This is a genomic window from Paraburkholderia caffeinilytica (assembly GCF_046030355.1).
Lineage (GTDB): Bacteria > Pseudomonadota > Gammaproteobacteria > Burkholderiales > Burkholderiaceae > Paraburkholderia > Paraburkholderia caffeinilytica_B.
Genome location: NZ_JAQQCQ010000026.1, coordinates 57,672 through 115,342 on the forward strand (window position 1 = coordinate 57,672; position 57,671 = coordinate 115,342).

Genomic DNA, 57,671 nt, shown 5'->3' on the forward strand with positions numbered 1-57,671 from the left:
GTCGTAGGGAATGGTCGAATCGAAAAGGACGTCCACGGCATCGACATAGCGGGTCGGTGGCGGCTTTGCCGCATTCGCGAGCGCATACAGCTTGAGCCGTTTGCCGTAGGCGACGGCTTTCGCCACATCTGCATCGCTGTGACTACGCAGGGTGGAGCGGATCAATCCGTAGCCGCTGTACGTCGGCGGGCGCAGCACGATATAGCCGGGTGGAATGTGGCCGTGCCAGTCAGGAGGCAGTATCAGGTACTTGCCGCCCGCACCCTTGTCCGCCCCGGACGGTCCGGCATCCTCGAGCGGCATCTGCCAGAGATCGTCGATGTTGCCGGTGAACGAGCCGTCCGGACCTGCCGGCGGAACCTCCAGCACGATCGGGCCTTGCTTCGTATCGAAGAAAGACATCAGGTAAATCGCATCCGGATTGGGCGTGAGACTCTGGTTGTGCCAGTCCACCGGACGTGACCAGTAGATGATTTCGTTTTCCCCGGCGCCTGCCTTGATGGTGGCCTGCAGCATGAGGTCGGTGTTGACGGCCGGCATGCTCCAGACGACAGCTTGCGCAGCGCGGCTGACCGTGACCTGATCCTGAACCGGTTGTGTTTCGGCGCTGGCCAGCATGACATGGCAGGTCAGTATCAGTGATAAGGAAATCGCCTTTCTCATCTCCGCACTCTCCTTGTTCGCCGGGGCATTGTGGAGCGGCCGGCGTGACTGTAGGGCCGTTGTGCTGCGTCGCCGTTGCGTCAGTCTCTATCCAGGATTCTTGCTTGCCGGGACCACGGCCGCAAACCCGGCTATACCCGAGCTTGCAAACATGTAAGCGCCGTGAACTCACACAGCGCTGACCCCGCCGTCTACCGCAAGGATCTGCCCGGTGATGTGCTTGCCGGCATCGCTTGCGAAGAGCACGGCCGCGCCCTTCAGGTCTTCGTCGTCGCCCAGCCGATTGAGCGGCACACCGGCACACAGATTCTCGACCCCAATGCGTTCGAGCGACCCATGCGTCATTTTCGACGGGAAAAAGCCGGGGGCGAGTGCGTTCACCGTGATGCCGTACTTTCCCCATTCGCCCGCCAGCGTGCGCGTGAAGTTGACGACGGCGCCTTTGGACGTGTTGTAGGCGATCGTTTCCATCGTGCCCGGCGCGTTGCCGGCCAGTCCCGCGATGGAGGCCACGTTGATGACGCGGCCGTGCTGGCGAGGAATCATCGACATCTTGCCGACGTGCTGCGTGAGCAGGAACAGGCCGCGGATATTCAGATTCATCACCCTGTCCCACGCGCCGATCGGATAGTCCTCCGCCGGTGCGCCCCAGGTTGCTCCCGCGTTATTCACAAGGATGTCGACATGGCCGAGTGTGGCGAGCGCGTCGTTGGCAAGGCGCGCAATGTCTTCCTCGGATGCGCCGTCCGCCGCAACCCAGTCAGCCGTGATGCCACGCGAGCGCAGATGCGCCGTCGCTTCCTCGAGTTCACTGGCTTTGCGTGCCGAAAGCATGACGCGGGCTCCCTGTTCGCCTAGCGCCTCGGCGATCTGCAGGCCGAGTCCCCGGGAGCCACCGGTAATGAGGGCGGTCCTGCCCTTGAGGTCGAAGAGTTGCGATACGGTGCGCATGGTGGAAGAGATATAGATCCCGTTCGTCTATCGCGCGCTGGCGGCGCCACGCTGCGCGATGGGTTGTTGGAAAAGACTGCGAGCGGGTCAGCGAGACGGCCCGCCTGCATGGCTGCTCGAAGCGTGAATTTTCCTGTTATCGGTTCTGGGCAATGGGTGCGGCGATCATGCTCGTTTAACGGGAAGCGGCTTCGCCGACTACCTCCGCGTCAGGGAATTTCCAGCCACCGTCCAGTATCTCGGCACGCGGCCGGTACATGCGAACCATGTAGTTCCAGTTCGGTGTAATCGGCAGGCAGTTCGGCACGCGGCCATCGCAGCCGCCGAAGCGGATTGTGATCGCCCCTTGCCCATCTTTTTGAGCCGTCGCGTTGTTGAGCGTATATGCGTTGTAGGGATTCTTCTCGTAGTAGCCTTCGGCGTTGTAGACGCTGATCGACCAGAATCCGTCGACAGGGACGTCCTTTACCTTCAGGGTGTAATAAGTGTTTCCGTCATTCCTGGGCGGAACGACGTTGAGATAGATGGCGTCCCGTGGTGCATTTGCCCCCCACGCCGAAGCGGCGCCGATCAGATATTGAACCGGGTCGACTTGCTCTTTGGTGCCGAAGGCGCGCCGGGTATCGGTGACCGTGCTCGCGAGAACCAGGAGTGCGTCCCGGACCTTCGCTTGGCTTTTCTTGTCCCAGTTTGGAATCTCGAACTTGCCGGGGCCGCCCGGTTGCGAGGCCTTGATTGCATCCTGCAGCGCGTGAACGCGGGCAAGATCGTTGGGGTCGGTTGGATTGACAAAGGTACGAACGCCGGCGAGCACATAACGCGTACCGATTTTCCCCTTGTCGAGCGTATGCGGCCCGGCGCCGTATTCGGTCGTCGTGTACTGATCTTCGCTGATAATCTGGAGCGACATAAACCGCTGGCCCGCATCCGGCAGTGTAATGGTGACCGGTCCCGCGTCGAGATCGAACACTCGCGTCGAATACAGCGTATCTCGATTGCCACGGATAACCGGCTGATGATCAATCGGAATGAGTTCGCGATTATGATGCCAGCCCCCGAATCCACCGCTGGTCACGGAATTTTTGAAGTAGCGGTCGGTTTCGGCACGGACGAAATTGTCGACCGTGACCGGAACAGCCTGCGGCTCTGCCGGTTCGGTCTGTGCGGCGGCCGGTAGAGCGGCGCATGCCGCAGCCGACAGAATTGCAATATGCAGTGGACGTAGCTTCACAGCTTCTCCCATAGTTCTTCGATGCCAGACCAGGACGGTTCGTCAGGAAGACTATAACTGCACGCGGGGTGGCCGCCCCCTCCTTTTGGAGTGGGGCAGATGCTTCCATTTGCATGGCCTTTCCCCGTGATAAGCGGTGCGCCGGCGAAGCCTTCGACGCACGCGACTTTCTGAAATCGCTCAGTCACGAGCATCTGGCATTGAAGATGCCGTGAATGGCGGTCCTGCTTTCAGGCACTCAATGCGACGCTGCCTGCCGGTCCGGATGCTGCGGATCATGCAGTTCATCTGCTGACCAGCCGCCGCCCAGATCGCCGAATAGCGACGCCGCGTCCAGCAAGCGCGTTTCCTGAACATTCAGCGCGGTCTGCTGAGTGCTCAACTGGGTGGCCTGCGCGGTCGCCACGGTCGTGTAGTCCACCGTACCGGCCTGGTACTCGTTGAAAGCGATCTCGGCGCCGCGGGTTGCATCTTGCACCGCCGCATCCAGCACGACCGATTGTTCGGCCAGGATTCGCAACCCGGCCAGGTCGTCTTCAACGTTCTGGAACGCGGTCAACACCGTGCCGCGGTAGTTGGCGACAGCCGCGTCGTAGGCCGCCTTTGCCGCGTCGACGTCGGCGCTGCGCAAGCCGCCGTCGAAAAGCGTTTCGGTGGCGCTGCCGCCCAGCGACCAGACATAGTTGGCCACGTTGAACAGACCGGACAACGGCGACTGCGTGAGACCGGCTAACCCGGAAAGGGAAATTGCCGGGTAATACGCCGACACCGCCACGCCGATTGCCGCGTTTTGCGCAGCCATCCTGCGCTCGGCGGCGGCGATGTCCGGCCGGCGTTCGAGCAGCGTCGACGGCACGCCGACGGGCACACCCGGCAGCGCCGGCATCGTGGTGCTGTGCGTAATCGACAGCGCTTCCGGATTCTTGCCCACCAACACGGCGATCGCGTGCGCATCTTGAGCGCGCGCCACGCCGAGAGCGATCAGATTGGACTGCGCCGTCTCGAGCTGGGTGCGGGCAGAGATCAAGTCGGACGGCGGGATGGTGCCTGCCTGATCCTGGTCGGACACGACGTCCAGAAAGTGCTTGTAGGCCACGACCGTCTTCTGCAGAAGGTCGATGTTGGCGTCGCTGGTACGCAGCTGGATGATCGCCGTGGCCAGCGCCACCTGCTCGGCGAGCGTCGCATTGGCGAGCGTCGCTTCGCTCGATTGCGCCGTCGCGGCGTTTTCTTCGATCGTGCGCCGCACCTGGCCCCACAGGTCGGGCGCCCAGCTGACGTTGCCTTCCAGCGAGGCCGAGTTGACCACTCTGGCAGCATTGCCGACCGCGCTACGCGCCCGGGTGCCCGAACCGGTTGCGCCGATGGTCGGAAACAGGCCGGCCCGCGCCGCGCGCACTTCTGCCAGCGCTTCCTGATAGTTCGCATAGTCCGCGCGCACGGTCTGGTTCGACACCGACACCAGCGGTTCGAGCTGGTCCATCAGCGGATCGTTGAATGCCGTCCACCAGTCGCCCTTCGGTTTGTCGGCCGCGGGCTCGGCTTGCGTCCAGCCCGGCAACTCCGAGTAGGTGGCAGCGACGTTGACTGGCGGCCGGTGGTAGTCCGGGCCGACCATGCAGCCGCTGGCCAGCAGGGCCAGCATCGCGGCGGCCAAAGGACGAAGCGGGCTCAGGCGGTTAAGGTGGCCAAGGCGGCCAACGCGCTCGACGTCGTTAAGCACGCCACTGGGCGGTCCGCCACGTTGCTCACCAGGCGTCCTAAAGCGGTTACGGGAAATCTTCATCGTCATGCCCTCGTATCCGGTTGTCCGGGTTGCTGCGCGTCGCGATTCCATGGCAGGTTGGCGGACCATCTGACCAGCTTGAAACGCAAGCGGTCGAGGTAGAGGTAGATCACCGGCGTCGTGTACAAGGTAAAGACCTGGCTGAGGATCAGGCCGCCCATCACCGTGATACCGAGCGGCTGGCGCAGCGACGCGCCCTGGCCAATGCCGATGGCCAGCGGCACCGCGCCGAGCACGGCCGCGAACGTGGTCATCATGATCGGCCGCAGACGGACCACAGCGGCCGCGTGAATCGCGTCTCTTGCCTGCATGCCTTCGCTGCGCTGCAAATGGATCGCGACGTCGACCATCATGATGCCGTTCTTCTTGACGATACCAATCAGCAGGATGATGCCGATCAGCGCGATCACCGAGAACGGCGTGCCGAAAATCAGCAAGGCGAGCGTCGCGCCAATGCCCGCGGACGGCAGCGTCGACAGGATGGTCAGCGGGTGGATCGAGCTTTCATACAACACGCCGAGCACGATATACACCACGCCGAGCGCCGCCAGGATCAGCAGCGGCACCGTCCCCATCGACTGCGAGTAGGCCGCCGCCGCGCCGGCAAACGAACCGTGGATGCTGGCAGGCATGCCAATCTCGCGGATGGTGTTGTTAATCGCCTCGCCCGCCTTGCTCAACGAACCGCCCGCCGGCAGGTTGAAGGAAATCGTCGCGGCCACGAGGCCGCTCTGGTGGTTCACCTGCGTCGACGTATGGCTGTTCGAGAACGAAGCCAGCGCGGACAGCGGTACCATGGTTTCCGCCGACGTGCTGTCCGCACTGCCGGTCGAACTGCCGCCCTTGCTGTTGGCGATGCTGTTGGTGGTCGCGTTGGCTTGGGCGTTCGAGTTGAGTGCGTTCGTGGCCGCACGGGCTTCGGTCGCCACGGTCACGCCCGACACGGTGGCACCCGGCATCTGCGTGGCCGCCGTGCCGGTGGCGTTGCCGGCCGCCGTGCTCAGGTAGATCTGGTTGAGCGTTTGCGGGTACTGCCAGTAATCCGGCGCGACCTCCATCACCACGAAATACTGGTTGAGCGGGTTGTAGATGGTCGACACCGTCCGTTGGCCGAACGCGTCATACAGCACGCTGTCGATCTGGTTCGGCGCAAAGCCGTAGCGCGCCGCCGTCGAGCGGTTGATTTTGACGTAGGTCTGCAGACCGTTTTGCTGCAAGTCCGAGTTGACGTCGAGCAACTGCGCGTGTTCCTTGCCGAGCGCGGCGACGAGTAGCGGTGTCCACTTGAACAGCGCGGCGGAATCGTCGCTGGTGAGCGTGTACTGATACTCGGCGGCGGATTGCCGTCCGCCGATGCGCAGATCCTGTTGTGCCTGGATAAAGAGCCGCGCGCCTGAGACCGCATTGAGCTTGGGCCGCAGGCGGTTCACGACCTCGGTGGCCGTGGCATGGCGTTGCGTCAGCGGCTTGAGTTCGATGAACACGTTGGCGGTATTGAGCGCGCGGCCGCCCGTAAAGCCCGCTACCGAGGCCACGGCCGGATCCTTCTGCACGATCTCCTGCAATTGCGTGAGCTTCTTTTGCATCGCCGGAAAGGAGATGCTCTGGTCGGCAATGATCTGTCCGATCAGGATGCCCGTGTCCTGCTCGGGAAAGAAGGTGGCCGGCACCAGTTTGAACAGGAACACGTTGGCCACCAGCAGGCCAATCAACAGCAGGATGACCAGCAGCGCATGGTCCAGCACGGCCGTGAGCGAGCGCGCGTAGGCATTCTTGAAGCGATCGAATTGCCTTTCGACCCATGCCGCCCAGCGGGCTTTCGAGTGCCCAGCATTGTCGCGGCTCAGCACGTAGGCGCACATGGCCGGCGTGACCGTCAGCGAAATCACGAGCGAGATCAGGATGGCGATGGACAGCGTGACCGCGAACTCATGGAACAGCAGCCCGACGACGCCCGGCATCAGCATGATCGGGAGAAACACCGCGATCAGTGAGAGGCTCATCGAGATCACCGTGAAGCCCACTTCGCCGCTGCCTTTCAAGGCGGCCTCTTTCGGGCTGAGCCCCAACTCCATGTGACGCACGATGTTTTCCAGCACCACCACTGCATCGTCGACCACGAAGCCGGTGCCGATGGTCAGCGCCATCAGCGAAAGGTTGTCGATGCTGTAGCCGAGCAGGTACATCGGCCCGAAGGTGCCCACGATCGACAGCGGCAGCGCGACGGCCGGCACCAGCGTGGCGCGCGGCGACTGCAGGAAAATGAACACGACGCCTACCACCAGCAGCACGGCGATGAACAGCGTGCGTTCCGTGTCGCCCACCGACGCTCTGACCGACTCCGAGCGGTCGATCGCGATGCCCACGTGAACACTGCTCGGCAGCGTCGCCTCGATTGACGGCAGGACCTTGCGAATCTGCGCGACGGTGCTCACAACATTGCTGCCCGGCATCGGATACACGATCACGAGGATGGCGGACTTGCCGTTGAAGAGCCCGGCATTGCGGATGTTTTCGTTCGAATCCCGGACCTGGGCCACGTCGCGCAACTGGACCGGCGCGCCGTTGCGGTAGGCGACCACCAGGTCGCGGTACGGCGCGGCATGCGTAATCTGGTCGTTGGACGTGACCACGTAGCGCTGGCCGCCCTCGTCGAGATGGCCCTTCGCGCTGTCGGCATTGGCGGCGCTGATCGCCGCGCGCACGTCTTCCAGACCAATGCCGTAGCTGTTCAGCTTGCCCGGTTGCAACTCGACACGCACCGAGGGCAACGCGCCGCCGCCGAGCGTGATCTGGCCCACTCCGTTGACCTGCGAGAGTTGCTGCTGGATCACCGAATCCGCGGAATCGTAGAGCTGTGCCTTGGTGAGCGTGTCCGACGTCAGCGAGAGCACCATGATCGGCGCATCTGCCGGGTTGTACTGGCGATAGCTCGGATTGCTGCGCAGTGTGGTCGGCAAGTCGGCACGCGCTGCCTGGATGGCTGCTTCGACGTCGCGCGCGGCGCCGTTGATGTCGCGCTTCAGGCCGAACTCGATCACGATCATCGACGTGCCGACGGAGCTGACCGAAGTCAGTTCCTCAACGTCGGCAATGGTGGCGAGCCGCCGCTCGAGCGGCTCGGCCACGGTGGTCCCCATGATCTCCGGGCTCGCGCCCGCCATGTTCGCCTGCACTACGATGACCGGAAAGGCAATGTTCGGCAGCGGCGCAACCGGCAGCCGGAAGTAGGCGAGCGCCCCGGAGATCAGGATCGCGACGGCCAGAAGCGTGGTCGCGACAGGCCGCCGGATGAATAACGCCGAGATGTTCACGGCGTTTCCTCCGTACCGCCGGGCGGCGAATCCTCCGGTTTATTGCGGTTGCGCCAGCGTCTCGTACGCTCGGCCATTCTGTCGAAGAACAGATAGATCACCGGCGTGGTGAAGAGCGTCAGCACCTGGCTCAGCGTCAGACCGCCGATGATCGCGAGCCCCAGCGGCCGGCGCAGTTCCGAACCGGTGCCGGTGCCGAGCAGCATCGGCAGTGCGCCGAGCATGGCGGCGAGCGTGGTCATCAGGATCGGGCGGAAACGCAGCAGCGACGCCTGGAAGATCGCCTCGCGCGGCGGCTTGCCGTGATTGCGTTCGGCGTCCAGCGCGAAGTCCACCATCATGATGGCGTTCTTCTTGACGATACCAATGAGCAGCACGATACCGATAATGCCGATCACATCCAGGTCGCTGCCGGCGATCATCAGCGCGAGCAACGCGCCGATCCCCGCTGAAGGCAGGGTGGACAGAATCGTCACCGGATGGATAAAGCTTTCATACAGCACGCCGAGCACGATATATACCGCCACCAGCGCCGCGATCAGCAGATAGACTTCACTCGACAGCGAATCCTCGAAGGCCTGGGCCGCGCCCTGCAGCGACGAGGTGATCGACGGTGGCAGGTTCACCGACTGTTCGGCTTGATGGATAGCCTTGACGGCCGTGCTCAGCGACGCATCTTTCGCGAGGTTGAACGAGATGGTGACCGAGGGGAACTGCGCCAGATGGCTGATCACGAGCGGCGACTTCGTGATCTGGATCTTCGCGATACCCGACAGCGGCACCTGGCCCGTGCTGCTGGTCTGACTCGGCAGATACAGGTTGCCGATCGACTGCACGTTCGGCAATGATTCCGGTTTGGCGACGAGAATCACGCGGTACTGATTCGACTGCTCGAAGATGGTCGAGACGATCCGCTGGCCGAGCGCGTCGTACAGCGCGTTGTCGATGGTCGCGGGCGTAATGCCGAAGCGCGCTGCCAACTGCCGGTTGACTTCGACGTTCACGCTGAGACCGTCGGTATTCATGTCGCTTTGCACGTCAGCGAGTGACGGGATCTGTTTCAGCTTCGCGACCAGTTCCGGCACGTACTTCTGGAACGCCTGCTGGCTCGGTCCGCGCAGCACGAAGCTGTACTGGTTCGGCGAGACCGTTGTGTCGAGCGTCAGATCCTGCTCGGGCTGCATGTAAAGCTTGATGCCCGGGACATTGGCGACTTCCTGTTGCAGACGCCGGGCCACTTCTTGCGCCGTGTCGGAACGCTTGTCGCGGTCGCGAAGATTGATCAGGAAGCGGCCATTGTTCAGCGTCGAGTTCGTGCCGTCGATCCCCACGTAGGAGGTCAGCGAAACGACATCCGGGTCTTTCAGGACCGCATCGGCGAGCGCACTCTGGCGGTTCACCATCGCGGCATACGACACCGAGTTGTCGGCCACGCTGATCCCTTCGATCACGCCGACGTCCTGCACCGGAAAGAGGCCCTTCGGAATCACCACGTACAGGATGCCGGTCAGCACGACTGTGCCGATGGCCACCACGAGCGTCAGCACCTGGTGATCCAGCACCCAGCGCAGTCCGCGCTCATAGGCGCCGAGTGTTTTGTCGAACAGGCCCTCGCTGATGCGCTCAAAGCGGCTCGGATGGCGGTCGGCCTGCGCGCGCAACATGCGCGCGCAGAGCATCGGCACCACGGTCAGCGACACGATGGCGGAGATCACGATGGTGACGGCCAGCGTCACCGCGAATTCGCTGAACAGACGCCCGATCACGCCGCCCATGAAGAGCAGCGGAATCAGCACGGCAATCAGCGAGATGGTCAGCGACAGAATCGTGAAGCCGATCTGGCCCGCGCCTTCCAGCGCGGCTTCGAGCGGTGTCTTGCCTTCCTCCAGATAACGCACGATGTTCTCGATCATCACGATCGAATCGTCGACCACGAAGCCGGTGGCGATGATGAGCGCCATCAGCGAGAGGTTGTCGATCGAGTAGTTCAACTGGTACATCACCGCCAGCGTGCCGATCAGCGACACCGGCACGGAGATGCTCGGAATGAGCGTAGCGGGCACGTTGCGCAGGAATACGAAGATCACTGCGACCACCAGCACGATGGCGAGAATCAGTTCGAACGCCGCGTCGGAAACCGACGAGCGGATCACGCCGGTGGTGTCCGACACCACGGTCACTTTCATGCCGGCCGGCAGCGTGGACTCGAGCTGCGGCAGTTGCTTCATGATCTGGTTGACGGTCGCGATCACGTTCGCGCCCGGTTGCCGCTGCACGTTGAGCACGATGGCCGGTGTGCCGTTGTACCAGGCGCCGCGCTCGACGTCCTGAGCGGCCTGGCTGACCCGCGCGACGTCGCGCATGAACACCGGCGCGCCGTTCTGATAGGCGATCACCGTGTCCAGATAGTCCTTCGGATCGGTGATCTGATCGTTGCCGTTGATCGTGTAGTCGAGTTCCGGGCCGTCGAAATTGCCCTTCGGCTGACTGACGTTGACGTAGCTGAGCAGCGTGCGCAGATCGTCGATGTTCAGGCCGTAGGCGGCCAGCTTGTGCGGGTCCGCTTCGACGCGGATGGCCGGTACATTGCCGCCGCTCGTCGTGACCACGCCCACGCCCGACACTTCGGAAATCTTGGTGCCGAGACGGTTGTTGGCGACGTCTTCAAGCTGGGTCAGCGACATCGATTTCGACGTGACCGCGAGCGTCAGGATCGGCTGGTCGGCGGGATTGACCTTGGCGTACGTCGGCGGCGCGGGCAGGCCGGCGGGCAGGTAGCTGTTGGACGCGTTGATGGCCTGCTGGACGTTCTGCTCGGCGATGTCGAGGTTCAGCGACAGATCGAACTGCAGCGTGATGACCGACGCGCCGTCCGAGCTATACGACGTCATCTGTTGCAAGCCGGGGATCTCGCCCAACTGCACTTCGAGTGGCGCCGTGACCGTGGTGGCCATCACGTCCGGACTCGCGCCCGGATAGAACGTCTGCACCTGGATGGTCGGATAGTCGACGTTGGGCAGCGACGAAACCGGCAGCACGCGCATGGCGACGAGGCCCACCAGCACGAGGGCGATCATCAGCAGCAGCGTGGCTACTGGTCGAAGAATAAACAGGCGGGAAATGTTCATCGGCGCGCGAGCCTGCTACGACGAAGCCGCATTGGCCGACGCCGCCGCGGATGCTGCGGCAGGTTCGGAGGCGGCAGGCTCCGCGGCTGCGCCACTGGCCGGCGCGCTGGCGGCGGCCGTGCCGGAGGCGCCCGCTGCGGGCTTCGGCTTGGCCGCCTGGATTTTGGCGCCGTCGTTCAGACGGTCCGTGCCGTCCGTGACCACCTGGTTGCCTTGGGAGAGGCCGGACAGGATGACCGTGTTTTTGCCATCGCTCGGACCCAGCTTCACCTTGTGCACGGAGACGGTATTGTTCGCATTGACCAGATAGACGAAGTCGCCGGGCGCGCCGGTTTGCACGGCAGGGGTCGGCACCAGCACGGCATTCTGCATCGTATCGACCAGCAACTTGACGTTGACGAACTCGTTGGGGAACAGCGCTTCGTCCTCGTTGGCGAAAGTGGCGCGCAAGGTGACGGTGCCCGTCGACGTGGCCATCTGGTTGCTGACGGCGTAGAGCGCGCCGGTGGCGACCTCGCGTGCGTTGTCGCTGGAATAGGCGGTGACCGGCAAGGTCGCGCCGCCGTTCAGGCGCTGCACGATGGAAGCCAGCGCGTCTTGCGGCACGGTGAACTGCACGGTAGTGGGCTTGATGGTGGTGATGACGACAATCCCCGTCGACGATGACGCCGTCACATAGTTGCCCGGGTCCACGAGGCGCAGGCCGACCTTGCCGGCGACCGGCGCGGTGATGCGGCAATAGGCCAGGTCGAGGTCGAACTGGGCGATGTTGGCGAGATCGGACTGGACCGCGGCCTCGTCCTGCTGCACGAGGAACTTCTGATCCTCAAAGGTCTGCTGGGCGATCGACTTACGCTCGTTCAACTGCGTATAGCGGACAAGATCGGCGCGCGCCTGGGCGAGCGAGGCGCGGTCTTTGGCGAGGGCCGCCTGAGCCTGCTGCTTGCTGATCTGATATTGACGCGGATCGATCTGGGCGAGGAACTGGCCTTTCTGTACTTCCTGACCTTCGTGATAACCGACGGCGGTGAGGTAGCCGCTTAGCTGCGGCAGCACGGTCACGGTGGCGGTCGGCGTGACCGTGCCGAGTTCGCTCAACGTGACGGGCATCGAACCGAGTGTGGCGCTCGCCACGGTGACGACAATGGGCGCGACGTCGCGCGAGGGTTTCTTCTGGGTCAGCAGGTGGACGGCGACCAGTGCGATCAGTGCCAGCACGACAACCGTCAACAGGATGAGCCCGCGTCGGGAGCGCTTGGGTTGCTTGGACACGGCTTCGCTCATAGGTATCTCCGAAAACAGATGCTGCCGTTGATGATCGGACGGGGAGTCATTCTCTGCCGGAATGTAGGGAACATGCCACGGTTCTCGTGCATTGTCACAACCCAACGAACGTTTGGAATGCTGTTATCTAATTGCAAGCAAAGCGGACTGCGCAAAATGCATAACGTCGTGACCGGCACAGGACAGTCTTATAGCCTGGCGGTAGGTCCGTGACGATGAATGCGCATCGTAATCGGCGGTAATGTTTTATCAAGGAGGCCCAGCGGGATAGCGTGCGCGGCGAGTCGCCGGCTCCCGCGAGGGCCTTGCTGATAGACCGTCCGTGGCTCATGTGCGCCTTGATGGAAACGGGTGGACAGCAATTGAGACGAGGCATCGCATCAATGTACCCAAGGCGCGCAAGGCTTGAGTTACCGGCGTGATACATGTTGGCGTCTGAAAGACTCCGGCGAACGTTTTCGGCCCGCAGCGGGCGGTAACGAATCGTTGATCGTGGAGGTCTTCTTTGAACTGCGGGCGTAGCGAGTGGGAATATGCGGTGAAAGCTTATTGAAATTATTTGCGCCGAGATGAGAGCGCAGGTCCACGCATTGAAGCAGGCGACGCGCCGCTCAAGACACGCTCACTGACATGGGATATCGCGAAGGGACGAACCAGCCGGTGCGACTGCAAGACGAAGTTCCCGGTAAGCCGCCACTAGCGCGTCGAGGCCGAATGCCCGGTTCAGGCCGCTGGGATTGGGTAACACCCATGTGCGGGCGCCGCCGAACGTTGTCGGTTGAAGGCCCCAGTGGATGTCGCGCGTACCCGACATGGCGGAAAGTCCCATCTTTCCGAGGAAGGCAACCCATTGCGGCGCATATCGTTCAATCTTTCGCTCGAACTCTGCTGCGGCCGCTTTGAACTCCCATTGTGATAGTTCGTCGGCTCGTGCCGTGGGACGGGAGACCACAGTTGTCAGGCCACAACCGTACTGCAGGAGCGTGCGATCGTCCTCAGGGCAAATCTGCTCGGGCGTGAAACCCGCCAGATGAAGGGTCCGCCAGAATCGATTCCCTCTGCCGGCAAAGTGGCGGCCGGTGGATGCCGCAAGGGCGCCCGGATTGATGCCGCAAAACACCACCGATAGACCCGGCTCAAGGATGTCAGGAAGACATTGAAGTGGATCGGAATCAGTCACGGATGGTGTAAGCCTTTATTGGGTGGGAGCACCCACAAGCGCGACAGTTTGAGCCGCCCTGTCACCGCAGACAAGCGGCAACAGGGTCGATTTCAGGTCAAACGTGTCCTGTTCCTGCTAGAAGCTTGCGAAGGCATGCACGAGCCGGTTAAAAGCACCGGCATTCGACACATTCATCCCGTGCGACGCCCCGGCGATGGTTTGTCTGTCCGCGTAGTCGATCCATTCCGCGAGCTTTTCAACGTTGTTGCGGAACATCTTGGGGCTGCGCTGGCCGTCGATCAGCAACGTCCTGCATTTCACACCGCGCGCCGTTTCACGGGAATAGGCCGGCAACGGATCGCGGAGCTGCTTGGGCAGCGTGCCCGCGTTGTCGATCGCCATGGTGCGGAACGCAATCGGACTCTTGCGCCATGATCCGGGCACGCTGACCGAGTCGACGAACAGCTCCAGTCCCGCGTCGATCTGCTGGCTCTCGATGAGTTCAGCGACGCGCGTGCGCAGCACATTGGTCGCGGCCGGCAGTGACGCGTCCGGCATCCCCTCGATCTGCAGCGGACCGCCCGGGTCGGCGAGCATCAATGTCTTCACGAGTCGCGGATAGTCGCGCGCGACATGAAACGCCACGCAGCCGCCACGCGAATGTCCGACCAGATGCACGGGCCCAAGGTCGATCGCCTCGATGAACTCGGCCAGCTCGGCGACGTGCGTCTGCCAGCCGAATTCCCCCTGGATGCAAGCCTCGCTTGCCGGCCAGTAGTGGCTCAGGCTCACCGAGATGCAGCGGAAATGCTGCGATAGCGCCGCGGTCTGCGCATTCCAGTAGCGATAGTCGCAAAGCGATCCATGCACGAATATCAGTGGTTCGCCCTCTCCGCACTCGACATACGGCACAGAGATGCCCGATGCGATGGTCGCAAAGGACAGTTCCGGCACGGCAAGCACTGAGAGGTCGGTACGGGCGTTCATTGAGTGGCTCCTTGACGATCACTATGCCCGATGTCGCTAATTTAGAAAATCGCGTAATATTGATCGAATCTATCTAGTTTTCTGATATCAACCCAATTGAAAGCGCTCGACCTGGACGTCATGACGATGATCGTCGCCGTCGCCGACACCGGCAACATCAGCCGGGCGGCGGAAGTCGTGCATCGTTCGCAATCGGCGGTGAGCATGCAGATCAAGACGCTGGAGACGGCGCTGGGCAAGCCGCTGTTCGTCCGCAAACCGAGAAATGTGGTTCCGACGCAGGACGGCGAAGTCCTGCTGACCTACGCTCGCCGCATGCTGGCATTGCGTGAGGAGGCATGGGCCGCCGTTGTCAGGCCGGACGTGACCGGGCGGGTGAGCATTGGCGTGCCGGACGACTATGCGTCGTCGCTGCTGCCGCCCATCCTCAAGAAGTTTTCCGTCACTTATCCGAAGGTGGAAATTCAGGTCGTCGGTTTGCCGAGCGTCGCCCTGGCGCCGATGGTGAAAGATGGCTCCGTCGACCTTGTGTGCGCGACGCGAGTCAAGGGCTTGTCCGGCGAGTTCATCCGGCTCGAGCCGATGGAATGGGCGGCGGCGCCGAGCGCCGATGAAATATGGCACGAACGGCCGCTGCCGATCGCCGTGTTCCTGCCGGGCAGTGTCGCGCGGGAGAATGCGATTAGCAGCCTCGAGCGCGCGAAGATTCCCTACCGGACCTCGTATGAAAGTCCAAGTCTGCTCGGTTTGCTCTCGATGGCCGAAGCCGGGCTGGCCATTGTCCCGCTCGCGCGATGCGCGGTTCCGGCGCACTTCACGCTCCTCGGGCGTGCGCATGGATTGCCCGAGATTCCCGCACTCGAAATGGTGCTCGCGCGAAGCACGGCCTCGAAGCGGCCACCTTGCGACTTTCTGGCGGAGAAAATCCTTTCCGAGTTGAGACGCTAGCTGCGGCTTGCGGATTTACCGCACCACGCAATCCACGGTAGTGCTCTTCGCTGTGGTGGCCGCCGGCGCATTCTGACTGATCGATTGCGGCATCGTCACCGGCACGCCCTGGGTGGGCGGTATGACGACCGGCGGGGTATTCAGATTGGCGACAAAGCCGAACTGGCCGGTCTGATATACCTGCTGGCCGGCCGGATTGCTGAGCACGATGGCGCCTTGCGATACGTCGACATACAGCCCGTTCTGCGGCATGTTCCCGTTTGGTGTCGGCACGCTGCCGCAATCGCTCTGACAGAACAGCGCGCCGAAGTTGGTGCCGCGTACGCCGATGATGCCCGTCGGCGTCTCGAAGCTGACGGCATCATGGTTACGCTTTCCGATCAGGCCGGTTACCGAGCGCAGCCCACCGTTGACCAGCCAGATGGCAACATGGTCCTTCTCCGGGTGATCCACGTCGTACACGTAGTTTTTGACCACGACCTGCGAAGATGGCCGCACGACCATCTCGCCGTTATCGACAAATTTCACCCGGGTGTAGGTGTTTGCTTCAGTGACCAACGTGTCGCCTTGCACTATCGACGACCTGACCGCCAGCAGCGCAGTGCTGCCGTCGGCGTGTTTCACCGTCAGCACGCCGGACAAGTGCGTCACCGTGCCCACAGCTTGCGCGTATGCGCTGCTGCCGCATCCCAGCACGGCTAGCAGAAACAGGAATTGCCGCGTGAGCTGGAGCATCGTGCGGGTATGCCACTGGGCTGTGTTGATGACGGGTTCCATTGTCGAGATATCAGTTGCAATACAGTTTGGTCGTGGCGGTTTTGCTGGGGCTTGGGCTGGAGCTTGCGGTCGTATCGGTACCACCGAATGTGTCCGGCTCACCTCCAACCGTCATAGGTTCCGCAGACAATGCGCTACCGGTGGCCGTTGACAGTGTTGGAGGCGTGACAGTCGTGGTGCTGGCAGATACCGACGTGACCGCCTGAACGACGGCGTTCGATGTTGGCGTCACTGCTTGCGCAACCACAGAGGCTGTTGTTTGTGAAGAATCGGGCGTTGCCGGAGTCGTGGGAGTCGTGGGCGTCACTGGCGTCACAACCGGCGGCACGACAACTGGCGGCACCACAACCGCCACGGGCACGACCGTGCCGTGGGCGTCGGAAATGCTGACGCCGGCCGCATACGTCACGAGACCATTGGCGGCTGTGAATGTGACCAATCCCGGTGCCGATGTCGCGACGTTCGCATTGACCGATATGTCGTTGCCGGCGAATGAATTGATGTTTCCTCCGGCGGACGCAAGCACACCGTTGAGCGTGAGATTGTCGGTCGAAGCGCCGGTGTTGGCGACCGACAGAGCGATGTCGCCTGTCGCATTGACACCGGCCGCGCCGACGGTCATCGCGCCAGTGTTGTTTACGCTGACATTGCCTCCAGCGTTGTTGATGCGGCTGACGTTCACCGCGCCGGTATCGCTAGTGTCGAGATGATTGACGACCACGATGTCGCCGATTGTGGTGTTGCTGGCGGAAATCCCGGCGATCTGATTGTCCGCAAAAGTCAGGGTCGTGCCATTGGCTGACGACGTGCTCAACTGTTGCGTGACATGCAGCGGCGAGAACTGCTGGGATATCGCCCCGCTTGCCGCGGTCAGCGTCAGGTTGCGCGCGGTGATGTCACCCACTGTCAGGTCGCCGGCGCTTTGCGTCATGGACATATCGCCGTTGGTCGAGATCGAGCCGCCGTTTTGCGAAAAGCTGTCGCTGATATTGAGCTGTGAACCGCTGCCGCTGCCGACGATGCTTCCCCCGTCCGTCAATGACAGCGACGTCAGGTTGACGACGCCTATATAACCCAGAACGCCACCGCCCACAGCGACGCTGCCAGTGCCGTTAATGTTGGTCACATTAAGCGTGCCGCCCGACAGGTACAGATTGGAGCCGGTGTTGAACGTGATGCTGTTGACCGTATCGACACCGTCATAGTAGCCATGCGACAAGCGTCCGCCCGCAGCCACGACGACGTTGTCGATGGCGGTCGGGAAGTAGCCGGTAGACCAGAAATAGGCGTTGCCCCACAGACTCTCGGCAGTGCCCGTATAAGTGATGGTTTCCGATCCCGCCATGGCAAACGGCAAGCCCTGTCCCGAGGTGTTGTAAACCGGCTTGATCATCTGCAGCGCGCCGCCGCTGTCGATCACGTTGCCGAGGACATGACGGAATACACCGGGCGCAGTACTACTGTCGGGGCCTGAAAGTGCGCTGAAGGTTGTCCCCAGCGTCGGGACATAACTACCCAGTAAATTTGTTTGCAACGTCCCGCCCAGCGAAAGGGACGGCGCTGAATAGATCAGCGTGTCGTAGCTGTTGGCTGCGCCGATGTCGATCAGCAGCGTGCCGGTGGAACTCTGACTGTAGCCGCCGTTGATCGACAGCGAACCTATCACGCCGTCGCCGCCCGGGGAGATCGTGCCGTTGTTGAGCAGGACGCCGGTGCCGGACGCTACCGAAATCATGCCGGTACCGGACAGGTATCCCCCCGTGTCGTTGGTGAACGTGCCGAAATTCAGCGTGGCGTTGCTCAGCGCGAGGTTGCCGGTATTGGTGAACACTTCGCCGTTAAGGGAACTGGCCGATGTCATCGCCAGGGTGCCCTGATTGTTGACATTGCTAACCGTTCCCGTCGCGTTGGTAAACGTGGCCGTTCCGGTATTGAGGAACGAACCGGCGCTCAGGGTGGCATTGGTTAGCGACAACGTACCGCCGTTGGTCAATGTGTCGCCGACATTCAGGTTGGCGGAAGCGTTGGCGTTTAGCGTGCCGCCCGCAAGGAGCGTCAGGTTGCCGGCGGACAGGGCGCCGCCGTGACTGAAGTCGATCGAGCCGCCGCTCGCCAACACCAGATTGCCGTTGCCGGACGCGCCGGCGCCGTCGCTGACACTCAGCGCTCCTCCGTTGAGGCCGAGGGTGGCGTTGCTGACGGTCACTGTATGGGTGCCGCTTTCGATGCCATTGACGTTGGTGTTGAGGTTCAGCCCGAGCGTGCCCGAGGTGCTGGTGACATCAGCGTTGATATTGATGTTGCCATCGGCATTCAGAGTCAGCGATGCCGCTGAGCCGCTGGTCTTGTTGATGGCCGCGCTAACGGTGATGTCGCCGCCGGTGGTTCCGCCATCGGCGCCGGTGGCGAGAACGACATTGGCGCCGCTGTTGAGCACGCCCGTCACCGTGCTGGCACTGATCGCGGAACCCGAACCCGTGGAGGTGATCACGTTACTCGAATTGGTTACATTGACGGGGCTCCCCGCGACCACTTCGAGTGAATACGGATCGATGTACCACTCGCCGCCCGGGCCGACTGCCGGCAGCTTCACCACGTCTAGCGACTGTTTGCCCGATGTCTCGACATAGCCGCCGGATCCCGCATGGCCGGTCGCCGAGATAGTGCCATCGAGATACGCAACCTTGTCCGAAACCAGCGCGACGTTGCCGCCTTGGGCCGCACCGTCGGCCGTAATGGTCGAGCTTGCCGTGGTGGTCAGGTTTTGCGAAGCGCGCAGGAAAATCCGGCCGCCTTGATTCACCACGCTGCTGGCGTTGATGGCGCCGCTGTTGTTGATCAGGCCTGCAGCAACGCCGATGCTGCCCGCTTCCGCTGCGATATTGCCGAGGTTGGTCACGTTGCCGCTGGTGCCGGTTACGTTGACCGTCACACCCGGTGTGCCGGTGTCGACGAGCTGCACGGTTTGTCCGGCAGCGAGCAACACCTCGCCGTTCGGGCTGTTGATTACGCCGCTGTTCTTCACGTCGGCGCCGATCAGGTAGACGCTGCCGCCGCTGGCCGTCTTGATGACGCCTTGATTCTCGACATGGCCCGCGACGTCGCCGGTGCTGAACGTCAGCCGGCCCGCCAGAAAATTGCTGTCGCTGATGTTGAGCGTGCTGGCGATGAACCGCGACACGTCGACTACGCCGGTCGGTCCGACCAGAATGCCGTTCTGATTGATCAGCGCGACCGCGCCGTTGGACTTGAGCAGGCCGTAGATCTGCGAAGGATTCGAACCCGTCACTCTCGCGAGGAAAGACGATGCCGTCCCCGGCTGGTTGATGTTCACGACCGCGTTCGCACCGATGCTGAACGTGCCGAAGCTCGCAATCGCCGAACCGCTGCGTTGATTGATGTTGAGCGTATTGCCGTTTTGCGTGATCGTGGCGGCACCGTAGGTCACCGTGCCGCCGGTCGGCAGTGTATTGGCCGCGGGCGCTGCCGCCATGGACGGGATATTCCACGTCACGAAAATGGCCGCGAGCGCCAGCGCCGTCATCGACGGTGTTCGCGATTCGATACCCGATGAGGCGTCGGCTGCCGGCATATTCAATTGATTTCGACTTGTCATATCAAAAGCCCAGGCTTGCGCTGACATCGGCGTGGAAGTCGCCGCGCTTCTCGGTGAGTGAATTGCCGGCCGCGCCGACTCGCGCGACGTCCAGCCTGATGCTGACGTTACGGCCGAACACGTAACGTGCGCCGACCCCCATGCTCGATACGTTCAGATTCGCCGGAATGCCGCTGTTGCCGACATTGCTGTTGTGGCCATACCCGAAGTCGAAGAAAGCCAGCAGGCGCAGGTTGCCCTTGCTGACGAGTTGAGGCGTGTAGATCTCGGCATTGACGAACACGCCGCTATCGGCAACCACGGCGCGCTCGGTGAACCCGCGCACGGCGTATAGGCCAACCAGGCCGAACTGTTCCGACGACACCAACGGGTTCCTCGTGACTTGCGCGGTGCTGGCGAGGCGCCATTGCCAGTCGTTGGCGAAGCTTCGGATGATCGACGCATCGCCGTGCAGGATCGTGAAGCCGTCGACGGTATCGCGGCTGCCGGGCGTCAGGTACGAATATCGATCGGTGCGGCCGTCGGTGCTGGTGTATTGCGTGCCGGTCGCGATGTTGCGCGAGAGGCCGATGTCGTAATCGATGCTTTGTCCGACGCCAACGGTCTGGCTGCTATACGTCAGGCTCAGCGGCATCGTGGTGTAGGGCACGCAGGACGCGACTGGCGGCGTCGGTCCCGCGGTGCTGAACGCGACGCCGTTGACGTTGCAGGTCGAATCGATTTTCTTGTAGTCGAAGCCGAATATCAGCTTGCTGGTGGTCTCGCCACGGCGGGCGAAGAAGTGATTCCAGCGGAAACCGTAGATGTCGCCCTTGCCGGTGAAGCCGAGCAGGCCGCCGAGCGTCGGCGACGCGCTGGGCGTGTTGATGTCGGATTTGCCGTAGAGGAATTCAAGGCTGTCGCCGAGGCTGTACAGCGGTATCCGATATCCGACGGAGTAGATGTTGACCCTCACGCCGCTGGGGCTGTCGGGGGATGTCGTGTACGCCAGCGTGCCGACCTGATCGAGGCCGAACAGATTGGCGTCCTGAATGGCGACGCCCGTGCGCCAGCGCCCGGTGGAGGATGCGCCGGTGTTGTCGACCGTCGCGAAGATGTGCAGCGGATTGTCGTCGACCACTTTGACTTCGGCGTCGACCGTGCCGGGTTCGTTGCCGCTCTCCAGCGTGACGCCGACCTGCTTGGCCGGGTTGTCGTTGCTCAGTTGCACTGCCTCGGAGATTTTGCGCAGGTTCGGCGACTGGCCGCGCTGAAGTGGCGGCAGCCCGGCGAGGACATTCTTTTCGCTGAAGTGCTGGTTGCCGGTGACGGTGATGTTGTCGATCCGGTTTTCGGTTACCTGGATCCTGACGACGCCGCTGGTCAGCTCCTGCTCGGGCACGTTGACTTGCACAGCGGTGTAGCCCGCTTTGCGGTAGGCATTTTCCAGCGCTTCGAGCGCGTGCTGGATGTCGCCGTAGACGCGATGCGGGCCGCTCATGGGTTGTAGCAGGCGTTGGACTTCGCCGGAAGGCAGCAGGCTGTTGCCTTCCACTTCGAAGCGCGTGATCGTGAAGCCATCGTCGGCGAATGCGTTTGCGGTTGCAGCTATCAATGCCATTCCCGACAGGCATTGCATCAGACGTCGCTTCATTACTTTTTATGTCCGTCTTTTTTCCCGGACGATAAGCGGAGGCCAGTGGTTTCATGGCGACCGTCGTCTCGAGTTGTTGTAGGGGTCTCCCTTTTTTTCCGGTGCGCTTGCTACGTACTGACTTTGCTGCGCGTTGCTGCCGCGCGCGTAACGCCCGTTCATCCTTGTTATCGGCAATATGAAGCGGGACTTGATGGTGAGGGGTTAAAAAAGCCTACGTCTGATTCGGAGCGTGTCGGCGGACATCTGTCCACGCATACGGGGGCGCGGTTGATGGCCCGTAACGGCATCACCGCAGCCGGAAATACACAGCAGCACCACCGCCGCAACCTACCCCTTAAACTCCACCGAAACAAAAATCTTCTTACACGGCTCAATCACTTCCCACGTCCCTTTAAACCCGGCAGGAATCAAAAACCGGTCCCCAGCCCGCACAGTCTTACTTGTCCCATCCGCATCACGAATCACGGACACGCCCTCAAGAATTTCGCAATACTCACTCTCGGTGAAATTCACCGTCCAGTGTCCGCAAGCGCCCTCCCAAACACCAGCTGCAAGCTGCCCGCACGGGCTGGCAAAATGTGTGTGAACCACTTGCGAGGGATTACCGGCAAGCACCGCTTCCGCCTTCGGCATGTACTCGACGCTTTCTTTAGCAGGCTGCGCGAAATCTACGATATTCAAAATGCTCGTCATGGCTTGAATGCAAACAGAGTTAAAAATCAAAGCTTCAAAAAAGGGCGTAGCGCACACACCCACTGCATGCGCCACGCTCGAAAGGAGATACCTGCCATCAGCAAACTACACCCGCTAAAACGAAATCAACTTCCCGATTTCAACTGTGCCCACAACCTGTTCTCGAGCCGCATGATCGGCGCCGGCTGCGGCCGCATCAACGTCATCTTGTTCAGCACGGCCTCAGGCGGATACACATTCGGATCCTGCTCAATCGCCGGTTCCACAAACTGCCTCGCTGCCCGATTCGCAGTCGGATAGAACACCTCGTTCGTAATCGCCGCGCTTACCTTCGGATCTTCGATGTAGTTCATCCACTTCATCGCCGCTTCCGGATGCGGGGCATCTTTCGGGATCACCATCACGTCCATCCAGATCAGGCCCGCGTCCTTGATGTTCGAGAACCGCACCTCATATGAACGCTTCGCTTCCGAAGCGCGTCGTCGTGCAATTCCCACGTCGCCCGAATAGCCCAACGCCACACAGATATCGTTGTTCGCCAGATCGTTGATGTAGCCGGACGAATTGAACTGCGTGATATACGGCCGCACTTTCTTCAGCATTTCATATGCAGCCTGGTAGTCGCCGGGATTGGTGCTGTTCGGGTCCTTGTGCATGTACTGAAGCGCGGCCGGGAAAACATCCGCAGCCGCGTCGAGGAAAGACACGCCGCAGCTTTTCAACTTCGAAAGATTGGCCGGATCGAACACCAGTGACCAGCTATCGACAGGCGCATCCGCGCCCAGCGCTTTCTTCACAGCCTGAACGTTATAGCCGACACCATCCGTGCCCCACGCCCACGGCACGCCATATTGATTGCCGGGGTCCGCATCGGCAATCAGCTTCATCAAACCCGGATCGAGGTTCGCAAGATTCGGCATCTTCGATTTGTCGATCTTCTGATACACGCCAGCTTCGATCTGACGGGCCATATAACTCGATGTGGGCACGACGATGTCATATCCGGAACTGCCTGCCAGCAGTTTCGCCTGCAGTGTGTCGTCGCTATCGTAACTATCGTATTTCACCGTGATGCCGGAGTGCTTTTCGAAGCCGGCAATCGTGTCCTTGGCGATGTAGTCCGACCAGTTGTAGACGTTGATTGTCGTGTCCGCTGCGCGTGCAGCGTTCATGAACGATAAAGCAGTCAACGAGCACAGCATCGTGCCGCTGAGCGAGAGAAGCTTGGCATGACGAATCTTCATTCGACTATCTCCTTGGATTCGATCTTCAGTTGTCGCCGCAGCGCAGGCGTCGATGCACGAGCGTGACGACCCGCACGTCCATAGGTCTCGCACGAATGCGGACGCAAAGGGACGTGGCGCCGCCTGCCGCGGCGCAAGCGCACAGCAGAGCTAAAAGGAACGTGGATAGGCGAGCGCTATAAGCCGGCCAACGCTAGCAAGACAACTTGCAAGGCGCGGACGGACAATTGCATTGCAGACGTTCGACCGCTAAATAAAGCGGCCTGATCGCATGCAACACTTGCTCGCGAAAAGAGAGGGGGGCTAAGGCAGAAGCGACGCGATTTCGTCAGTTCGCACGCCAATGGCGGCGGGGGCTGCAATGACGTTGTGTCGACGGACGGAGCGCCGCGACAACACGGTATCGATGGAGAGGGAGCGGGATGGCGAAGCGCAGTTGCTCCCCTGATGAGCGATTGAACAGCCGGACAGGAACGTTCTTTCCCGACCAGGCTGATATCTCACCAATGGACCACGGACTTTCACGATGGAACCCGAAGCGACGTTGAATAGAAGTTCTCGCTGAGGCGGATCGACCGCGCTGCGAAAACCACCAAACTGCCGCCCTAGGATATATGAGACATTATTTTCGTCAAAGGATTTTCTGACAACACGCTGTCATGGATGCAGCGTTGAACGTGCTCATGCGAGCGCATGCATCAATACGCATGGCTCGCAGCGAACTACGCAACGGCCGACAACGTTGGCGTTTTACTGTGCGTCCATTGGTGCGGGCTGAGCCGCGGGGGCGGGCATGCCGGTTTGCGATGAACCGTTTGCCGAAGAACCATAACCTGTGGCGTCGTGCTGTGAGGCTACGCGTGCTTCGGCTGCCTGAATGTCCGCCGGGTAGGTGGAGTCGGTTGCAACGGCGGGGTTGTAGCCGGCCTGTTCAATCTGGATCAGTTGCGTCCTGACCTCCGCACGGGTCAGCGGTTGCTCGGACTGTGCGAACGAAGCGACCGGAGCTGCGAGAACAACGACCAGTGCGACTGCCTTGATCAGCGATTTCATGATGCTTCCCTCCGAGAATTGTTTTATCCGGCACCGCAACATGGGTTGGGTGGCCGATAGAGGGATTCTAGGAAGCGGGCGATCCAGGGCAAACCCCTAAACCCGTAATTCAGTCTTGCAACAAACGATAAGTCGGCGTTATGTAATGCTCTTCGTAAGATATGAAGAATTACTTCAGACTCCAGAACGTACGCCTACGTGGTAGCCCGTCACCTGCCGGTAGGGGCGTCCAGGCCGCACGATGACCTGCTCCTGCTCAGCCATATTGACTTCGTTCGGAAAGCCGCCTGCTTCGAGACACAGGCCGGCGTACGGCTGGTAGGCGATGCCGTCGCGTCCCTTGTCGCCCTTCAGGAAATTACCGGTATAGAACTGTAAGCCGCGCTGATCGGTCGAGACGGTGAGTTCGCGTCCGCTGCCGGGGTCATAGGCGCATGCAACCTCGCGTATCTGCGGATCGCGTCCTGCGCTCGAGGTATCGGGTGCGTTCCGCAGCACATAGCAGTGATCGAAGCCACCGGCCCTCGCAAGCTGCGCATGCGGCCAATCGAGCCGTGCGCCGATCGGCGCGCTTTGCCTGAAGTCGAACGCATTGCCTGCCACTTCGGCAAGCTTGCACGGAATCATCGCTGCATCGACTTCGAAGAACCGGTCGGCGTCGATGGACAGCACGTGGCCGCGAATGTCGCTATCCCGCCGCCCCGTCAGGTTGAAATACGGATGGCTCGTCAGGTTGAGCGGCGTCGCGGCGTCCGTGATGGCTTCATAGGCGATCGTCAAAGTGCCGTCGTCGTCGAGCGTGTAACGCACTTGCACGGTGACGTTGCCCGGAAAACCGGCGTCGCCTTCGGGCGACTCCAGGCGCATAACCAGCGCGCCATTGTCTTCACTCACGTCCCACAGTGTGCGATGAAACCCCTGGGTGCCGCCATGTAGCAGATTCGCGCCTTCGTTGCGATCGAGTGCGTACTCGATGCCGTCGAGCGTGAAGCGCGCATCGGCAATCCGGTTCGCCCAGCGGCCGATCAATCCGCCCATGTAAGTGGTGGCCGCAACGTAGTCGGCGGGCGTGTCGTGGCCGAGCAGAATGTCGCCGAGACGGCCCGCACGATCCGGTGCATGCCACGAGACCAGCGTGGCGCCCAGGTCGCTAATGGCGACTTTCATGCCGTGCGAATTGCGCAGCGTGAAGAGCCGCACAGGATCGCCGCCAAGCAGTGTGCCCCATGGCTCAGAAGAAAGTGGTGCGATGCTGATCATGTCGTGGGTGGAGATAAGGGGTGAAAGGCATGCTCAGCCGGGCGTTGTCGTCGAATTCACACGGTCCTGGTATTCGCGCGGCGTACAGCCGAGTTCGCGGCGAAATACCGCGTACATGTATTGCAGCGACGTGAAGCCGCAACGAATTGCCACCTCGGCGCTCGACGCATCGCGTTTGGCAAGCAGCGCTTTTGCGACATCGAGTTTGTGACGCAGGATTTCCTGATGCACGGTGCACTGTCGTTCGCGCCGGAAGTACTCTTCGAGCGACGAACGCGACACGCCCACGTAATCGGCCACCTGTTCGGTGCGAATGCCCTGACACGCATACTGGCGGATGAAGTGCCGCGCGCGCATCACGTACGGACTCGCGAGCGGCTGGTGCTTTGTCGATTCGAGCACATTGATGCCGACCGGCGGCACGAGAATGCGCCGCCCCGGAAAACGCGCGCCGTGCAGCATTTGATGCAACAAGTGGGCAGCGGTACGGCCCATTTCCTCCGTGCCCTGAATCACGGAGGAAAGCGGAATGCGGGTCAACGTGCGCGTGAGCGGATCGTTGTCGATGCCGATGATCGCCACTTCTTCCGGCACGGGAATACCCGCGATCAAGCAGGCCTGCAGCAGATGCCGCGCGCGGGCGTCGGTAACGGCGATGATGCCGACCGGCTTCGGCAACTGGGCGAGCCATGCGGTGAGCTGCTCGGTGGCCTGATTCCACGACGGCGCACTGGTCGACAGGCCGCGATAGATCTCGGTGCCGATCTGCCCGGCGCTGTGGCCGTCCGCGCTGCGCAGGTGAGCAAACGCCAACTCACGTTGCTGCGCCCAGCGATTTTCCTGCGCCTGCGGAAGGCTGTACAAGGCGAAATGCTCGAGTCCCGCGCCGATCAGATGCGTGTAGGCGAGCGATACGAGCTTGGCGTTATCCGTTGCGATATAGGGTAAGTCCGGAGGGTAGTGCGCCGGATCTTCGAACGACGAACCGACCGCCACCACCGGCAACGGACAATCGCGCAGCGCTTCGCCTACGGCGGGATCGTCGAAATCCGCAATGATGCCGTCGCCGTCGAAACGCTCGATCCCCGTCAACCGGCAGCGGAAATCTTCTTCGAGGAAGAGATCCCATGCCACGCGCGTCGACAGCAGGTAATTGCCGATGCCGGTGATGATCTCGCGGTCATACACCTTGTTCGCGTTGAACAGCAGCGCGATCCGATGGGTCGTCTGGGGTGTTTGCGGACGGGTCATGGCAATGGGCGGCGCGCGGATCGTCGGGATTCGCAGCGCCTTCGTCTCCTGTCGGCCAGAGTGGGTGCTTTAGCGCCTTACTCGGGTCCCATGCAAGATGGTTGCGGTTGGGTGCGCGCCGAATGCGGCACCGTTTTTAAGCGTCTGGTTATTCTAGGCCGCGAAGGTCGCGCCGGTGTGAAACAAACGCACGGGCGGTAAGAAACATCAAGCCCGCTGCGCAATTTCGCAATTGCCGATGCATCCTGCAAGCGTCAGCATGGCGTCACCTTGTCGACCGGCGCGGCGATGCCGTGCGGGTTGCAGTGCAGCATAAAACAGGAGACGCTGATGTCCTACTTCGAACACATTCCCGAGATCCGCTACGAAGGCCCGCAATCGGATAACCCGCTTGCGTATCGCCATTACGACAAGAGCAAACGCGTGCTCGGCAAGACGCTCGAAGAACATCTTCGCATCGCTGTGTGCTACTGGCATACGTTTGTCTGGCCGGGCGTCGATATCTTCGGGCAAGGGACGTTTCGGCGTCCCTGGCAGCAGGCCGGCGACGCGATGGAACGGGCGCAGCAAAAGGCTGATTCTGCATTCGAGTTTTTCTCGAAGCTCGGCACACCGTATTACACGTTTCACGATACCGACGTCGCGCCGGAAGGTGACAGCCTGAAATCTTATAGCGAGAACTTCACACGCATTGCCGACTATCTCGCCCGCAAGCAGCAGGATACCGGTATAAAACTGCTGTGGGGCACGGCGAATCTGTTCTCGCATCCGCGTTACGCGGCAGGTGCCGCGACCAGTCCCGATCCGGAGATTTTTGCGTTTGCCGCGACGCAGGTTCGTCATGCGCTCGATGCGACGCAACGGCTCGGTGGTGAAAATTATGTGTTGTGGGGCGGGCGCGAGGGCTACGATACGCTGCTCAACACCGACCTCGTGCGCGAACGCGATCAGCTTGCCCGTTTTCTGCACATGGTGGTCGAGCACAAACACAAGATCGGCTTCCAGGGCGCGTTGCTGATCGAACCGAAACCGCAGGAGCCGACCAAGCATCAATACGACTACGATGTGGCGACCGTACACGGCTTCCTGCTGCAATACGGGCTGGAGAAAGAAATTCGCGTGAACATCGAAGCCAATCACGCGACGCTTGCCGGTCATTCATTCCATCACGAGATCGCCACGGCCTACGCACTGGGTATTTTCGGTAGTGTGGATGCGAATCGCGGCGATCAGCAAAACGGCTGGGACACGGATCAGTTTCCGAACAGTGTCGAAGAGTTGACGCTGGCTTTTTACGAAATCCTCAAACACGGTGGCTTCACCACGGGCGGGATGAACTTCGACGCAAAGGTGCGGCGCCAGAGCGTCGATGCGGAAGATCTGTTCTTCGGCCACATTGGTGCAATCGATAACCTGGCGCTCGCCGTCGAGCGTGCCGCGACGCTGATCGAAAACGACCGGCTCGAACAGTTCAAACGTCAGCGCTACGCGGGCTGGGAGTCGGAGTTCGGTCACAAGATTCTGAAGGGCAACTATTCGCTCTCGACGCTGGCCGAAGATGCATTGACGCGCGGTCTGAATCCGCAGCACGCGAGCGGTCGGCAGGAGCAGTTGGAAAATGTTGTGAATCAGGCGATTTACAGCAAGCGCTAAAAGGTAATCGCGAAAGGTAGTCGCGAAGTAACGCCTGAAAGAAGGTGGGCAGTAATACAAAAAGATCGCGCGGCCACGTTGACCGCGCGAATAAAAAGAAGCTTTGGGTTGTCGCTTGTCCGGTTCTGCGGCTCGCAGCGCAGACTGTCCAATCCGGTATTCCGGCTATCAGAACAAGGAGTGAGACATGAAATTCGCAACGCGTCGTACCGTACTGAGTTCGCTCGTGTGTGGAGCGGTGCTCGCCAGCCTGTCGCTTGTCGCGCCGCTCGCGCACGCAAGCAAGGACCACCCGGAAATTGGCTTTTGTATCGACGATCTGCGTGTCGAACGCTGGTCGCGCGATCGCGACTATTTCGTCGCAGCGGCAGAAAAACTCGGCGCCAAAGTGTCGGTGCAATCCGCTGACGCGAGTGAAGAGCGACAGATTTCGCAGATTGAAAATCTGATCTCACGCGGCGTGGACGTCATCGTGATTGTGCCGTTCAATTCGAAGACGCTCGGCAATGTGGTCGCCGAAGCCAAGAAAGCGGGCATCAAGGTCGTTTCGTATGACCGCCTGATTCTCGATGCCGACGTGGATGCCTATATCTCGTTCGACAACGAGAAGGTTGGCGAACTGCAAGCGCAAGGTGTGTTCAACGCGCAACCGAAGGGAAACTACTTCCTGCTTGGCGGCGCGCCGACCGACAACAACGCGAAAATGCTGCGTGAGGGGCAGCTCAAAGTGTTGAAACCCGCGATGGACAGGGGCGATATCAAGGTCGTCGGTCAGCAGTGGGTGCCGGAATGGAGCGCGTCGACGGCGCTGCGTATCGTTGAAGATGCACTCACGGCGAACAACAACAAGATCGATGCCATCGTCGCCTCGAACGACGGAACTGCCGGTGGCGCGATTCAGGCGCTCGCCGCACAGCATCTGGCGGGCAAAGTGCCGGTGTCGGGTCAGGATGCCGATCTTGCCGCTGTTAAGCGCGTGATCGCCGGCACGCAGACAATGACCGTCTATAAACCGCTGAAGCTGATCGCCGGCGAAGCGGCGAAACTCTCCGTCGCGCTTGCGAAGGGTGAAAAGCCGGCCTTTAATGCACAGTACGACAATGGCAAGAAGAAGGTCGACACGGTGCTTCTGCAACCCACATTGCTCACCAAGAGCAATGTCGATGTGGTCGTCAAGGACGGCTTCTACACCCAGGCCCAGCTCGCGAGCCAATGAGCGTAACGTGTGCGCGGTTCAAGCCGGTAGGCCTGGTATGCGCCAGGCGCATCGGTGCGACCGCGCGCCTTGCTGCGAGGCATAGCGAATGAGTGAACCACTACTGACGATGCGCGGCATCGTCAAAGCGTTTTCCGGCGTGAAGGCGCTCGACGGCATCGACCTGACGGTGGCGCCAGGCGAGTGCGTGGGTTTGTGCGGCGAGAACGGCGCGGGTAAATCGACGCTGATGAAAGTGCTGTCCGGCGTCTATCCGCACGGCACCTGGGATGGCGAAATCATCTGGGAAGGTGAGCCGCTGAAAGCCGCGAGCATCAGGGACACGGAACGTGCGGGCATCATCATCATCCACCAGGAGTTGATGCTGGTGCCGGAGCTTTCGGTTGCGGAGAATATCTTTCTCGGCAACGAAATCACGCTGCCCGGCGGCAGAATGAATTACGCCGCAATGTATCAGCGCGCCGACGAACTGCTGCGCGAACTCGGCATCAGCGGAATCAACTCGGCGCAACCGGTGATGAATTACGGCGGTGGCCACCAGCAGCTGATCGAGATCGCAAAGGCGCTGAACAAGCGCGCGAAACTGTTGATCCTCGATGAACCGTCTTCGTCGCTGACCGCTACGGAGATACACATCCTGCTGGATATCGTGCGCGATCTGAAACGGCGCGGCGTCGCCTGTGTCTACATCTCGCACAAGCTCGACGAAGTCGCGGCCGTGTGCGACACGATCAGCGTGATTCGCGACGGCCGCCACGTCGCGACCGAACCCATGCGCGCGCTTACCACTGACCGCATCATCTCCCTGATGGTGGGCCGCGAGATCAAGAACCTGTTTCCGCGTGAACCGCATCCCATCGGCGACGTGATCTTTGAAGCGCGCCATGTGACCTGTTTCGACGTCAGCAATCCACGCCGCAAGCGGGTGAACGATGTGTCGTTTTCGCTGCGGCGTGGCGAGATTCTCGGGGTTGCCGGTTTGGTCGGCGCGGGGCGTACGGAGCTGATGCAGGCGATCTTCGGCGCGTATCCCGGTGTGAGCGAGGCGACGGTGGTAATGGATGGCAAGCCGTTGAAAATTCACGCGCCGGTTGATGCGATTCGCGCCGGTATCGGCATGGTGCCGGAAGATCGCAAGCGCCACGGCATTGTGCCGGGTCTAAGTGTCGGTCACAACATTACGCTCGCGGTGCTGCAACGCTTCGCGAAGGGCGGCCGCATTGATTCCGCCGCCGAACTCGATACGATTCACACGGAGATGAAGCGGCTTTCCGTGCGTGCGGCGCATCCGATGCTCTCGATTGCGAGTCTGTCGGGCGGCAATCAGCAGAAAGCCGTGCTGACGCGCATGCTGTTGACCGACCCGAAAGTGCTGATTCTCGACGAGCCGACCCGAGGTGTCGACGTGGGCGCGAAGTTCGAAATCTACAAATTGATTTTTCAGCTGGCACAGCGCGGCATGTCGATCGTGATGGTGTCGTCGGAATTGCCCGAAGTGCTCGGCATCAGCGATCGCGTGCTGGTCATCGGCGAAGGCGAATTGCGTGGCGACTTCGTCAACGACGGCCTCACACAAGAGGACATTCTCAGCGCCGCGATCCGCCCCGTGCAGCGATCCCTCAACCCAACCGCATCAACCGAAGCGAGTGCCGCATGACTCCCGACGTCACTTCCCAACCCACCGACGGCGCCGCGTCGCGAGGCGCATTCGGCGGCCCGCAGCGCATTCAGCAACTGTTCGCGCGTTACAAGATTCTCGCGTTGCTGATCGCCGTGGCCGTAATCTGGATTTTCTTCTCCTTTCTGACGCACGGTGCGTTCGTCACGCCGCGCAATCTGTCGAATCTGCTGCGGCAGATGTCGATTACCGGCATGCTCGCGTGCGGCATGGTGTTCGTGATCATCGCGGGCGAGATCGATCTGTCGGTTGGGTCGTTGCTGGGTTTGCTCGGCGGTGTCGCGGCGATTCTCGATGTGAACCGGCATTGGCCGATTGGCGTCACCGTGCCTGTGGTGATGCTGCTTGGCGTGCTTGTCGGCATGTTCAACGGATGGTGGTCGACGTACCGGCGTGTGCCTTCGTTCATTGTGGGCCTGGGCGGCATGCTTGCGTATCGCGGCATTCTGCTCGGCGTCACCGGTGGTTCGACGATTGCGCCGGTCTCCGACGGGTTTGTCTTCGTCGGTCAGGGTTATTTGCCGCGCCTTGCGGGGGACACGCTCGCCGTCGTGCTGTTTGTCGTGCTGGCCTTTCTGACGGTGCGGCAACGAAGCAACCGCGAGCGCTATAAATTGCGCGTGGTGCCAATCTGGCAGGACGTCGCGAAGGTGGTCGGGGCAGGCGTGATTCTGGCTGCGTTTGTCGCCACGCTCGATCGTTATGGCGGGATTCCCGTACCGGTTTTGCTGCTGCTCGCACTGCTGGGCATTTTCACGTGGATCGCGACGCAGACTGTTTTTGGACGACGTATCTATGCGGTGGGTTCGAACCTGGAAGCGACGCGGCTCTCCGGCGTGAACACCAATCGTGTGAAGCTGGCCATTTTCGCGTTGATGGGATTGATGTGCGCGTTCGCCGGGATCGTCAATACGGCGCGGCTCGCGGCCGGCTCACCATCGGCGGGATCGATGGGCGAACTCGATGCGATCGCCGCGTGCTTTATTGGCGGGACGTCGATGCGAGGCGGCTCCGGGACGGTCTATGGCGCGTTGATCGGCGCACTGGTGATGGCAAGTCTGGACAACGGCATGTCGATGCTGGATGTCGACGCGTACTGGCAGATGATCGTGAAGGGCAGCATTCTTGTGCTGGCTGTGTGGATCGATGTCGTGTCGGGGTCGAACCGGCGGTGATGCGCTAAGCGCGGTCGTTACACGCTGCGGTCTTGGTGCTCGTGGCGTTTGCTACTGCGCTCGCCGGAGCATTCAGGATGTGCATCTCCATATGCATGTCCGTCGCTACCGCCATATTCACCAAGGCATCGAGCGAGAACAGATTGATCTTGCCGCGCATGAGATCTGATACACGTGGCTGAGTGACGCAGAAATGCTTGGCGGCTTCTGCCTGACTCATTCCGATGCGGGTGATATGGTCCTTGAGCGCCATCATCAGCACCGATCGAAGCTTCATACTCTGCGCCTGTTCAGGCGTGTCTTCGATAGCGTCCCAGACGCTTGAAAATGTTTGGTTGCTCATGACTTAACCTCTTTCAATTCACGATAGCGCCTAGCCAATTCAGATCTGCTTTACTGGGGAGTCGCAAGGCTCATTAGCTCCGCCCCAATCATGCGCGAGAGCGGACGGCAACTTGTTTAGAAATGTAATCAGCGACTTGTGCCACTAGCAAAAATCCGCCATCTCCCGCATTTTTCTGCCGTTCAAGCCCGTTGCACTGCAGCGTGCCACCACGCGACGAATAAGATTTAATGAACTGACACACGGCTTGCCTCCGCCCGTACCGTGAAGGCATCTGTCCACACCGTGCAGTTCGGCTGAAATGCTGACTTTCAGTCCCCCACCCACTCCCCCGTCTTACTACTGTTACGACGAAAGAACCCCCGCGCCAGCCCGCGCTTTCACTGCGTCCCCGCCACCGTGCAAGCTGATCGAGCCATACGATGTTAAAGCGCAGAACTTTCCTGCTAGGCGGCGCCGGTACGCTTGGCGTGCTGCTCGTCGGCTGGTCTGTACTGCCACCGGGTCAGCGCCTGACTCCCTCCACGCCGCTGCCGGCCGAAGGCAACCAGGTCGCGCTTAACGGTTGGGTCAAGATCGCCGCGGACAACAGCGTCACGATCATGATGTGCAAAGCGGAAATGGGGCAGGGTATCCACACCGGCCTCGCCATGCTGCTGGCCGAAGAACTCGACGCCGGCTGGTCGCAGGTTCGAGTGGAAAACTCGCCGATCGACAAGATCTACAACAGCGTGCAGAACATCGTCGACGATCTGCCGTTTCGCCCCGACGACGACAGCACCGTCAAGCGCGCCACGGTCTGGATGACCCGCAAGCTGGTGCGCGATGCCGGCACGATGATGACGGGCGGTTCATCGAGCATCAACGATCTATGGACGCCGATGCGCGAGGCCGGCGCCTCGGCGCGTGCGATGCTGATCGGCGCGGCGGCCGCGCAATGGAAGGTGCCGCCCAGCGAATGCCGAGCGGAAGGCGGCTACGTCCTGCACGCGTCAGGGCACAAGGCAAGTTTCGGCGAACTATCCGCGATGGCGGCACAGCAACCGCTGCCGCGCAAGGTCGCGCTGAAAGATCCCGCCGACTTCAAGCTGATCGGCAAACCGATGCGACGCATCGAAGCCGCATCGAAAATCAACGGGACGGCGCGCTTCGGCATTGACGCGCTGCCGGATGGTCTCATCTACGCCAGCGTGGTGATGTGTCCCACATTAGGCGGCACAGTGGCGCATTTCGACGCCTCGCCTGCCAGGACCATGCCCGGCTTCATCAAGGCGTTTTCGCTCAGTCCCTATGCCGGCGGCAGCGGTGGCGTCGCGGTCATCGCGGACAATCCGTTTCGCGCGATGAACGCGGTCAGCGCCATCAACGTGGTGTGGAATGACGGCCCGGCAGCCACGCTGTCGAGCGCGAGCGTGGACACCCAGCTCGCGCACGCACTGGACGAGAGCGACGGCCATGCCTACTTCCATCGCGGCGACGTCGACGCCGCATTGAGCGGCGCGGCGCGCACCGTGACCGCCGAATACCACGCACCGTATCTTGCCCATGGCGCGGTCGAACCGGTGAATTGCACGGTACAGGTCACGGACGGCGCAGCCACCGTTTGGGTGTCCACGCAAGTGCCGACGCTCGCAAGGCAGCACGTCGCAAAAGTGCTGGACATCGACGCCGACAAGGTCGACGTGCAAACGCAACTGCTCGGCGGTGCTTTCGGGCGCCGTCTCGAACTCGATTTCATCGCGCAAGCCGCAGCGATTGCGCGCGAGGGTGGCGGCCGTCCGGTGCAGACGATCTGGTCGCGGGCGCAGGATTTCACTCACGACTTCTATCGTCCGGCGTGCGTGTCGCGCCTGAAGGCTGGTCTCGACAAAGACGGCAAGCTCGTCGCGTGGCATGCCACTTCAGCGAGTCAGGCGATCGTGCCGGAATCGCTCGCGCGCTACTACGGCGTGCCGCGCATTCCGATCGACAAGACCACGTGCGAGGGCGCGTTCGATCAGCCCTACGAATGGCCCGCCGCGCGCGTGGCGCACAAGATTGTCGAACTGCCGATCCCGATTGGATTCTGGCGATCGGTCGGCCATTCGCATCAGGCGTTTTTCACGGAGGGCTTTACCGACGAACTCGCCGTCGCCACCCGTCAGGACCCGATTGCGTTTCGCGCGGCGCTGCTCGTGCAGCATCCGCGCCATCTGGCGGTGTTGAAGCGCGTTGCGACCTTATCCGAGTGGGGACGTCCCATGACGCGTGCCGCCGACGGCATCAAGCGGGCGCGCGGCGTCGCGCTGCACGAAGCGTTCGGCAGTGTCGTCGCGCAGGTGGTGGAGGTATCGATCGGCCCGAACAAGCAGATTCGCGTGCACCGGGTGGTCTGCGTCATCGATTGCGGACTGCCGGTGAATCCGAACCTGATTCGTCAGCAGATGGAGAGCGGCATCGTGTTCGGACTGTCGACTGCGTTGCAGGACGAAATCACCATCGACGGCGGGGTGGTGACGCAGAAGAACTTTGTCGATTTCCCTGTCGTGCGGATGAACGATTGTCCCGTGATCGAAACCGACATCATGCCGAGTCAGATGCACCCGCAGGGCGTCGGTGAACTGGGCGTGCCGCCGGTCGCGCCGGCGGTGGCCAACGCGGTGTTCGCGCTGACTGGCCAGCGCTTGCGCGCGTTGCCGTTGAGGCTCGCGTGACCCGCATGGGATTGACGGAGACAAGCATGGGATCGTTGAACATCAATGGCCGCACAGTGGCCGTGCAAGCCGAACCGGATATGCCGCTGCTGTGGGTGCTGCGCTGCGACCTCGGCATGACCGGCACCAAGTTCGGCTGCGGCGTGGGTATTTGCGGCGCGTGCACGATTCATCTGGACGGCAAGGCGGGGCTTGCCTGCCAGACGCCGATGTCGAGCTTGCACTCGCAGAAGATCACGACTATCGAAGGCGTGCAGGGTGCGGAAGCTCAGGCGCTCAAAGCGGCATGGATCGATCTCGATGTGGTGCAGTGCGGCTATTGCCAGAGCGCGCAACTGATGGCGGCCTGCGCGTTACTCAAACAGAAACCTGATCCTACCGATGCGGACATCGATGCGGCGATGTCCAACATCGTGTGCCGTTGCGGCACGTATCCGCGGGTAAGGGCGGCGATTCACCAGGCGGCCGCGAAACGGCGGCCCGCTTAGGGCCGGCAACACCGCAGGCGCAGGCGCCTGGGTGAGCCATCCGCGCGCCCATCGTGGCTTGGCTTAGTTCGCCAGCATCTCCACGACTGCAACCACTACCGTGAAAACGCCGATACAACCGCCCAGCGTGGCTGCGCCTTGCATGAATTGCGACATACGTGACCCCGTAACGTGGTGTTGAGGCTCGTATTTAACCTGAATTGAAAGGTAAAAGAAAGCTTGTCAATAATAGTGATTTACCCGAATGAGCCGAGATGAGAGGGTCAAGGCGCCTGGGTAGCGGCTGTCGGGACGGCCTTGGCCGTCGGTGCAGCGGGAGCCGGAGTCGCAGCGTCAGACATCGCAGCCCCGGGCGCCGTCTGCCCATCGTTCTCCCACCCGCCGCCGAGAGCGAGGAACAGGTTGACCTGATCGATCGCGACCTGACCTTCCGCGGCCGCCACTTGAGACTTCGTCGAGGTCAGCGTGCGCGTTGCATCCAGATCCGAAATAAACGACTCGCGTCCCGCGCGATACAGCCGATGCGTTTCATCCGCCGACTCGGCGGCCGACTTCAGCGCGGCGCGCAAAGCGTCGGCGCGGGCGTAGTCGGACGCATAGGTCGCGAGGCTGGTTTCGGTTTCGCGCAATGCGGTCAGCACTACGCCATCGAACTTTGCCAATGCCACATTGCTCGACGCTTCCGCCTCACGCACACGGCCACGCGCGCCATTCGTGGGGAAGGTCCAGCTGATCAGCGGACCGAAAGCCCAGCGCGCTGTTGGTGACGTGCCGAGGTCCTCCAGAATCCCGGTCAAACCCGCCGACGCCCCGATGCTCACCGTCGGATACAACGCGCCCGTCGCCACGCCGATGCGCGCCGTCGATGCCGCCAGTTGACGCTCGGCCTCGCGCACGTCCGGGCGGCGCTTGAGCAGCGCGGCGCCGTCACCGACCGGAATCGGCTGACGGATCTGCGGCAGCGTGTTGCAGGCCAGCACGGCCGGCGGCAAGTTGGATGGCGCGCGTGCGAGCAGCGCCGCGAGCCGGTATTGCGCGATCTGGCGGCGCGCCGTATAGCGCGGAATATCCGCCGCCAACGTATCGACCTGAGTCTGGCCGCGCGTCACATCGGGCTGATTGCCGCGGCCCGCGTCACGTAACCGGCGCGACACGTCCACGCGTTGCTTCTGCAATGCCAGCGACTGCTGCGCAATCCTGAGCTCCTCGGCGGCCGAGCATTGCTCGACATACGAGCGCACCACATCCGCGACCACCGTGATCCGTGCGAGATCGCCGGCCGCCTGCACGGATTCCGTATCCGCCGACGCCGCTTCGACACCGCGCCGCAGCTTGCCGAACAGATCGATTTCGTACGAGATGCTGATGCCGATATCGCCTTCGTTGGCGACGGGCAGCTTGTTGAAGAGCAGGTACTGTTCGGCCGATTCCTGCGCCCGCTCGACGGCCGCCGACGTCTTCCCGGAGAAGCCGCCCTGCGCCTGCGCGACGCCCAGTGCTTCACGTGAACGCGCGAGGTTGGCGGCGGCGACGCGCAAGTCGGTATTCGATTGCAGGGCTTCGTCGACGAGGTTGTTCAGCACCGGATCGTCATAGAGCTTCCACCAGACCGCGGGCACGTCCTGACGCGTGGTCAGCCTGGCGTCGGCGCCTTCGATCGGTGCATTGGCGAGCGGTGCATTGACCAGCGCCTGCTTCGGCAGCGAGTAATCGGGGCCGACGTTCACGCAGCCGTTGAGCGCAATGGTCAACGGCAACAGAGGTAACAGCGGCAGTAAGGGTAGGGCGCGCGACGGCTTCATTGCGACGCGCCCGACATGACGGCAGCCGAAGCGGGCTGCGTAGCAGAAGCAGCGGAGGCAGCCGGAGCCGCAGACGCAGCCGAAGATGAAGCCGCCGACGCATCCACCGTACCCGACGCGCCCGCAGCCGGACGCGGCTTGCCGGTCGGCGACAGATCGCGCACCGACACCGTCGCGGTGCGTCCGGCGATCATGCGGAAGTCGGCAGGCACTTCGTCGAGTGCAACGCGGACTGGAATGCGTTGCGCGAGCCGCACCCAGCTGAACGCCGGGTTCACGTTCGGCAGCAGGTTCGACCCTTGCGTGCGGTCCCGGTCTTCAATCCCCGCGACGATGCTTTGCACGTGACCGCGCAGCACGTTCGGCTCGCCCATCACCTGGATATCGACACGCTGGCCGATGTCGATGCCGTGCAGCTTGGTCTCTTCGAAATAACCGTCGACGCGGAACGAATGCATATCCACTACCGACAGCACAGCCCGGCCCGCCGAAACGAATTCGCCGGTACGCGGCGCGCGGTCGTTCAGATAACCGTCGACCGGACTCACGATCGTGGTGCGTTGCAGATTGAGCTTTGCCGTATCGATTGCGACGTTCGCATCGGCAAGCGCCGCTTCGGCCGTTTCGACACGCGAGCGGCTTTCTTCAGAGATTTCCGCGGCGACCAGGTTGCCGAGCTGGCGATTACGCGCGTCTTCACGGCGTGCCTGATCGAGGGTGGCGCGGCGTTGTTGCGCGGTGGCCTGCGCCTGGCGCAGGGCGAGCGCATAGCGGGCCTGATCGATCACGAACAACACCTGGCCTTGTCGGACCTGCTGGTTGTCCACCACGTCGACCGAGGAAATCAGCCCCGAGATATCCGGCGCAACCTGAATTACGTCGGCGCGCACGTGACCGTCGCGAGTCCACGGCGCAAACATGTAATAGGCGACCAGCTTCCACAGCACGAAGGCTGCAACCACGACGACGATCAGGGTCAGCAGAATTTGACCGACGGAGAACCAGGTTTTTTTCACGTTATTAGTCTGTGCGAAACGACGACGACAAGGCCCAGCACCAGCACGTAGATGCCGAGATCGAAGATGGAGCGATGCCAGACGAAGCGGTAAAAGCCGACGCGTGCGAGCACCGTGCGAATGGCCAGGTTGATCAGATAGGCGACCAGCATCAGCACGAGCACGGCCGGCACGAATACGCCGAAGATATCGATTTCACCGATCATCGCGGGAACCGGCAAAGGGGGATTGGGTTGCGGGACGGGCGCATCAGGCGGCGGCCTCCGGTTCGGGCGGCGTGGGGGTGATTAGCGTGGCCGGAAACAGCGAAAGACGCAAGCCGACCAGCGCGTGCAGCGCCTCGCGCAACCGGCGCGCCGAGGTTTGCGAGGTCGCGCCCGGCGCTTCGGCGTTGGCGAGTCCTTGTGCGGTGACGCGTGCCACGGCGGCATCGATCGAGGACATCAGGCTCTCGGGCACCGGCTGGCGCGCGCTGCGGTCGACGCAGGTGTCGAAGTATTGGCGCACGTCTTCGAGAACATGATCGATCGCGGCCGACGCTTCACCGCCGAGCCGGTGCGTCAGGCGGCGCAGATCGAGCGCGTTGAAGGCCACGCGCAGATCGCGAAAGCTCTCGATCGACGGATGGCGATGGTCGTCCGTGGCGGCCAGCCGCGGGATCAGTTGCATCAGGCGGTCGACCATGCGCGCGGCGAGATTGCGCGGGTCTTCGATTGGACGGGTGGACGCAGTCAGCGCCACGTCGGCCCAGCTCGAGCGCAATAGTCGCGAGGCCGCGAGTTCCGCGCCGAACGGCCGTGTCACGCGGGTCCACAGATACGCGTACAGCAGGCCGGCGAGCCCCGCGAGATTGCTGTTCAGGAAGATCAGGAAGTCAGCCGAGTAGGCATCCTGAATACTAATGAAAGTGGCGGTATTGACGGCCACGAGCACCGTCACCATGTTGAACTGCGGCCGCGGAATCATCGTGCCGACGAGGATGAACGGCGCGGCGAACAGGACGACCAGCATCGGAAAATCATGCACGTGGGGCAGCACGGCGAACAGATAGATGCCGGCGGCCACCACGCTGATCGCCGTCGCAACGAAGAACTTGAACACCAGGGGCGCGGGTTCGTCGAGCGCGGCGAAGAAGCAGCAGGCGACCGCCGCCAGCGTCACCGCACTGGCGCCGTCCGCCCAGCCTGAGCTGATCCACAAACTGCACGCGATAACCACCGCGGCGCCCGCCGAAACCGTTGAAAACAGCATGATGCCGCGGTCGAAGAACCGCTCGGTGCCGCCTAGCCGCCAGTGACGAAAACGCGGCCGCCACGAGCCTTCTTCGCGCGTGATGATGATGCGCAGCGAGCGGCAGTCTTGCCAGAGGTCGATCACCTGTTTCATACGCCACAGCGCGTTCGAAAGCAGCGCGCCGTCCCAGCTCGCCAGCGCGGCCGGCAACGGCTGCATCGCGGCGATGCGCTCGCGCAAAGCGTTGGCTGCCGGGTCGGGGTGATAGCCTCCGCTGGCTGCGGGAAGCGGTGCGTTGAACCACTTGATGACATCGTTGAGTAAGGTTTCGAGACCCTCCGGCCATGTCTGGCGGCCGCTGTTGTAGAGGGCGATCAGCGGATCGGCCAGCGCCGACATCATGGGCAGCAGCAACTGCATGCGCCCGCGCAACTCGTGAGCCCGTGCCAGGATGTCCGGCCGGGTGTGGTCGTAGGCTAGCTGGCTCAGCAGTAACTCCAGCCCGTTGACGGTGGCCGCGATCCGCTGGCGAGCCCCCGAGATTGCCGCGCTCGCAATGCGGCCGGATAGCGTTTCGGTGGCATAGAACGCCGCGTCGCGAAACCACGCGTCGGTTCGCTCGATGATGGTGGGCGCAAGCCGGCTAGGAAACAGCGAACTGCCGACAATACTCGCGCACACGATACCGAGTGTGATCTCCTCGGTGCGGCTGATTGCCAGATCGAACACACCGCCTGGATTGGTCACTGAAGGCAAGGCGATGATCGGCATGGTGTAGGCCGCCAGCATGAACACGTAGCTGCGCGCGGTGCGGTCAGCCACCGCCAGGTACAGCAGCGTGCCGGTCCACAATGCCACGATCACGCTGAACAGATAGGGCGATTCGACGAACGGCGGCACCAGCAGCACCGCGGCCGACGCGCCGAGCGCCGTGCCGAGCGCACGATAAAGCGCCTTGGAACGGGTCGCGCCGACAAACGGATTCGACACGATGTAGACGGTGGCCATCGCCCAATATGGCCGCGGCAACTCGAGCGAGAGGCCGATGTAGAGCGCGATCATCGCCGCGGCAAACGTCTTGACGGAGAACAGCCAGTCGCGGATGGAGGGATAGACCATAAGCCTTTACTCGGAATCCCTGGCATTGGGCGGCGCGGCTGGGCCGGTCGTGAAAGCGGTCAGCACACGCAATGTCGCTTCGAGATCGCTGCGCGAGATACCTTTCAAAGCTTGCGCCCGCAGCGTATTGAGCTCTTCTTCCATTTTAGCCGTGACGGCGCGGCCTTCGTCAGTGAGGACCACCGTCTTGGCGCGCCGGTCTTCAGGATCTTCGTCACGGCGCATCAGGCCGGCCGCGCACAGCTGATCGAGCAGCCGCACGAGCGAGGGCCCTTCAATACCGATGTGGTCGGCCAGCGTCACCTGCCGCACCGCTTCGCCGAGCCGGCTGGCGGTGAGGAGCGGCGTGGCGCACGCTTCGGAGACGTTAAAGGCCGCGAGCACGCCATGGCTCGTGCGCCGCCATTTTCTGGCAGCGACGACCAGGGTGCTGCTAACGGTGCGGCGCAGGGCATCGAGATTCGACATGGCCGATATTGTATGGCCTGGCTATTCGTTAGCAAACTATTGAATTGGGATTTTTACGGAGACTTACGCTGTAGGAGTCTGCAGTCGCAGTGTGACAATTGCGGCTTCTTCTCAGGCAGCGAGGCCGAGCCGGACGGTACGCGCGAGGTCGTCGAGCTGGAAGGGTTTGCGCAAGATCGTGCAGCGTTTGACGGCGAGACCCGAAATATCCACGTCCGCGTACCCGGTCGCGAGGATCACCGGCAGGTCCTCGCGCATCTTGCGCGCGGCGGCGATCACGTCGATGCCGTTCATGCCCGGCATCGCGAAGTCGACCACGAGCAAATCGGGTTTGTCGTCCTGTAAACGGTTCAGGCCGGTCTGGCCGTCCGCGGCTTCGGTGACGGTATAGCCGAGCATTCTTAAACACTCGACCAGCATTGCCCGCACCTCGCTGTCGTCTTCGACCACCAGCACGCGTTTCATGCCAACTGCATTCTGTTCAACGTCGGAGATCGCCTCGGTCTGGGATGCCACACGCTCGCGCAACGGTAGCCAGATCTCCACCGTGGTGCCCGCACCCTCTTCGCTGAACAGGCGTGCGGTGCCGCCGGCTTGCCGCGCGATGCCGTAGACCTGGCTCAAGCCGAGGCCCGTGCCCTTGCCGATCGGCTTGGTTGTAAAGAACGGGTCGAACACGCGTGAGACCACGTCGGGGGGCACCCCCGAGCCGGTGTCGGCGACTTCGAGCACGACATAACGGCCGTCGTCGAGCGTTTCATCGGGGGCGGCGCGCTCCTTCACGTGAATGCTCAACTGGCCGCCATTCGGCATCGCGTCGCGCGCATTGATCGCCAGATTGAGGATGGCCAGTTCGAGCTGATTGGCGTCGGCCTGGGTCCACATCTCTTCGCCATCGAATTCGTTGGTGTAGTGGATGCCCGACCCGAGCGACACGGTGATGATGTCCCGCATGTCTTGCAGCAAGGCCACCACGTCCACCGCCTTCAGATCGAGATTGCTGTTGCGGGAGAAGGTCAGGAGTTGCCCCGTCAGTTTCGCGCCGCGCTCGGTTGCGCGTTTGACGGTGGCGGCCATGGCGCGAATGCGATCGTCGCTGCCGAGCCGCGCGATCAACTCCGAGTTGACCATGATGACGTTCAGCAGATTGTTGAAGTCGTGCGCGATGCCGCCGGTGAGCTGCCCGAGTGCCTCCATCTTCTGCGATTGCACCAGCACGGCCTGCACTTTGGCGCGCTCGTGAATCTCCATCATCAGCCGGTTGTTGGCGGATGCGAGTTCTTGCGTGCGTTCGGCGATGCGGCCTTCCAGCGAATCGTTGAGTTGCACCAGCGCTTCTTGCGCCTTGATCAGTTCGGCCAGATGGCGGCGCGACTCGTACTGTCGCGAGCGCGCCCTGAGCGACGAGCCCACCGCCCGCCGCAGCGTTTCCGAATTTAGCGGACGCTCGAGGACCACCACGTTGCCGAGCCGCTCGAGTATTTCGAGGCTGCGTGCCGAGCGTCGCCCGATACGATTGGCGGCGAGCAGAATGAAAGGAAAGTCGGACCACGCGGGTTGCTGTTCGAGCCAGTCGAACAGGCGCGATGCATGACCGTCCGCGAGGGCTTCTTCGGCGATCAGTGCGCTACCCGCTCCGGCGTCCAGCGCTTCGGTGAGCGCATCGACATCGCGGCACGCAAGGGACAGGCGAGCGTCCTTTTGCAGGACCTCGGCTATCACATCGGCGTCGCGGCCAAACGGCGCCAGGATCAGGACGCGTTGCTGCATGGCCTCACCGTCGGGATGTGTCGATGACACGGTCCTGCTCACCGAGCAAAGCGGTGCTGCCGCGATAGGAAGGCAGGCCGGAGAGCACGCCTTCGAAGTCGCGCAATGCTTCACCCACCTCCACGCCGTCACGGTTGAGCCGGAACTGGCGGATCGAGCGTTCGTGCGCGTTGGCGCGGCTCTTTACGGCGGTCACGGCCGTCAGCACTTCGCCGTGGTGTTCGAAGTAGCGGAACAGCACGACAACGTCGCTAAGATAGCTGATGTCGAGATCGTTCTGCACCTCGCCGATGATGCCGTGCTGGCCGAGCACCAACATCGTGACGATCCCTTGCTGGTTCAGATAGCCGAGCAATTCATGCATTTGCAGCAGCAGATAGCGCTCGCCGGGCATGGCCTGAAGGTAGGCGTTCAGGCTGTCGATCGCGACATATTTGACGCCTTTGTTTTCGACCGAATCGCGTATGTCGCTTGCGAATTCTCCAGGCGAAATTTCTGCTGGATCGATCTGGCGCAGCGTTAGCAGGCCGCTCTCGACGTACGGCGTCAGATACATGCCGAGCGTCGCACAGCGGATCGTCAGTGTGGTGAGCGTTTCGTCGAACACATAGTAGACACAGCGCTCACCCCGTTTGAGCGCCGCGACCAGGCATGACACGACGGTCGTGGTTTTGCCCACGCCGGATGGGCCGATCATCAGCGCGTTAGTACCGGGGATCAGGCCGCCGCCGAGCAGCGCATCGAGGCCGGGCGTGCCGGTGCTGAGCACACCGGTGTCGAATGTCGTGTGATGCTCGGCCGCGACGAGGCGGGGATAGACGCGAATGCCGCCGGTGTCGAGCGTGAAGTCGTGATAGCCCTCGCGGAACTTCATGCCGCGCATCTTGGCGATGCGCATGCGCCGCCGGTTGCCGCCGTAGTCGTGTACGAGATTGTCGAGACTGATCACACCGTGCGCGATGCTGTGCAACTGGACATCGCCGGGGTCAGAGGAATTGTCGTCGAGCAGCAGCACCGTGCATTCGCGGGTAGCGAAAAAGCGCTTGAGCGCGAGAATCTGCCGGCGATAGCGCAACGGGTTCTGCGACAACAGACGCAATTCGGAGAGGCTGTCGAGCACGATGCGCGCGGGTTTGAGTTCGTCGACCTGCTCGATGACGTTGCGCACCGTTTCCCCGAGCTCGACTTCGGCGGGGTGCAGCACCGTTTGCTCGTACCGCGGGTCGAGGCCTTCGTCGGACAGCAGTTCGAGAATCGTGAACCGGCTGAGGTCCCAGCCGTGACTCTCTGCGACCGAGATCAACTCGGTGCGGGTCTCGGACAACGTGATATACAGGCCCACCTGGCCTTGCTCAACGCCCCTAAGTAAGAATTGCAACGCGAGGGTCGTTTTACCTGTGCCGGGCGCGCCTTCGACAAGGTACATGCGATGAGGGGTGAGACCGCCTCCGAGGACGTCGTCGATTCCCTCGATTCCCGAGGAAAGGCGGGCCGGTGAGGCGGTGGCAGGCAGGTTGGGCATAGCGTGGCGTTTGCGTCGATGATGGCTTTGTATTCTTAGCCGGTACGGACGGGCCGCAATTTGTATGCCCATGGTCGTCGAGCTGGGCGCCCATGCATGAAGGGCGCTTTCCTGTATTCCGGTTTTCGTGGCTGTGGCACAAGCGCCCGGTGTACTCAACCGCGAACGCGTTCTTTCACCAGTTCGATAAAACGGGTGGCCGCGCTATTGCGCAATCCCGCAGGGTAAGCAAGATGCAAAGGAGCACTCAACTTCGCGGGGTTCGTCAATGTGCAATAGACGGTCCCTACCTGATCGTAACGTTGCATCGATGCCGGTACGAGCGTTACCCCCAACCCCGCTGCAACCAGATTGATGCCCGACACCATGCGCGGCACCTCGCGCGCGATCCGCGGGACGAATCCGGCTTGTCTGCATGCCGCCAGGATATCTGCGTACATGCCGGGTGCCCCCGGCCGGCGGACCAGAATGAAGTCCTCATGCGCCAGCGCCTTCAACGACACTTGCGGCCGTTTCTTGCCCGCGCCTTTCAGCAACGGATGCCCAACCGGCAACACCACCACCATTGGCTCGTCGAGCAATAGCTCGAACGCCACACCTTCGCGTGCATCGACCGGCTTGCGGAGAAACGCGGCCTGAATCTGGCCCGCGGCCAAACGCTCGATAATCTCCGCCGCGTTGAGTTCGGCAAGCTCCACGGCGACCTCGGGACACACCGCGCGAAAGGCCCGGATCGTCTCCGTCGTGAAAGGATGGAACGCGGCTGAACTGGTGAGGCCAATCGAGATCGTGCCGAGCTCGCCGCGTGCAATCCTGTGTGCCTTATCCACTGACTGCTGCAGGTCCTGCAGCAAGCGTTGCGCGTCTTCCGCGAAGGCCTGCCCTGCGGGCGTCAAGGTCACGCCGCGCGGCATGCGCACAAACAGTTCAAAGCCGATCTCTTCCTCCAGCGTTCGAATCTGCTGCGAAAGCGGTGGCTGTTGCATGGCCAGCCGCTCGGCTGCACGCGTGAACTGGCCTTCCTCAGCAACCGCCAGGAAGTAGCGCAAATGACGAAGTTCCATCGTGTTCTGTCTCCTTGGTCGTGCTTTGCATGCTGTTCATTGCCATATCGTATAGATATGGATAGTGATTAAAACAGGTATTTTACATTTACCACGTCCAATCCTACGATCTCGTCCATCGCATCGACCGAGGCCCGCATTGCCCACGGCAAGCAGGCTCGAGCGCATCGCGACATAAAACAATATCGACAGGAGACGGCAGTGAAAAAGCAATGTGCGGTGGCTGCGTTGGCCGTAGTGAGTTGCACGGGTGCGCATGCTCAGGCATCGGTCACGCTGTACGGATTGATCGACACGAATATCGAATTCCTCAATCACGCGGGCGCCAGCGGTGGTTCGCTGGTCCGCGAAAATTCCGGTGGACTGAGCAATTCACGCTTCGGTTTTCGTGGGACGGAGGACCTTGGTGGCGGCAACAAGGCGTTTTTCGTTCTCGAAGCGGGTTTCAATGGCAACGACGGCACCAACGCAACAGCCGGCGTGCTATTCAACCGTACCGCGGCGGTCGGGGTGTCGAATGAAACATTCGGTGCATTGTCGGCGGGTTTGCAGTACACGGCGATGTACGACACGCTCATCAAGTACGACCCGATGGTGTTCGGCCAGCAATACACGTGGATGCCGACCACCGGCTCCGCGGACGGCTTCTCGTTCAAGGCGCGCGTGAACAACTCGGTCAAGTATGTGGGCCGCTTCGGCGGTTTGACCGCGACGGCGGATTACAGCTTCGGCGGCACGGCGGATTCGTTTCAAAGCAGTGCGGCATACGGCGGCGCGCTCGATTACGACAGCGGCAGCTTCGCCGCGGCAGTGGCTTACGACTACCGCAACGGCGCTATCAATTCGACGGGTATGTGGACCAAGTCGCGTAACTGGAGCGCGTCGGCGCGCGAGCAGATCGGCGACGTCACCCTTATGGGCGGCTACGAGCACTATCTGTACAACCCGACAAAGGGCAAGACGGTATCGTCGGCGTTGTGGTTCGGTGGCGTGTGCTATCTGATCGGGCCGGCGTTTCGCTTGACAGCCGCCGCGTATTACCAGAGCAACAAGGCGGACAACGTATCGAACTCGTTGATGGGCGTGCTCGGGGCGGACTATATTCTCTCGAAGCGAACCGATGTGTATGCAACCGTTGCGTATGCTGCTTCCACGCGCTATGCCAACGGTCAGTACACGCCAGTCGGCTTGACGAGCGACACCGCGTTCGGTCCGAACCAGACCGGCGTGACGCTCGGCATCCGCCATCGGTTCTGAGTTTATGAGCTTTTCAACGACGGATTTGACGATGCGCCGCGTTCAAGACAGTGCACGGTGATCAGGAGCAAGCTGCATGACATTCAATCTTTCACGACGTCTGGCGATGGGCTGCGCGGCAGCCGGTACCGCCATGCTGGCTTTGCTCGCGCAACCGGCGTGCGCGGCGCATCCCTACGAGTCCCATCTGAAACCGGTGGCGACGATTTCGGATACACGATTCGAGATCGATACGCCGCAAGGGCAGGCTGAATTTCCGCTGTATCTGTCGAAGGATTGGAACGTCGCGCAACCGCAGGTGACGCGCGCGGTGATCGTGATTCACGGCAAGTTGCGCAACGCGGACGTGTACTTCCGCACCGCGCAGAACGCCCGCGACGCCGCCCACGCGGATCCCGACAGCACGCTTCTGATCGCGCCGCAATTCCTCGCCACGCTCGACACGCGTCTGCATAACGAACCGCCCGACCTGTTGCGCTGGACCGGCGATGCGTGGATGGGCGGCGAAGCGGCGCGGGCGCCGCTGCCCATCAGTTCGTATGCAGTACTGGACGCGATCGTCACGCGTCTCGCGGATCGCAAGCTGTTTCCGAATCTGCGGCATGTCGTGTTCGCGGGGCATTCGGGTGGCGGACAGGTCGTGCAGCGTTACGCGGTAGCGGCGCATAACACCGACGTGTTGACGCATGAAGGCATCGACGTGCGCTACGTCGTGGCGAGCCCGTCGACGTATGCGTATTTCGATGCGCAACGGCCGAATGCGCAAGGTGTAGCGTCGCCGTTCGATGCCGCGCAATGCGCCGACTTCAATCAATGGAAATACGGCATGGACAATCGGCCGCCGTATCTCGACGACCGCACGCCCGCACAACTCGAAGCGACTTATGTGTCGCGCCGCATTGACTACCTGGTCGGCGGCGCGGACGACGATCCGCAGCAAAGCGCGCTCGATAGAAGCTGTGCCGCCGAAGCGCAAGGTCCGCAGCGTGTTGCGCGTGCGGAGGCATACTACCGGTACATCCAGGCGCGTCATCCGGAAGGGCTGAAGCAAAGTTTTCATATCGTGCCGGGTGTGGGCCACAACGGCGCGCGCATGCTGACGTCGGTCTGCGCATTGTCGGCGATGTTCGACACCCAGGGATGCGAGCCATGAGCGAGGCGAGCTTGAATCAGCGTGACGGTGTGCGATCCACCGCGGAGGTGTCGAACGGCTTGAGCCCGTCGATGGTGCGGCGCGCGATCTTCGCCTCGGTGCTCGGCAACGGGCTCGAGTGGTTCGATTTTCTGATCTACGGCTACTTCGCAAAGATCATCGCGCAGGTGTTCTTTCCCGGCGGCAGTGGCTTCGTGTCGATCATGCTGACGCTCGCCACGTTCGCCGTCGGCTTTATCGTGCGGCCGATCGGCGGCATTCTGTTCGGCATCTACGCGGACCGGGCCGGGCGGCGCAAAGCGCTCTCGCTGCTGATCATTTCGATGGCGGCGAGCACGCTGTTGATGGGGCTTACGCCGGGTTACGCCAGCATCGGCATCGCGGCGCCGTTGCTCGTGGTGCTCGCGCGGCTGTTGCAAGGGCTCTCGGTGGGCGGGCAGTTCGCGACTGCGTCGGCAATGCTGGTCGAGTATGCGCCGCCGAACAGGAAGATGTTCTATGGCAGCTTCAACATGTCGGCGCAGGCTTTTGCATTGCTGCTTTCGTCAGGCGTCGGGTATTTGCTGACCACGCAGCTCACGCATGAGCAACTGGCGGCGTGGGGCTGGCGTCTGCCGTTTCTGTTCGGCGCGCTGGCGGGGCCGTTCGGCTTCTACATCCGGCATCGTGTGGCCGAGTCGCCGGAGTTCGAGCGGTTGCTCGATCAACAGGATAAGCCGCCGCGTGTGACGGTGCGCCAGTTCTTCCGCGATAACGGCGACGCGGCAATCTGCGCGATGGGCGTGATCATCGTCGGTGCGGCGACCAATTATGTGTGGCACTCGTATCTGTCGGTGTATGTCGAGCGGCAATTGCATCTGCCGTTGTCTACCGCGCTGCTCGGCGCGTTCGTGTCGGGCGTGCTGAATCTGTTCCTGTTTCCATTGTCCGGCAAGCTTGCCGATCGTTATGGCGCGTACCGCCTGTTCTATCCGATCGTGATTACGTGGATGGTGTGCGTGTATCCGCTTTATCACTTCGTCGTGACGAATCCGACGCCGGGGCATCTGTTCATCGCGCAAATGGTTGCGACGGTGTTCCTCGCGGCCATGTCCGGTTCGCACCCCGGCATGCTCGCGACGCTGTTTCCGGTGCGCAGCCGTTCGGCTGGCGTGGCGCTGTCGTACAACCTCGCGGTGACACTGTTCGGCGGCATGGCGCCGCTCACCATCACCGGTTTGACGCATCTGACCGGCAGCAGTCTGACGCCGGCGTTCTATCTGATTTTTGCCGGCTGCGTGTCGCTTGTGATGGTGTATTTCACGCGCTCGGGGCGTGAGCAGGGCGGTGTAACGGCGAAGTTCATTACGCGTTAGCCGCCACTCATCAGACTCATTGGATTAACCAGAGCTTATTGCATGACCCAGCCTTTGATCACAGATGACGAACGCGCGCCGAATGAACGTCCGGTTGCTGTCGTCGCCAGCCGGCATTTTAGTGTCGTGACGCAAGCGGGTAGCGGCACCTTGCCGGTGTTCGCGAACGGCGACTGGCTTGCGCCGACGCGTGACGTCAAGCGCGCGGTGATTCTGATTCACGGACGTCTGCGCAACGCGGACGCGTATTTCAATCTGGCGGAGCGCGCGTGCGCACTTGCCGGGGGCGATGCGGCCGATATGTTGCTGATCGTGCCGCAGTTTCTCGCGAGTGCCGACGTGAGCGCGCATGCGTTGCCGTCAACTACGCTGCATTGGGAGTGGACTAGCTGGATGGGCGGCGATAACGCCGAAGGTCCGGCGCCGCTCAGTTCGTTCGATGTGCTCGACGCCATCCTGCAGACGCTGGCGTCGCGCGAGCAGTTTGCCGCGCTGACCGAGGTGGTGATCGCGGGGCATTCGGGCGGTGGCCAGGTGGTGCAGCGTTATGCCGTGGTGACGCGGGGTGAGGCGCCGCTCGTCGCGCGTGGGATTGCACTGCGCTATGTGGTCGCGAACCCTTCGTCGTACGTGTACTTCGATGCGATGCGGCCGACCGCGTCCGGTGAATTCGCCGCGTTCGATGCGACGGCGTGTCCGTCGTTCAATCGCTGGAAATATGGGCTCGAGGATTTGCCGGCTTATGCTTCGGGTGGTGGGAGGACTGCTTCCGCTGATGCGTTTGAATCGTGCTATGCGCATCGTGACGTCACTGTGCTGCTCGGCGGCGCGGATTGCGATCCGCAGCATCCGGCTCTCGACCGTTCATGTGCTGCGCAGACTCAAGGCGAACATCGGCTGGCGCGTGGACTGGCTTACTCGCGCTATATGGCTGCGCGGCATCCGGAAGGGGGAGCCAGGCATCGTACGTTTGTGATCGACGGCGTTGGGCATGATGCCAAGGGGATTTTTGCATCGGTGCATGGGTTGGCGGCGTTGTTTGGGGATGCTTCCTGACGCTTGCGGTGCGCTTCGAGGTTCACTGCGAGACACGCGCCGACACGCGCCGACACGCGCCGACACGCGCCGACACGCGCCGACACGCGCCGACACGCGCCGACACGCGCCGACACGCGCCGACACGCGCCGACACGCGCCGACACGCCGTGGGCACGAACCGTGCTGCAACCATAAGGCCACCTTTCGAAGGACTGTGTCGACATGAACAAGACCCGAATCCTCGCGGCCGCAATGGCCGCTGTATCGCTCAGCACCTTGTTGCCATGCAGCGCGAGCGCCGACGATGCACCCAGTCCGTGTTCATCGCTCAAGCGCATCGTCGCGGCGGCGCCGGACGGCCTGGCTTCGCTGACACCGGACGACGGCAAGGGCGTCGCGCAACCCTACGGCGACGACGCGCAGTGTTCCGCAAGCCGTGGAAGTTACCAATGCATGTGGACGCCGCACCACGACGCCGGTTCGAGCGCGGACGCGCTGCAGGGTGTCGCGGCCGACATCGCCTCGTGTCTGCCCGACGCCACGCATGACCAGAATTCACCGGGACGTCAGCATTTTTATCTAGGCACGCGTGCCAAACGGACCGATATCACGTTGACGCGGGCTGATTCGAACAAGTTGAGGTTGGTTGTATCGGGCAAGTGAGCGGGCATATGCGTGTCGGTCGGAATGCCCGCGCGCGGCAGATGTGGTGGTCGCGGTTACGCGATTATTGTGACGCCGGCCACCAGGTCCAGCCGCGCCGCGAGTGTCGCAACTCGATCATCGAAAGCGGCGCGATCTCGATGCGCGGAAACACGGCCGGCGATGCGCCGAGCGTATGAACAATTGCCGCCCTGATAACCTGCGCGTGCGTGATAGCCACGACATTTCGCGCATTGCGCGATAGGCGGCCATTTTTTTCGCCTGCTACACGGGCTTTTGATTCGTTGGTTCCGTTGCTTGACGCGCCATGGTCTGTTGCGCCACCGGCCACGCTGTCGCTCAGGGCGCGGCTTGCTGAATCGCTCATGCCTTCGCTTAACACGTCGCCCATCAGGTCGGCGCTTCTTTCGCTCAGCGTATTGTCTAACGCATCGAGCCACTGTCCCACGCGTTTCACAAGTTGGCTGAATGACTCGCCGCCGTGAGCGGCCGCGTCGGGATTCTGCGTCCAGGCGGCGAGATCCTCCGACGCTTCGACAGCGAGATCGGCAAGGCGGCGACCATGCCACAGGCCGTAGTCCATATCCGCCAGTCCCGCGTCGACCGAGACGCGCTGGCCCAAGGCCGCGTCTTCGAGACCTAGGGCTGTCGCCGTATCGCGCGCGCAAACGGCCGGGCTGACGAAAACCGCTGCTGCGTCCGGAATCGACAGACGTGCACGCGTGACGGCTGCTTCGGTGAGGCCACGTGTATCGAGCGGATCGTCGGCGGGGAAGCGGCCCGCGCGCATCGCCGCAGTCGATGCGTGGCTGATCAGTAACAGCCGTGTGTCCATTCAGTTCGTTTCCATAGAGGTCAGTCTGGAGCGGGACGCAGGTGATGCATGTCCCACGTTGCCGGGAGGCAAAGTTTAGCGCGTAGAATAGCGTCACTGCGAAGCACGGAAGCCGGTGAGAGCCCGGCGCGGTCGCGCCACTGTAATCGGCATTGACGTACGAGCCGAAAGCCAGACCTGAGCTTCGCACTATCCCTCTTCAATCGACTATCGGGGCGCGTTACCCCCAGGAGATGTCCATTATGACCCACGTTGTTTTCGATTCTGCGACACAGCCCGTCGCCCAACCCACGCCGATTCCACTGCGCGAATTGTTGCCTTGGGTCGTGTTCGGCGGCTTGTTGCTGTTGCTCGCCATTTATTTCGTTGGTGCGGAAGAAGGTGCCACCTCGCTGGTGCCTGGCATGTACGTACACGAATTCGTGCACGACGGCCGCCATCTGCTCGGCTTTCCCTGCCACTAACGGAGTCGAACATGGTCGGTAAATTGTTAGTACGCGGGATGCTTGCAGGCATCGCCGCGGGATTGCTCACGTTCGGCTTCGCCAGACTGGTGGGCGAACCGCAGGTCGATCAGGCGATTTCCTTCGAGGAAAAGGCCGACGCAGCCAAAGGCGAAGCGCCCGAACCCGAACTGGTGAGCCGCGGCACCCAGGCGGGCCTGGGATTATTGACGGGCGTGGTGACGTACGGCGCTGCGTTCGGTGGACTGTTTTCGCTGGTGTTCGCGTATGCGTATGGCCGCGTCGGCGCGTTGAGCGCGCGTGCGTTGTCCGCATGGCTGGCGCTTGGGGCGTTTATCACGCTGGTGATCGTCCCGAACATCAAGTACCCGGCGAATCCGCCCTCGGTGGGCGATCCCGAGACCATCGGGATGCGAACCGGTTTGTTCTTTCTGATGATTGCGATCTCGCTGGCCGCAATGGTGTTTTCGCTGAAGGTTCGACGGCGCGCGGCGTTGAAGCTGGGCGCCTGGAACGGCTCGATTGTGGCGGGGCTGGTGTTCGTCGTGATCATTGCTGCCGTGCAGTTGTCGATGCCGACGATCAACGAAGTGCCGGCGGCTTTCCCGGCGGTGCTGTTGTGGAAGTTCCGCGTCGCGGCAATCGGCATGCAGGTGATTATGTGGACGACCGTAGGGTTGCTGTTCGGCGCCCTCGTTGAGCGAAGCAAACTGCTGGCTCCCGCGAGCCACAGCGCCGCGAAGTCCGCTTACCTTTGATGTGAAGGGTGTGGCCGCGAATGCGGTCACGCCGACGTGCAGCGCGAGAGAAACCCAATACATCAAGTACTTGGCGCGTTTGCCAGAATGTTATCCACAGCCTTGCAAACAAATTCTGTGGATAAACCGCGCTACCGTAACGCGCCGGTCCTCGCGACCCACGTAGGCAATCGTCACTGCGTCTACCCGCACCGCAAGCAACAAGCCGATCTGCGTCAAGCACTTAGGTGCGTAGCCCCGTAGTTATCAACAGCCCTATGAACATTTTCTGTGGACAAGTTCCATAGCCGCATAACGTTATGCGAATCGCTTGGTTGCCCGAAGCCGGGGCAAATCCGACACTCACTCCCATCTCAAGCAAACCGAGCCTGGAGCCATGTCGAACACATCAAGCCCGCGCCCATCATGGGCCACTCGCATCACGGCACTTCTGCTGCTGGCCGCAACGTCAATAACGGCGACAACGACGGCCCTGGCCGCCTCACCTTCGGGTGATCCGATCCTGATAGGCGTCAGCGGCCCACTGACCGGCCAGAACGCTCAGTACGGCGCGCAATGGAAAGCCGGCTTTGATCTTGCCCTGGATGAGATCAACAGCCACAACGGCATCAACGGCCGCCCGCTGAACTACGTCTTCGAGGACAGCCAGAGCGACCCACGCCAATCCATCACGATCGCGCAGAAATTCGTCAACGACCCGCGCATCCTGATCGAACTCGGTGACTTCTCCAGCCCGGCTTCGATGGCCGCGTCACCGATTTATCAGCATGCCGGCCTCGTGCAGCTCGGCTTCACCAACTCGCATCCTGACTTCACCAAAGGGGGCGACTATATCTGGAGTCCGTCGGTGAGTCAGGCCGATGCGCAGCCGCTGCTCGCCGATCTCGCCGTGAAAACGCTCGGTCTCAAACGCATCGCCGTGCTCTATCTGAACACCGACTGGGGACGCACCAGCAAGGACGTCTTCGTCAAAGCCGCCAATGAGCGCGGCGCGCAAGTCGTTGCGGCCGAAGGCTATCAGTCGGCCGAGAAAGATTTTCGTGCGACGCTGGTGCGGGTGAGCGCTGCGAACCCGGATGGCATCGTATTGATCTCGTACTATTCCGATGGCGCGCAGATCGCCCGCCAGGCGCGCACGAACGGCATCAACCTGCCGATTGCCGCAGCCAGTTCCGTGTATTCGCCGAAATTCCTTGAACTCGGCGGCGAGGCCGTCAATGGCGTGGCGACGAACACCAGCTTCTTCCCTGGTGAACCCGGGCCGGAAGTGCAAAGCTTCGTTAAACGCTTCGAGGCGAAATACCATCGCGAGCCGGACGCGTTCAACGCCTATGCGTACGACGCGGTCATCATTGCCGCCTATGCGCTGCGCGCCGGCGGTCCCGATCGCAAGGCCGTGCGCGATGCGCTGCCGAAGCTGCACGACATTCCGAGCGTCGTATTCGGTAAAGCCAATTTCGATCCGGCGACGCGTCGCGTGATCGGCGTGAAGAACATCAACGTGGTGGTGAAGAACGACAAGTGGGTGTTGCTTGAGAACAAGACGGCGGTTGCGCAGAAGTAGGAATTCAATCGTTCGTCTAACTATCCGGTCATTCACGACAATTTCGCTATGAGCCTGTTACTCGATCACATCGTAATTCGCGTCCACGACCTGACGCGGACCATTGAAGATTTCACGGCGCTTGGTTTCACCGTGCAACAAGGCGGCACCCATGCCGATGGCGTGACGCACAACGCGTTGATCGGTTTCGCCGACGGCAGTTACATCGAGCTGATCGCTTTTTTGCAGGCAGCGCCGCAGCGTCGCTGGTGGAACGTGGGGCAGCGTCACGGCGATGGCTTTGTCGATTACGCGTTGCTGCCGTCGAGCGTGGGGGCCGTGATCGACGCCGCGCATGGGCGCGGCTTGCAATACGACGGTCCGCAGGCGGGTGGGCGCGTGCGTCCGGACGGCGCACGGCTCGAGTGGCAGACCGGCCGCCCGCAAACCAGCGACTTGCCATTCCTGTGCGGGGATATCACGCCGCGTCATCTGCGTGTGGCGGAAGGCGTAGTGCGTGACCATGCGAACGGTGTGCGAGGGGTGGCGAGTTTGACGGTCGCTGTCGATGATCTGAAGGCGAGCCTGCAGCGGTATCGGGCGTTGCTCGGTGTGAGTGAGCAGGAGACGCGGGTGGTGGCTTTGCCGGGGCTGGGAGCGGTGTCGGCAACGGTGTGGGTTGGCGATACGCCTATCGTGTTGCTGAGTCCCGTGAATGTCGATGCTTCGCGCGTCACCACCGAAGGTGCGGCGTTGCGCCGGCAACTCGTCACGCGTGGGGAAGGGGTGTTCGGTGTCGCTTTGCGCGCTGATGGTAACGCGGAGCCGCGGGTGCTCGACCGTGATCGCACGCATGGCGCGTGGTTCGAGATCGCTGCAGGGTAAAGGGAATCGCCTTTCAGTGCGCAGCGCTTAGGAAGCTAAGTGGATCAAGCAGTTGGCGTTGTTGTGGGGGTGTTATCCACAGGCTTCTGAACATTTTCTGTGGACAAATCGAACTAAGGAATCCGTTCTATAGAGCTGCGTATTGCGCAACCGTATACGTTTTGGGGAAGACGACGCATGTCTTGAGCGAAATGTGAAGCGCGCAATGCGTTCTGCACGGCAGGACGTTGGCTGGCAGCGGGAATCACCGTAGGCGGGATCATCTCGTTGCTTGCTTGAGGGGCGGGGAGGGAGAGGCGCTTGCCGTGCATGACGCACGACAAGCGCAACGACCGGCTTGGCTTAGCGGTCGAGGAACGACTTCAGGCGATCTGCGCGGCTCGGATGCATCAGCTTACGCATGGCCTTGCTTTCGATTTGACGAATCCGCTCACGCGTGACGTCGAATTGCTTGCCGACTTCTTCGAGCGTATGGTCCGACTTCGTGTTGATGCCGTAACGCATGCGCAGCACCTTCGCTTCGCGCGGCGACAGCGAGTCGAGCGCGTCGTCGATGGCGGCGCGCAAGTCGGCCTGCATCGCTGCGTCGGCCGGCGAGGAAGCGGCCGAATCTTCGATCATGTCGCCGAGCGTGGCGTCGCCGTCGTCGCCGACCGGCGTTTCCATCGACACCGGCTGCTTGGCGATCTTCAGAATGCCGCGCACCTTCTCTTCCGACAGTTCCATACGCTCTGCCAGTACCGACGGATGGGCTTCCTGACCGGTTTGCTGCAGGATCTCGCGTGAAATGCGGTTGAGCTTGTTGATCGTTTCGATCATGTGCACCGGCACGCGAATCGTGCGCGCCTGATCGGCGAGCGAACGCGTCACAGCCTGACGAACCCACCAGGTTGCGTACGTCGAAAACTTCCAGCCGCGGCGGTATTCGAATTTGTCCACGGCCTTCATCAAACCGATGTTGCCTTCCTGGATCAGGTCGAGGAACAGCATGCCGCGGTTGACGTACTTCTTCGCGATCGAGATCACGAGACGCAGATTCGCCTCGATCATTTCGCTCTTGGCCTTGCGCATCTTCGACTCGGCCGCGACCATCTGACGATTGATCTCTTTCAGATGCTTGAGCGGCAGCGAAACGGTTGCCTCGATGTCGATCAGCTTCTGCTGTTCCGACTGGATTGCCGGCAGATGGCGCTCCAGCGCTGCACCAAACGACGACGAGCCGCGCGCGGCGCGCTCCGTCCAGCCGAGGTCGGCTTCGTGACCCTTGAACGATTCGATGAACTGCTCGCGCGGCATACCGCTCTTCGTCACGACGATTTGCAGAATGTTGCGCTCGATCGCACGAACTTGCGCGACCTGGTGTTGCACGTCGCCGCACAGGCGGTCGATGGTGCGTGCCGTGAAGCGGATCTTGGCGAGGTGCTGCTGGATCTCTTCGCGGGCGCGCAGGTAAGCCTTGGAGCTGACGTCGCCGCGCGTGTGCGAGGCGTTCTGCT

The 57,671-nt window shown here is 61.9% G+C and carries 43 protein-coding genes and 1 pseudogene (2 of these 44 cut by a window edge); 16 read left to right on the plus strand and 28 right to left on the minus strand.

Features of this window, described 5'->3' with window-relative positions; genetic code table 11:
• From PQQ95_RS30315 to PQQ95_RS30355, 9 genes are all read right to left on the minus strand, one after another.
• A protein-coding gene (locus PQQ95_RS30315) for a DUF1254 domain-containing protein (RefSeq protein ID WP_408444342.1) crosses the window boundary here: on the minus strand, positions 1-663 show its beginning. 738 nt of this gene lie to the left of the window's left edge; the window shows 663 of its 1,401 coding nt (coding positions 1-663); the start codon lies at positions 661-663; the stop codon falls past the left edge of the window.
• Between the two features lie 168 nt (positions 664-831).
• A complete protein-coding gene (locus tag PQQ95_RS30320; protein WP_408444345.1) occupies positions 832-1,614 on the minus strand; it encodes an SDR family oxidoreductase in 783 nt (260 codons plus the stop codon).
• Between the two features lie 175 nt (positions 1,615-1,789).
• Entirely contained in the window at positions 1,790-2,845 is a 1,056-nt protein-coding gene (locus PQQ95_RS30325; RefSeq protein WP_408444348.1) for a DUF1254 domain-containing protein, read from the minus strand.
• 238 nt (positions 2,846-3,083) lie between these two features.
• On the minus strand, positions 3,084-4,637 hold the full coding sequence (locus tag PQQ95_RS30330; RefSeq protein WP_408444351.1) for an efflux transporter outer membrane subunit: 1,554 nt from the start codon (positions 4,635-4,637) through the stop codon (positions 3,084-3,086).
• Positions 4,634-7,945 (minus strand): efflux RND transporter permease subunit, encoded by a 3,312-nt coding sequence (locus PQQ95_RS30335; protein ID WP_408444354.1) that lies wholly within the window; start codon positions 7,943-7,945, stop codon positions 4,634-4,636. Before PQQ95_RS30335 ends, PQQ95_RS30330 begins: the two co-directional genes overlap by 4 nt.
• Positions 7,942-11,073, minus strand: a complete 3,132-nt coding sequence (locus tag PQQ95_RS30340; RefSeq protein ID WP_408444356.1) for an efflux RND transporter permease subunit — start codon at positions 11,071-11,073, stop codon at positions 7,942-7,944. The genes PQQ95_RS30335 and PQQ95_RS30340 overlap by 4 nt, the downstream gene beginning before the upstream one ends.
• 15 nt (positions 11,074-11,088) lie before the next feature.
• A complete protein-coding gene (locus tag PQQ95_RS30345) occupies positions 11,089-12,357 on the minus strand; it encodes an efflux RND transporter periplasmic adaptor subunit (RefSeq protein WP_408444358.1) in 1,269 nt (422 codons plus the stop codon).
• 622 nt (positions 12,358-12,979) lie between these two features.
• Complete coding sequence (gene mug, locus PQQ95_RS30350; RefSeq protein ID WP_408444361.1) at positions 12,980-13,537, minus strand: G/U mismatch-specific DNA glycosylase; 558 nt, start codon at positions 13,535-13,537, stop codon at positions 12,980-12,982.
• 117 nt (positions 13,538-13,654) lie between these two features.
• On the minus strand, positions 13,655-14,506 hold the full coding sequence (locus PQQ95_RS30355; protein WP_408444364.1) for an alpha/beta fold hydrolase: 852 nt from the start codon (positions 14,504-14,506) through the stop codon (positions 13,655-13,657).
• 126 nt (positions 14,507-14,632) lie between these two features.
• Here PQQ95_RS30355 and PQQ95_RS30360 point away from each other — a divergent pair, with 126 nt between their 5' ends.
• Positions 14,633-15,454 (plus strand): LysR family transcriptional regulator, encoded by an 822-nt coding sequence (locus tag PQQ95_RS30360; protein WP_408444450.1) that lies wholly within the window; start codon positions 14,633-14,635, stop codon positions 15,452-15,454.
• Between the two features lie 15 nt (positions 15,455-15,469).
• Here PQQ95_RS30360 and PQQ95_RS30365 read toward each other — a convergent pair whose 3' ends face one another.
• The 8 genes from PQQ95_RS30365 to PQQ95_RS30400 form a co-directional block, all read right to left on the minus strand.
• Positions 15,470-16,231, minus strand: coding sequence for a FecR family protein (locus PQQ95_RS30365; protein ID WP_408444367.1), 762 nt, complete (start codon positions 16,229-16,231; stop codon positions 15,470-15,472).
• 10 nt (positions 16,232-16,241) lie between these two features.
• Positions 16,242-19,847 carry a beta strand repeat-containing protein gene (locus PQQ95_RS30370; RefSeq protein ID WP_408444370.1) on the minus strand — a complete coding sequence of 1,202 codons (3,606 nt, stop codon included), beginning with the start codon at positions 19,845-19,847 and terminating at the stop codon, positions 16,242-16,244.
• Position 19,848: 1 nt separating this feature from the next.
• The gene (locus tag PQQ95_RS30375) at positions 19,849-21,480 is read right to left on the minus strand and encodes a ShlB/FhaC/HecB family hemolysin secretion/activation protein (RefSeq protein ID WP_408444373.1); all 1,632 of its coding nucleotides are present in this window, start codon (positions 21,478-21,480) and stop codon (positions 19,849-19,851) included.
• Positions 21,481-21,810: 330 nt separating this feature from the next.
• Complete coding sequence (locus PQQ95_RS30380) at positions 21,811-22,176, minus strand: cupin domain-containing protein (RefSeq protein WP_408444375.1); 366 nt, start codon at positions 22,174-22,176, stop codon at positions 21,811-21,813.
• 125 nt (positions 22,177-22,301) lie between these two features.
• Positions 22,302-23,378 (minus strand): polyamine ABC transporter substrate-binding protein, encoded by a 1,077-nt coding sequence (locus PQQ95_RS30385; protein ID WP_408444453.1) that lies wholly within the window; start codon positions 23,376-23,378, stop codon positions 22,302-22,304.
• Positions 23,379-24,170: 792 nt separating this feature from the next.
• Positions 24,171-24,473, minus strand: a complete 303-nt coding sequence (locus tag PQQ95_RS30390) for a DUF4148 domain-containing protein (RefSeq protein WP_408444377.1) — start codon at positions 24,471-24,473, stop codon at positions 24,171-24,173.
• A 174-nt stretch (positions 24,474-24,647) separates the two neighbouring features.
• A complete protein-coding gene (locus PQQ95_RS30395; RefSeq protein ID WP_408444379.1) occupies positions 24,648-25,733 on the minus strand; it encodes an aldose epimerase family protein in 1,086 nt (361 codons plus the stop codon).
• A gap of 33 nt (positions 25,734-25,766) precedes the next feature.
• The gene (locus PQQ95_RS30400) at positions 25,767-26,984 is read right to left on the minus strand and encodes a XylR family transcriptional regulator (protein ID WP_408444382.1); all 1,218 of its coding nucleotides are present in this window, start codon (positions 26,982-26,984) and stop codon (positions 25,767-25,769) included.
• A 330-nt stretch (positions 26,985-27,314) separates the two neighbouring features.
• Between PQQ95_RS30400 and xylA the strand changes: the two genes are divergently transcribed.
• The 4 genes from xylA to PQQ95_RS30420 all read left to right on the plus strand — a co-directional run bounded on the left by xylA (position 27,315) and on the right by PQQ95_RS30420 (position 32,706).
• Positions 27,315-28,637 (plus strand): xylose isomerase, encoded by a 1,323-nt coding sequence (xylA, locus tag PQQ95_RS30405; RefSeq protein ID WP_408444385.1) that lies wholly within the window; start codon positions 27,315-27,317, stop codon positions 28,635-28,637.
• Positions 28,638-28,824: 187 nt separating this feature from the next.
• Positions 28,825-29,853, plus strand: a complete 1,029-nt coding sequence (gene xylF, locus PQQ95_RS30410) for a D-xylose ABC transporter substrate-binding protein (RefSeq protein ID WP_408444387.1) — start codon at positions 28,825-28,827, stop codon at positions 29,851-29,853.
• Positions 29,854-29,941: 88 nt separating this feature from the next.
• Entirely contained in the window at positions 29,942-31,510 is a 1,569-nt protein-coding gene (gene xylG / locus PQQ95_RS30415; RefSeq protein ID WP_408444390.1) for a D-xylose ABC transporter ATP-binding protein, read from the plus strand.
• Entirely contained in the window at positions 31,507-32,706 is a 1,200-nt protein-coding gene (locus PQQ95_RS30420) for a sugar ABC transporter permease (protein WP_408444392.1), read from the plus strand. Before xylG ends, PQQ95_RS30420 begins: the two co-directional genes overlap by 4 nt.
• Before the next feature lie 73 nt (positions 32,707-32,779).
• Here PQQ95_RS30420 and PQQ95_RS30425 read toward each other — a convergent pair.
• Positions 32,780-33,049, minus strand: a pseudogene (locus tag PQQ95_RS30425) (helix-turn-helix domain-containing protein); the annotation flags it as partial.
• Between the two features lie 422 nt (positions 33,050-33,471).
• Here PQQ95_RS30425 and PQQ95_RS30430 point away from each other — a divergent pair.
• The gene (locus PQQ95_RS30430) at positions 33,472-35,742 is read left to right on the plus strand and encodes a xanthine dehydrogenase family protein molybdopterin-binding subunit (protein WP_408444395.1); all 2,271 of its coding nucleotides are present in this window, start codon (positions 33,472-33,474) and stop codon (positions 35,740-35,742) included.
• A gap of 26 nt (positions 35,743-35,768) precedes the next feature.
• Positions 35,769-36,230, plus strand: a complete 462-nt coding sequence (locus PQQ95_RS30435; RefSeq protein WP_408444398.1) for a (2Fe-2S)-binding protein — start codon at positions 35,769-35,771, stop codon at positions 36,228-36,230.
• A 263-nt stretch (positions 36,231-36,493) separates the two neighbouring features.
• Here the strand turns inward: PQQ95_RS30435 and PQQ95_RS30440 are convergent, their stop codons facing one another.
• From PQQ95_RS30440 to PQQ95_RS30475, 8 genes are all read right to left on the minus strand, one after another.
• A complete protein-coding gene (locus PQQ95_RS30440; protein WP_408444401.1) occupies positions 36,494-38,032 on the minus strand; it encodes an efflux transporter outer membrane subunit in 1,539 nt (512 codons plus the stop codon).
• A complete protein-coding gene (locus PQQ95_RS30445; RefSeq protein WP_408444404.1) occupies positions 38,029-39,048 on the minus strand; it encodes an efflux RND transporter periplasmic adaptor subunit in 1,020 nt (339 codons plus the stop codon). Before PQQ95_RS30445 ends, PQQ95_RS30440 begins: the two co-directional genes overlap by 4 nt.
• Complete coding sequence (locus tag PQQ95_RS30450; RefSeq protein ID WP_115778589.1) at positions 39,045-39,254, minus strand: DUF1656 domain-containing protein; 210 nt, start codon at positions 39,252-39,254, stop codon at positions 39,045-39,047. Before PQQ95_RS30450 ends, PQQ95_RS30445 begins: the two co-directional genes overlap by 4 nt.
• Positions 39,255-39,297: 43 nt before the next feature.
• Positions 39,298-41,400, minus strand: a complete 2,103-nt coding sequence (locus PQQ95_RS30455; protein WP_408444406.1) for an FUSC family protein — start codon at positions 41,398-41,400, stop codon at positions 39,298-39,300.
• Between the two features lie 6 nt (positions 41,401-41,406).
• Positions 41,407-41,868: a MarR family winged helix-turn-helix transcriptional regulator gene (locus tag PQQ95_RS30460; RefSeq protein WP_408444409.1), complete on the minus strand. Its 462-nt coding sequence runs from the start codon at positions 41,866-41,868 to the stop codon at positions 41,407-41,409.
• A 111-nt stretch (positions 41,869-41,979) separates the two neighbouring features.
• Entirely contained in the window at positions 41,980-43,638 is a 1,659-nt protein-coding gene (locus PQQ95_RS30465) for an ATP-binding protein (protein WP_408444411.1), read from the minus strand.
• A 4-nt stretch (positions 43,639-43,642) separates the two neighbouring features.
• Positions 43,643-45,160: an ATPase domain-containing protein gene (locus PQQ95_RS30470; RefSeq protein WP_408444414.1), complete on the minus strand. Its 1,518-nt coding sequence runs from the start codon at positions 45,158-45,160 to the stop codon at positions 43,643-43,645.
• Positions 45,161-45,315: 155 nt separating this feature from the next.
• On the minus strand, positions 45,316-46,224 hold the full coding sequence (locus PQQ95_RS30475; protein ID WP_408444415.1) for a LysR family transcriptional regulator: 909 nt from the start codon (positions 46,222-46,224) through the stop codon (positions 45,316-45,318).
• 201 nt (positions 46,225-46,425) lie between these two features.
• Here PQQ95_RS30475 and PQQ95_RS30480 point away from each other — a divergent pair, with 201 nt between their 5' ends.
• The 5 genes from PQQ95_RS30480 (at position 46,426) to PQQ95_RS30500 (ending at position 51,690) form a co-directional block, all read left to right on the plus strand.
• Positions 46,426-47,481, plus strand: coding sequence for a porin (locus PQQ95_RS30480; RefSeq protein WP_408444418.1), 1,056 nt, complete (start codon positions 46,426-46,428; stop codon positions 47,479-47,481).
• 76 nt (positions 47,482-47,557) lie between these two features.
• Positions 47,558-48,634, plus strand: coding sequence for an alpha/beta hydrolase (locus PQQ95_RS30485; protein ID WP_408444421.1), 1,077 nt, complete (start codon positions 47,558-47,560; stop codon positions 48,632-48,634).
• The gene (locus tag PQQ95_RS30490; protein WP_408444423.1) at positions 48,631-49,989 is read left to right on the plus strand and encodes an MFS transporter; all 1,359 of its coding nucleotides are present in this window, start codon (positions 48,631-48,633) and stop codon (positions 49,987-49,989) included. Before PQQ95_RS30485 ends, PQQ95_RS30490 begins: the two co-directional genes overlap by 4 nt.
• A 42-nt stretch (positions 49,990-50,031) precedes the next feature.
• A complete protein-coding gene (locus PQQ95_RS30495) occupies positions 50,032-51,045 on the plus strand; it encodes an alpha/beta hydrolase (protein ID WP_408444425.1) in 1,014 nt (337 codons plus the stop codon).
• Between the two features lie 204 nt (positions 51,046-51,249).
• Entirely contained in the window at positions 51,250-51,690 is a 441-nt protein-coding gene (locus PQQ95_RS30500; protein WP_408444427.1) for a hypothetical protein, read from the plus strand.
• Positions 51,691-51,754: 64 nt separating this feature from the next.
• Here the strand turns inward: PQQ95_RS30500 and PQQ95_RS30505 are convergent, their stop codons facing one another.
• Positions 51,755-52,525, minus strand: a complete 771-nt coding sequence (locus PQQ95_RS30505) for a histidine phosphatase family protein (protein ID WP_408444429.1) — start codon at positions 52,523-52,525, stop codon at positions 51,755-51,757.
• A gap of 242 nt (positions 52,526-52,767) precedes the next feature.
• On the opposite strand from PQQ95_RS30505, the gene PQQ95_RS30510 reads away from it, so the two are divergent.
• The 4 genes from PQQ95_RS30510 (at position 52,768) to PQQ95_RS30525 (ending at position 56,175) form a co-directional block, all read left to right on the plus strand.
• A complete protein-coding gene (locus tag PQQ95_RS30510; protein WP_408444432.1) occupies positions 52,768-52,989 on the plus strand; it encodes a CbtB domain-containing protein in 222 nt (73 codons plus the stop codon).
• 11 nt (positions 52,990-53,000) lie between these two features.
• Entirely contained in the window at positions 53,001-53,747 is a 747-nt protein-coding gene (locus PQQ95_RS30515) for a CbtA family protein (protein ID WP_408444434.1), read from the plus strand.
• Positions 53,748-54,123: 376 nt separating this feature from the next.
• Positions 54,124-55,311, plus strand: a complete 1,188-nt coding sequence (locus PQQ95_RS30520) for an ABC transporter substrate-binding protein (RefSeq protein WP_408444437.1) — start codon at positions 54,124-54,126, stop codon at positions 55,309-55,311.
• A gap of 48 nt (positions 55,312-55,359) precedes the next feature.
• Positions 55,360-56,175, plus strand: coding sequence for a VOC family protein (locus PQQ95_RS30525; RefSeq protein WP_408444440.1), 816 nt, complete (start codon positions 55,360-55,362; stop codon positions 56,173-56,175).
• A 342-nt stretch (positions 56,176-56,517) separates the two neighbouring features.
• Here PQQ95_RS30525 and rpoD read toward each other — a convergent pair whose 3' ends face one another.
• Positions 56,518-57,671: the 3' portion of an RNA polymerase sigma factor RpoD gene (gene rpoD / locus PQQ95_RS30530; protein WP_408444442.1), read on the minus strand. The gene runs 844 nt beyond the window's last position; 1,154 of the gene's 1,998 nt are visible here — the last part of the coding sequence; its start codon lies beyond the right edge, outside the window; its stop codon occupies positions 56,518-56,520.

Excerpts from the sequence above, each read along its gene's own strand:
- PQQ95_RS30320 (WP_408444345.1), bottom strand. The coding sequence starts at position 1,614 with ATGCGCACCGTATCGCAACTCTTCGACCTCAAGGGCAGGACCGCCCTC.
- PQQ95_RS30330 (WP_408444351.1), bottom strand. The coding sequence starts at position 4,637 with ATGACGATGAAGATTTCCCGTAACCGCTTTAGGACGCCTGGTGAGCAA.
- PQQ95_RS30340 (WP_408444356.1), bottom strand. The coding sequence starts at position 11,073 with ATGAACATTTCCCGCCTGTTTATTCTTCGACCAGTAGCCACGCTGCTG.
- PQQ95_RS30345 (WP_408444358.1), bottom strand. The coding sequence starts at position 12,357 with ATGAGCGAAGCCGTGTCCAAGCAACCCAAGCGCTCCCGACGCGGGCTC.
- PQQ95_RS30355 (WP_408444364.1), bottom strand. The coding sequence starts at position 14,506 with ATGAACGCCCGTACCGACCTCTCAGTGCTTGCCGTGCCGGAACTGTCC.
- PQQ95_RS30360 (WP_408444450.1), top strand. The coding sequence starts at position 14,633 with ATGATCGTCGCCGTCGCCGACACCGGCAACATCAGCCGGGCGGCGGAA.
- PQQ95_RS30365 (WP_408444367.1), bottom strand. The coding sequence starts at position 16,231 with ATGGAACCCGTCATCAACACAGCCCAGTGGCATACCCGCACGATGCTC.
- PQQ95_RS30370 (WP_408444370.1), bottom strand. The coding sequence starts at position 19,847 with ATGACAAGTCGAAATCAATTGAATATGCCGGCAGCCGACGCCTCATCG.
- PQQ95_RS30375 (WP_408444373.1), bottom strand. The coding sequence starts at position 21,480 with ATGAAGCGACGTCTGATGCAATGCCTGTCGGGAATGGCATTGATAGCT.
- PQQ95_RS30380 (WP_408444375.1), bottom strand. The coding sequence starts at position 22,176 with ATGACGAGCATTTTGAATATCGTAGATTTCGCGCAGCCTGCTAAAGAA.
- PQQ95_RS30385 (WP_408444453.1), bottom strand. The coding sequence starts at position 23,378 with ATGCTGTGCTCGTTGACTGCTTTATCGTTCATGAACGCTGCACGCGCA.
- PQQ95_RS30390 (WP_408444377.1), bottom strand. The coding sequence starts at position 24,473 with ATGAAATCGCTGATCAAGGCAGTCGCACTGGTCGTTGTTCTCGCAGCT.
- PQQ95_RS30395 (WP_408444379.1), bottom strand. The coding sequence starts at position 25,733 with ATGATCAGCATCGCACCACTTTCTTCTGAGCCATGGGGCACACTGCTT.
- PQQ95_RS30400 (WP_408444382.1), bottom strand. The coding sequence starts at position 26,984 with ATGACCCGTCCGCAAACACCCCAGACGACCCATCGGATCGCGCTGCTG.
- xylA (WP_408444385.1), top strand. The coding sequence starts at position 27,315 with ATGTCCTACTTCGAACACATTCCCGAGATCCGCTACGAAGGCCCGCAA.
- xylF (WP_408444387.1), top strand. The coding sequence starts at position 28,825 with ATGAAATTCGCAACGCGTCGTACCGTACTGAGTTCGCTCGTGTGTGGA.
- xylG (WP_408444390.1), top strand. The coding sequence starts at position 29,942 with ATGAGTGAACCACTACTGACGATGCGCGGCATCGTCAAAGCGTTTTCC.
- PQQ95_RS30420 (WP_408444392.1), top strand. The coding sequence starts at position 31,507 with ATGACTCCCGACGTCACTTCCCAACCCACCGACGGCGCCGCGTCGCGA.
- PQQ95_RS30430 (WP_408444395.1), top strand. The coding sequence starts at position 33,472 with ATGTTAAAGCGCAGAACTTTCCTGCTAGGCGGCGCCGGTACGCTTGGC.
- PQQ95_RS30435 (WP_408444398.1), top strand. The coding sequence starts at position 35,769 with ATGGGATCGTTGAACATCAATGGCCGCACAGTGGCCGTGCAAGCCGAA.
- PQQ95_RS30440 (WP_408444401.1), bottom strand. The coding sequence starts at position 38,032 with ATGAAGCCGTCGCGCGCCCTACCCTTACTGCCGCTGTTACCTCTGTTG.
- PQQ95_RS30450 (WP_115778589.1), bottom strand. The coding sequence starts at position 39,254 with ATGATCGGTGAAATCGATATCTTCGGCGTATTCGTGCCGGCCGTGCTC.
- PQQ95_RS30455 (WP_408444406.1), bottom strand. The coding sequence starts at position 41,400 with ATGGTCTATCCCTCCATCCGCGACTGGCTGTTCTCCGTCAAGACGTTT.
- PQQ95_RS30460 (WP_408444409.1), bottom strand. The coding sequence starts at position 41,868 with ATGTCGAATCTCGATGCCCTGCGCCGCACCGTTAGCAGCACCCTGGTC.
- PQQ95_RS30465 (WP_408444411.1), bottom strand. The coding sequence starts at position 43,638 with ATGCAGCAACGCGTCCTGATCCTGGCGCCGTTTGGCCGCGACGCCGAT.
- PQQ95_RS30470 (WP_408444414.1), bottom strand. The coding sequence starts at position 45,160 with ATGCCCAACCTGCCTGCCACCGCCTCACCGGCCCGCCTTTCCTCGGGA.
- PQQ95_RS30475 (WP_408444415.1), bottom strand. The coding sequence starts at position 46,224 with ATGGAACTTCGTCATTTGCGCTACTTCCTGGCGGTTGCTGAGGAAGGC.
- PQQ95_RS30485 (WP_408444421.1), top strand. The coding sequence starts at position 47,558 with ATGACATTCAATCTTTCACGACGTCTGGCGATGGGCTGCGCGGCAGCC.
- PQQ95_RS30490 (WP_408444423.1), top strand. The coding sequence starts at position 48,631 with ATGAGCGAGGCGAGCTTGAATCAGCGTGACGGTGTGCGATCCACCGCG.
- PQQ95_RS30495 (WP_408444425.1), top strand. The coding sequence starts at position 50,032 with ATGACCCAGCCTTTGATCACAGATGACGAACGCGCGCCGAATGAACGT.
- PQQ95_RS30500 (WP_408444427.1), top strand. The coding sequence starts at position 51,250 with ATGAACAAGACCCGAATCCTCGCGGCCGCAATGGCCGCTGTATCGCTC.
- PQQ95_RS30505 (WP_408444429.1), bottom strand. The coding sequence starts at position 52,525 with ATGGACACACGGCTGTTACTGATCAGCCACGCATCGACTGCGGCGATG.
- PQQ95_RS30510 (WP_408444432.1), top strand. The coding sequence starts at position 52,768 with ATGACCCACGTTGTTTTCGATTCTGCGACACAGCCCGTCGCCCAACCC.
- PQQ95_RS30515 (WP_408444434.1), top strand. The coding sequence starts at position 53,001 with ATGGTCGGTAAATTGTTAGTACGCGGGATGCTTGCAGGCATCGCCGCG.
- PQQ95_RS30520 (WP_408444437.1), top strand. The coding sequence starts at position 54,124 with ATGTCGAACACATCAAGCCCGCGCCCATCATGGGCCACTCGCATCACG.
- PQQ95_RS30525 (WP_408444440.1), top strand. The coding sequence starts at position 55,360 with ATGAGCCTGTTACTCGATCACATCGTAATTCGCGTCCACGACCTGACG.